Origin of the sequence: Streptomyces sp. NBC_00252 (genome assembly GCF_036187565.1) — a bacterium.
Lineage (GTDB): Bacteria > Actinomycetota > Actinomycetes > Streptomycetales > Streptomycetaceae > Streptomyces.
In genome coordinates this window covers 4,015,383-4,071,573 of the sequence record NZ_CP108087.1, presented here as the reverse complement: position 1 = coordinate 4,071,573, position 56,191 = coordinate 4,015,383, and the positions used below count along the sequence as shown (strand labels likewise).

Here is a 56,191-nt window from a genome sequence, read left to right as displayed (position 1 = left end):
ACGTCCATCGCCCGCTCCACCAGATCCGAGAACTCCCCCCGGTGGCCGTTCTCCGCCCAGTACAGGGACGCCTCCATCAGGCCGGCGACGATCGACATGGCGTGGACCCGGACCTCCAGGCTCTCCGGGTCCCGGCCGGTGCGATCGGCGATGGCCTGGCAGAGCATGGTGCCGGTGACCGACATGCTCTCCATCATCCGGGCGCGCACCGCCGGGACCTGGACCATCAGATGCGAGCGGAGGCGGGAGATCTCCTGGTCCTCCTTGAGGCCGAACTGGATGGCCTTGCGCATCACGAACCGGAGGGTGACCATCCAGGGTTCGTCGGCGGGCCGGGCCCGCAGCTCCTCCATGATGATCGGGTCGAACTCGTCCGTGATGACGATGTCTTCCTTGGTCGGGAAGTAGCGGAAGACCGTCGACGGCGACACCTCGGCGCGCTCGGCGATCTGCTCGATCGTCGTCGCGTCGTACCCCTGTTCCTTGACCAGTCCGTACGTCGCGGTGCGGATCGCCTCGCGGGTCTTGATCTTCTTTCGCTCGCGGAGGCCCAGTTGAGGGCGTTCGGCGGGGCTGAAGGGGGAGGGTGCGGCCGTCATGCTGCTCATTGTCCGGCATCCGCCAGAGCGATGGCCACGGCTGTGGACGGGTCCTCGTCCGCCTCCTCCTGCTTGCCGGGCGCGGCCGGCGTGTTCGGCAGGAAGGCCGCCGACAGCAGCGCGGTGACGAGCGCCGCGACACCGCAGACCAGCAGGACCAGGCCCATGCCGTGGACGTAGGCGCTGTTCGCGGAGGCCACGAGGTCGGCCGAGCCCGCCTTCTGGGCGACCATGTGGGCCGCCACGACGGACTCCCCGGCGGTGTCGGCCGCCTTCGCGGGCAGGCCCGTGACGTCGAGGCGGTCCCGGAAGGTGCTCGCCAGCAGGCTGCCGAGGAGGGCGATGCCGATCGCCGCGCCGACCTGGCGCATGGTCATCAGGAGCCCGGCGCCGCTGCCGGCCCGGTCGCGGGGGAGCGCGCCCAGCGCGCCGTCCATCGCGGGGACGATCGAGAAGCCGAAGCCGAACCCGGTGATGGACAGCCACAGCGCGGTGAAGCCGTAGCCGGAGTCGACCGTCGTACGGCTGCCGAGCAGGGCGGCGAAGGCCAGGACCACCAGGCCGGCGCAGACCACGGCCCGCGAGCCGAACTTGTTGACCAGCGGCTGTGCGGCCCGGGCCGCGACGATCAGGCCGCCCATCATGGGCAGCAGCCGGACACCGGTGCCGAGCGCGTCATGGCCGAGGACCGCCTGGAGGTACTGCGGGAGCACGAACAGCAGGCCGGACAGGACGAACATCACCAGGGTCGCCGCGATCGAGCTGAACAGGAAGCCGCGGTGGCCGAGCAGGGTCATGTCGAGCATGGGGCGTTCCATGCGCCGCTCGCGCAGCACCAGCGCGGCGATGAGGATCGCGGCTCCGACGAGCATGCCCACGATCAGCGGGTCGCCCCAGCCGCGGCTCGGCGCCTCGATGATCGCGTAGATGAGGGCGCCCAGGCCGGCCGCCGTGAACGCGGTGGAGAGGGTGTCGACCCTCGGCGAGGCGGGGTCCTTGGTCTCGGGGAGCAGGAAGACGCAGGCCGCTATGCCGATCGCGGCCATCGGGATGTTCACCAGGAAGACCGAGCCCCACCAGAAGTGGTTGAGCAGCCAGCCGCCGATGATCGGGCCGAGCGGCAGCCCGAGCGAGGAGGCCGCGGAGATGATGCCGACGGCCTTGGTGCGCTCGTCGGGGCCGAACAGCGAGGGCAGCACGGACAGGGCGAGCGGGGTGACCAGGGCCGCGCCGACGCCCATCACCGTGCGGGCCACGATGACCCAGGTGACATCGCCTGCGAGGGCGCCCGCCAGGGAACCGGCGAGGAAGATGCCGAGGCCCGTGATCAGCATGCGGCGCCGGCCGAAGCGGTCGCCGAGCAGTCCCGCCGGGAGCATGAGCGCCGCGAAGACGATCACGTACGCGTCGGCCATCCACTGCTGCTGGCCGGTGGTGGCGCCGAGTTCGCCGGCCATGGTCGGCAGGGCGACGTTGAGGATCGTGGTGTCGAAGCCGAGCGTGAGCATGCTCGCGACCAGGGCCCCGAGGGCCCACCAGCGGCGCGGGTCGCGTCGCACGTCGGAGGAGTTAGTGACAGTAGCCATGAAATGAGAGTAGCTGTCAAAAAGTGGTTGATGTCAACAGGGATCGACTGTCAGCACATGAAAAATGGCCACGGCTCGAGAGCCGTGGCCATGAACGAGAGGTGTCTCAGGTGCTACCCGTGCTGGTAGGCCACCAGGGAGATCCCGACGTAGTGGACGAGGAAGGCCGCCACCGTCAGGGAGTGGAAGACCTCGTGGAAACCGAACCAGCGCGGTGACGGGTTCGGGCGCTTGATGCCGTAGATCACGCCGCCCGCGCTGTAGAGCAGTCCGCCGACGACCACCAGGACCAGGACGGCGATGCCGCCCGTGCGCATGAAGTCGGGCAGGAAGAAGACGGCCGCCCAGCCCATCGCGATGTAGCAGGGGGTGTAGAGCCAGCGCGGCGCGCCGACCCAGAAGACGCGGAAGGCGATGCCGGCCGCCGCCGCGCCCCAGATGCTCCACAGCAGCCACTGGCCCTTGGCGCCCGGCAGCAGCAGCATCGTCAGGGGCGTGTACGTGCCCGCGATGATCAGGAAGATGTTGGCGTGGTCGAGTCTGCGCAGGACGCCGTCCATGCGCGGGCTCCAGTCGCCCCGGTGGTACAGGGCGCTGACGCCGAAGAGCAGACAGGCCGTCAGGGCGAAGATGCCGCAGGCGATGCGCGCCCGGGGCGTGTCGGCGAGAGCGGTGAGCACCAGGCCGGAGACGAGAACGGCCGGGAACATGCCTAGGTGCAGCCAGCCGCGCAGCTTCGGCTTCACATGGTCGGGGAGGGAGAGCGCGGAGGGACCGTGGCCGTCTGTCGGCGTGTCCGTGGGCGCGTCGGGGACGGACGCAGTCATGCGCTCAATCGTACCTACGGAACCGTAAGTTACGTATCAGTCCGCCGAGATGGGGGCCGGAAGTGGCCACTCTCTCATGCGTAGCCGACCCCCGGGTACCCGGGGTGAATCGATGGTGACGCACGGAAAACATCTCGATACGTGGCGATCCTCACGTCGCTCGTCTGTGAGGCCCTCTGGACATATGGGCGGGCGCGTCGGATGATCAAATGAGTGCGGTCGGCACCGGATGAGCGCCAAGATCGACCATCGTGAAGCATCCGGGTCGCGGCCCCCACGGGGCAACCAGGACAAAATCCCTCATCATAGGAGCAATCGTGGCGCGCGACATCGCGGCTCCCCCCGTCATCCCCACCCAGCACAAGGAACTGATCTCGTGGGTCAACGAGATCGCAGAACTGACCCAGCCGGACAGCGTGGTCTGGTGTGACGGATCCGAAGCGGAGTACGAGCGGCTCAGCGAGGAGCTCGTCCAAAAGGGCACCTTCAAGAAGCTCGACCCGATCAAGCGCCCCAACTCGTACTACGCCGCCTCCGACCCGACCGATGTCGCCCGGGTCGAGGACAGGACGTTCATCTGCTCCGAGCAGGAGCAGGACGCGGGCCCCACCAACCACTGGAAGGCCCCCGCCGAGATGCGGGAGATCTTCGCGGGAGAAAAGGGCATCTTCCGCGGCTCCATGAAGGGCCGGACGATGTACGTCGTCCCGTTCTGCATGGGCCCCCTCGGTTCGGACCTCTCCGCGATCGGCGTCGAGATCACCGACTCCGCCTACGTCGCCGTCTCCATGCGCACCATGACCCGCATGGGACAGCCCGTCCTCGACGAACTCGGCACCGACGGCTTCTTCGTGCGTGCTGTGCACACGCTCGGAGCGCCGCTGGCCGAGGGCGAGGCGGACGTGCCGTGGCCGTGCAGCTCCACCAAGTACATCTCGCACTTCCCCGAGTCGCGCGAGATCTGGTCCTACGGCTCCGGCTACGGCGGCAACGCGCTGCTCGGCAAGAAGTGCTACGCCCTGCGCATCGCCTCGGTGATGGCGCGGGACGAGGGCTGGCTCGCCGAGCACATGCTGATCCTCAAACTGACGCCCCCGCAGGGCGAGTCGAAGTACGTGGCCGCGGCCTTCCCGAGCGCCTGCGGCAAGACGAACCTCGCGATGCTGGAGCCCACCATCTCCGGCTGGACCGTCGAGACCATCGGTGACGACATCGCCTGGATGCGGTTCGGGGAGGACGGCCGGCTCTACGCGATCAACCCCGAGGCCGGTTTCTTCGGCGTCGCGCCCGGCACCGGCGAGCACACCAACGCCAACGCGATGAAGACGCTGTGGGGCAACTCCGTCTTCACCAACGTGGCCTTGACCGACGACAACGACATCTGGTGGGAGGGCATGACGGAGGAGACTCCGGCCCACCTGACGGACTGGAAGGGCAACTCCTGGACGCCGGAGTCCGGTTCGCCCGCCGCGCACCCCAACGCCCGCTTCACGGTGCCCGCCGCGCAGTGCCCGATCATCGCGCCCGAGTGGGAGGACCCCAAGGGCGTGCCGATCTCGGCGATCCTCTTCGGCGGCCGGCGCGCCTCGGCCGTACCGCTGGTGACGGAGTCCTTCGACTGGAACCACGGCGTCTTCCTCGGCGCCAACGTGGCCTCCGAGAAGACCGCCGCCGCCGAGGGCAAGGTCGGCGAGCTGCGCCGCGACCCCTTCGCCATGCTGCCGTTCTGCGGCTACAACATGGGTGACTACATGGGCCACTGGGTCGATGTGGCCAAGGGCCGCGACCAGGCGACGCTGCCGAAGATCTACTACGTGAACTGGTTCCGCAAGAACGACGCGGGCAAGTTCGTGTGGCCGGGCTTCGGTGAGAACAGCCGGGTCCTGAAGTGGATCGTGGACCGCCTGGACGGCCGCGCCGAGGGCGTCGAGACCCCGATCGGCGTGCTGCCGGCCAAGGGCGCCCTCGACACCAAGGGGCTCCAGCTCTCCGAATCCGACCTGGACTTCCTGCTCACCGTCGACAAGGACGTGTGGCGCGAGGAGGCCGCCCTGGTCCCCGACCACCTCAACACCTTCGGCGACCACACCCCGAAGGAACTGTGGGACGAGTACCACGCGCTGGTGCAGCGCCTGGGCTGAGTACCCACCGAGAAACTCCGCGGCCGGCCGCCGATTGTGCCCTGACCAGCAATGTCGTCACAGGCCGGCCGCGGTGCGGCACAACGGGCAGGGCCCCGCACAACGGCGTGCGGGGCCCTGCCCGTTGCCCTTACCACCACCGCGGCCCACGGCGTGGTCCTGACTCCCATTTCACGCATCCCCCCTGCCCAAGAGGGGATTTCGGGGGACACTCGGGACAACCTGCAACGAACCCCGAAGTGAGGTGAGCGGGGTGCGCACTCCGGTCAGCGATCCCCTGAGCGTGGGGCCGTACCGGATCGCCGGGCGGCTCGGGTCCGGCGGGATGGGCTGGGTGTATCTCGGCCGTTCACCGGCCGGCCGCGAGGTGGCGGTCAAGGTCGTACGGCCCGAACTGGCCGCCGAGCGCGAGTTCCGCGAGCGGTTCGCCCGCGAGGTCGCCGCCGCCCGGCTGGTCAGCGGCGCCTACACCGCGGCCGTCGTCGACGCCGACACCGAGGCCGAACTCCCCTGGCTGGCGACGATGTACGTGCCCGGGCCGTCCCTCGCCGAGGCCGTCAGAGCGGACGGCCCGCTGCCCGAGGCGCAGGTCCGCAGGCTCGGCGCGTTCCTCGTCGAGGCGCTCCAGGCGATCCACGCGGCCAACCTGGTCCACCGCGACCTCAAACCGGCCAACGTGCTGCTCGCCTCCGACGGCCCCCGCGTCATCGACTTCGGCATCTCCCGCGTCGAGGGCGCCCCGAGCCTCACCCAGGCCGGGATCGTGGTCGGCACCCCGCCCTTCATGTCGCCGGAACAGATGACGGCCGGTCAGATCGGCCCGCCCAGCGATGTGTTCTCGCTCGGCGGCGTCCTGGTGTACGCGCTGACCGGCCGCCCGCCGTTCGGCACCGGCGAGGCGGTGAGCCTGCGGGTCGTGCACCGCGCACCCGAACTCGACGGCGTACCACCGGGGATACGGCCACTGCTCGCGCGGTGCCTCGCCAAGCGGCCCGGGGATCGTCCCCAACTGGACGCGTTGCTGGGCGAGTTGCTGGCGCAGCCGCGCCCCGCGACCTGGCCGCCGCCCGCCGTGGCCCGCACCATCGAGGTCCGGCGCAGTGAACTCGCCGCCCGGCGCGGGGGCGGCACCAGCCTGCCGGTGCCGTCCTGTCTGCTGCTGCACGCGCAGGCCCTGCTGGACGCGGGCCTCACCGACGACATGATCAGCCAGGCGGTGGTCCGTGGCGACGCCTGAGGCCTCCATCCCGCCCGGCCGGGACTACGACATCGCCTCGTCCTGGCGGCAGTTGACCCACACCTGGGGCGCCCGGCGGAATTACCACGTCGAGAGCGACGCCGATTCCGTCTCCCTGCAATTCGATCTAGAGGCGTCCGGGCGCACGCTCACCGTGCGTTTCATGACCACCAAAAGACTCCTTGTCGCCTTTGTCGCCGACGGTCATTCTCTGCGCAAGGATCAATTGGCGATCGCCGCCGCCGCGTCCAACGCGTGGAACACCGAACAGCTGAATCCCATGCTCTCCGTGTGGGACGTCCGCGGACCCCGGCCATGTCTCGCCGGAGTCTGCGACCTCCCGCTGACCTGCCGGATCTCCCAGGCCGATTTCGATGTTCTGGCCAGTGATTGGGTGGAACGGGCGCGACAGATGTTCACCCGTTGCCATCAGGTTTTCCAGCTGTAGAAGTGAATTGAGCATTCTCAGTCAACCCCTTTCGGCCACCCGCCTGTTGGCTCCACTATGGGCGCCAACGGGGGGTCGTCATGAGACGTACGTTCTGCACTGCCGTGCTGTTCGGCTTGTTGACCGCGGTGATTCCGGCCGGTCCGGTGGCCGCGGCCGGTCCGGACTGCGGGCCGAACTTTCCGACAAAACTGGGCTGTTGGGAGGACGCGCTGAACGACGGGGCCACGGTCACGGTCACGCTGGACAGACCACTGGGCTTCGACACCGGCCGCACGGTCGACCAGGCCGAGATCCGCCGGAGCACCAAGAACCTCCGGGTGCAGGTACCGGCCGGCGTCCACACCGGCCAGGGCGGCACCGCGCTGCTCGTCCTGGCCGGCCATCCGCTGGTCGACCGGGACGCCAGGATCGACCGCCTCGACGCCACGACGCAGCGTCAACTCGGCCCCTGCACCAGCGACTTGTGCAAGGCGCTCACCAAGTCCTCGCTCACCGGGGCCCAGCTGCTCGACAAGAAGCTGGGCGTCACCGAGATCGGCGGCCACAAGTCCCCCGACCGCACCCGTCTGCTGCTCCTCGCCCTGACCGCCGTCCTCCTGCTCCTGCTCCTGGCCCTCTTCCTGGCCGTCCGCCGCTCCCGCACCCCGGCCGTGGCGGCCCACTCCGAGGAGGACCCCGCCCCCGCCGAGACCACCGCCCGACTGCGCCCCGTGCCGCCCGCACCGGCCCCGTCCTCCTACGGCCGCCGGGTCGGCCCCCGCACCGGACCGTCCCGAACAGCCGTGGTCCGTACGGCACTTCACCCGCAGGGCTATGTCGAACTCGACCACGTCCTGTACCGCGCCGTGTGGACCGAACCCGACCGCACCCCGCCCGTGCCCGGCGCGTACGTCGAGGTCACCGACGCCCGCGAACCCGACTCCGACGTCCTGTACGCCTTCCCGCCCGCCGCCCGGCACCACGCGCGCGGCACCTCGTGAGCCCCGTACCGCCCGGCCGACCAGGAGACGCCATGTCCAGCGAATACCCGCCCACGATGCCGGCCGAGTACGCCGACATCGAGTTCGAGAACAACGCGCAACGGCTGCCCCTCGTGCTCTGCCTGGACACGTCGAGTTCCATGGCGGGCCCGCCGATCCAGACCCTCAACGACGCGCTCGCCGAGTGGACCAGGGAACTCCACGACGACGTCTCCCTCAGCTACAGCGTCGAGGTCGCCGTGATCACCTTCGGAGGCCGGGGCGTCGGCGCCTGGCGCGGACCCCAGCTCCTCGACCCCCGCGCCCCGGTGAGCCCCTTCGTCCCCGCCCACGCCTTCCAGGCACCCCGGTTCACCGCGTCCGGGGTCACCCTGATGACGGAGGCGCTGGAGCTGGCCATGCATGTCGTCGCCGCCCGCAAGGCGGAACTGCGCGCCTCCGGGCTCCAGTACTACCGCCCGCAGATCTGCCTCGTCACCGACGGCCTCCCCACCGACGCCACCGGCCACATGACCGACTCCTGGCACCGCCTGCTGCCCGTCCTCGCCGACGAGCAACAGGCCCGCCGCTTCCGGCTGTACGCGATCGGCGTCGGCGGCATCACCGACCGCGGCGAGCAGGTGCTCCAGGCCTTCGCGCCCACGTTCAACGCGCGCATCCAGGGCTTCCCGTTCCGCGAACTGCTCCAGATGATGTCGGCCAGTGCGAACGCCGAGCAGAAGGGCGCGGGCGACGAGGTCTTCGAGAAGATCTTCAGCCAGTTCAAGACCCAGCGCCCGGCCTGGGAGAGCTGAGCGGTGGCCGACTCGCCCTGGCGCATCCACGGCCTGAGCGTCGAGGGCTACCGGCACCGCCGCACCGGCACGCCCTGCCAGGACGCCTGCACGTACACCACCTCGGCGTCCGTGTCCGTCCTCGCGGTCGCGGACGGCGCGGGCAGCCGCCCGCACTCCGACCAAGGGGCCCTGCACGCTGTGGAGTTGGCGGCCGAGCACTTCCGCCGCCGGGCCGCCGCCGCGTCCGGCTGCCCGCCGGGCCAGGAGGTCCACGACCTGCTCGCGGACGCCTTCGACGACGTGTCCAAGATCTTCCTGGACAGCTACGGCAGCACCGCCCCCGACTACGCCACCACCCTCACCGTCGTCGTCCTCACCCCCGGCTGGCTCGGCCATCTCAGCGTCGGCGACGGCTTCGTCGTCGTCCGCGCCGGAACCGAGGACGGGGAACGGCAGTTCCACCTGCTTCCGCAGCCGCCCGCCGTCAGCGAGTACAGCAACGAGACTGTCTTCCTCACCTCGCCCGACGCACCCCGACGGCTGCGCACCGACTGCGTGGCGGACCCGCGCGTCGACGGCGTCCTGCTGTCCACCGACGGCCTCGCCCAGGCCGCCCTTTCGCTCTCCGGCGGCGGCCCGCCGCAGCCCAACACCTCGTTCGTGGAAGCCGTCTTGAGCTCCCTCGACACTCCGGGACCGGTCACCGACAAAGCGCACGAGAGCCTCGCCGCCCTCCTCCGCTCGGACCGGCTGACCAGCCTCAACGCCGACGACAAGACCCTCCTGCGGGCCGTACGCGCGGTGACCGCATGAGCGGCCGCACGGTCTACCTGGACGGCAAGCCGGTCACCCTCGCCGAACTCCCGCTCAAGGGCGGCGGACAGGCCGCCGTCTTCCCCGTCGAGGGCGACGACACGATCGTCGTCAAGCTCTACCGCGACCGCCCGGGCCCCGACCTGGAGCGCCGCCTCGCCCGCATGCTCACCATGTCCCCCCTCGCCGCCCGCCCCACCGACGCCAACCAGCCCCCCGAACTCGCCTGGCCCACCGCCATCGCCCGCGGCCCCGACGACACCTTCCTCGGCTACGCCATGCGCCGCTTCGGCGAACCCCAACACGTCCAGCTGGTCGGCCTGTTCACCCGCGCCCAGCGCCTCCGCCTCTTCGGCGACCGCGCCGACTGGCGCTTCCTCCTCGGCGTCGCCTGGAACCTCGCCTTCATGACCGCCCGCATGCACTACGACCATCTCGTCATCGGCGACTTCTCCAGCAGCAACGTCGTCGTCGACGCCAACGGCTTCGTCACCTTCCTCGACTGCGACTCCATCGCCTTCACCGACCCCGTCACCGGCGAGCCCTTCCCCTGCCTGATGCACACCACCGACTACTCCTCACCGGAACGCCAGTCCGGCGCCGCCGCCACCGAGGAGAGCGACAACTTCGCGCTGGCGGTGCTCATTTACCAGCTCCTCACCGCGGGCAACCACCCCTTCGGCGGCGTCCCGCACGACAGCACCCCCGAGTCCACCGTCAAGGACAACATCGCCGCCAGCGTCTCCTACGTCGTCCGCCCCGAGTCGGTCGTCATCCCCCGCGGCACCGTCGACCCGTCGGTCCTCCCGCCCGGCCTGCTGACCCTGGCCCACACGGCGTTCGGCGCGGGCGTCCACGCCCCGTCGGCCCGCCCCACCCCGGAGGTCTGGCTGCGCGCCCTGGACCAGGAACGCTCCCGCGTCCAGCTCTGCCGCCAACGCCCCCTGCACTCCTACGGCTCCCACCTCCCGACCTGCCCGTGGTGCACACGGGCCGCGGTGACGGGCCATGACGTGTTCAACGTGCCGGTACGCCCAGCGGTGCAGGTGGTGCCTCCGGCGACGGCGACGGCACCGGGGACGGAGCAGCCCATGGGCCCGCTCAAGGTGGCGGGCATCGTCCTGCTCGCACTCGTCCTGCTGATCGTCGTGCTGCAACTGCTGTGAGAAGTACGGCCGTTGCGTGCCGTCAGCCGTTCTGCGAACGCCCCCGGTCCTCCAGATACCGCGTGTGCGACTCCTGCCGCCGCGCCTCGACCTCCCGCAGGCCGGCCGCCAGCCCCTGCGCCTCCTCTTGGAGGACCGTCAACTGGCGTTCCAGGTGCCGTTCCGGGGGCTCGGTGCCCGGTGCCAGCCGGGTCCACCACCGGGTCCGTACGAACGTGTCGACGGCCTCCGGCACGTCCTGCCGGATCGCCCGCGACAGGATGTGCACGCCCTCCGGGTCCTGGGCGAGGTCGTGGGTGATCCGGGGATCGAGGAGTCCGGCGAGGAGCTGGTTCAGCTCGGTGAGCCGGCCGGCGGCGGCGGGTGGCAGCTCGACGTCCGCGAGATAGCCGCCGAGCTTCTCGAAGTCGTCCCGGAGTTCCTCCAGTTGGGCGGAGGGGTCAGGGAAGTCGGGCAGCGGCGGTCGCTCCGGCGGGGCGATCAGCGCGCCCGCGCCGTACAGACCGACGACCACGACCGGCCAGTACGGCCCGGCCACGCCCACGAACGTCAGCACCAGCCCGACGAGCCCGCAGGCGCTGCCGGTGAGGTTCTTGCGGGACTCCAGGTAGCCGAGGAACTTACTGGTAGCCACGGATCTCCTCGAAGGCGCCGTCCAGCGAGCCCTGTTGGGCGTCGAAGAGCCGGCCGCCGGTCAGGTCGGCGATGTGCTGGAGCTCCGCCTTGTCCGAGTCGCCGAAGAGGATGGGGAAGACGGGGATGTCCCGCTGGGCGGTGGGGAGCCGGCTGTAGAAGCCGTCGAAGTCCTCGGCCTTGGCGCCGGTCGTGTTCTCGCCGTCGGTCATCAGCACGATCGAGGTGAACGTGTCGCCGCCGGAGCCGAGATGCTTGTACGCCTTCTCCAGCGAGGTGTAGATCGCGGTGTTGCCGTCGGCGCTGAGGGCCTTGGTGTCCGCGCGGATGGCATCGAGTCCGGCCTGCGGATCGCCGGGGCTCACCACATGCGTCCTCACGCTCTTCACGGCCGATCCGAAGGGCATCAGCGTGACCTCCTCGCGCTGCCGGAAGTCACCGGTCAGATCGGTGAGTGCCTTCTTCAGCCGGGACAGCCGGTCGCCGTCCATCGAGCCCGAGGTGTCGAGCACGTACACGGTCCGCGAGGGCCTGCGCAGCTTGTTCTCGTACGAGTCGAGGAGCCCGTCGGCGACGGACCGGCTGCCGGGGAAGGGGAGTTCACGCCGTCGGCTGGTGTCGAGGCCGGACGCGGGCGGTACGGAGGCGACGACCGGGCGGCGGTGCGTGCGGGTGGTGATCAGCTTCTGCAATGCGTCCGTGCGCAGGTCGGTCGTCACGCGCCGGACGTTCTCGCGGGTGGTGGCGTCCGTCGAGGCGAGGGAGGTCAGCGGGTAGTCGGCGGTGACGACCCCGTCGCTCGGGCGGATCACCGTCAGGCCGGGGATGCCCTTGAGGACGGACTCGTAGTTGAGCAACGCGTCGACGTTTCCCCGGCGTTGATAGGCGGTCGCCAGCCAGCCCGACGAACCCGAGGTCAGCTTCTGCCCCTTGAAGAACTCCTTCAGCCGGGGAGTCGCCTTCGTGACGTCCGCGTCGGTGAGCGCCGACTGCGCGCCGGAGAGCGCGGAGGCCACCGAGATGAGCGTCGAGAAGCCGGAGTTGGAGCGCGCCGGGTCCGTCATGCCGTAGGTCAACCTGCCGTCCTGGACGGCCTGTTCGAGCTGCGACCAGGTGACCTTGTCGGGCGTCCAGCCCAGTTTCCGCGCGGTGGCGTTCCTGACGCCGATCGCGACCGGGCTGGACATGACCGGGGTCTCGGAGACGACCTTCTTCGCGGCGTCGGGCCGTAGCCGCAGATAGTCGTTCGAGGAGAGCCACAGGGCGTCGTACTGCCCGTCGACCTTGCCCTTCGCGAGGAGGTCCACCGCGTCCAGGGTGCCCATGTAGGTGGGGCGGATCGTGATGCCGGTGTCCTTGCGGACCTGGTCGAACACCGGGGTCATGTCGCTGAGTTCGCTGGAGGCGAGGACGCGCAGGGTGCCGGGCTCGGGGGCGTTGTCGGTGTCGGCCTTCGTGTCGTGCGTCGACGTGCAGGCGGTCAGCAGCGCGGCCGTGCCGAGGGCGAGCGCGAGGAGACGTCTCATCCGAGGCCGCCTTCCAGGGCGCTCTGCGACCGGCTGCGCTCCAAGTAGGTGCCGGCGTTCTGGAGTTCGGACGTCAGGGACTCGACGGTCGCCGCCATCGCCTCGGTCGCCTGGACCTTGTAGGTGTCGATGGCGTCGAGGGTGCGATAGATCTGCTGGAAGGCCGTGCGGAGGGTCTCCGCGCCCACCGCCGGGTCGGCCGCGATGCGCTGGATCTCGCCGCTCTGCGTGGAGAGCATCTCGGCGTTGCCCCGGATGAGGTCTTCGGTGGTGCCGCGCAGGGCGTTGACCTGGTCGACGACCTTGCGCTGGTTGTCGAGCGCGGAGGCGAGCATGACGGAGATCCGGAGGGCGGAGACGGTCGTGGTCGCCGCCCGGTCGACGCCCTTGATCAGCTCGTCGTTGTTGCGCCGTACGACGTCCATCGCCAGGTAGCCCTGCGCGCACACCGCGAGCTGGGTCAGCAGGTCCTGGTGCTTCTGCCGGACCGGGAAGAGGACGTCCGCGCGCAGCGTGTCGGCCTGGCCCGGATCGGTCGACTCGACGCCGGTGATGTGCTGCTCGACGGCCGTGTCGAGGGCCTGGGTGAGGACGACGTACTCCTGCAGCTTGCCCATGGTCTCCCAGAGGCGGACCCGCTCGGTCTGCAACGCGGCGTTGTCGCGCCGGAGTTCGTCCTGCCCGCCGCGCAGCGAACCCACGATCTTGTTCAGCGTGCCCTGCGCGGAGGCGTACTTGGCGACGTGGTCGCGCAGCTTGTTGCCGCCCGGCAGCCGGGACAGGAACTTCCGCCCCTTCGAGGCGGGCAGATCACGCGGGTCCAAGTCCTCGACCACGCGCCGGAGTTCGACGAGCGAGCCGGCGACCTGCGACTGAGCGTCCCCGCCCTTCGACGGCAGACTCCGCACGGTCCGCTCCAGCATCCGGTTGGACTGCGCGGTCGCGGTACGCATCTCACCGGCGCCGAGCGCGGTGATCTCGCCGACCTTGCCCGCGAACTCGGGCGAGCGGGCGTCGAGCGAGGCAAGCCCCTCGACATAGGCGGCGGCCTTCTGCGCCATGTCCGTACGGACGCTCTCGTCCACCGGCACAAGCCCGCCGGCCTTCTCCTTCGGCACCGGCGCGACGGCCTCCGGTGGGGTGAGGGTGAAGACGTCGTCCCCGCTCTGGGTGTGCTGACTGCTGTTCTGGCTGGTGTTGAAACTGCTGCTCATGTGGTTCCCCCGGTCAGCCGTGCGCCCGGCGCGCCATGTCGTGCAGCACCTTCGAGGTGGGCACGGGCGCCTGCCGGACACCGGTCAGCGTCTGGTTGAGATAGCTGGAGTGGGCGGCCGTGGCCGCGACGAACTCGGCGGTGTCACCCTGCGGCCGGAACCCGTGCCGTACCGCGAGCCTGCGCAACGTCGGGTCGCTGCTGAGGAGTTGACCCAGCTCGCGGCCCTCCGGGGTGAGCGGCACGACGGTGTGGTCGCTGGTGGCCGTGGTGTCCGGGTAGAGCACGACGAGATCGCCCACCGGCTGCTTGTCGAGGAGCAGCGAGGCGACCTGGGACTCGTAGACGAGGACCAGCGGATTGCCGGCGCCGCTGATGAAGTCCCTGAACGGCGCGTCGGAGCTGGACTGTTGGGCCCCCTGCACGCTGATCAGCTTGTGCATGAGCGGCGCGGTGCGACCGACATCGGCGCTACTCGCGGCCACCCGTCCGCCGTTGGCGACGTAGGAGGCGGCGGCGAGATACAGAGCACCCGAGTTGGAGGTCTCGGGATCGGTGCTCGCGATGTAGAGGGTGCCGGTCAACTCCCCGTGTCCGTCGGCCCCCTTGAGCTGCTGCCAGGTCAGGTCCCGCTTGGCCGCGTCGAGGTAGGCGCCCATCTTCAGGGTGCCGCGGTCCTTGTCCTTGTCCAGCGTGGCGAGCCCGTTGTCCGCGAGGACCTGGGCGGCGCTGCGGTGGGCGACGACGACGAGCGGCGAGTAGAAGGGCCGCGGCAAGGGCCGGCGCACCTGGTACTTGTCGGCCAGCGCGTCGGCCGGTGCCTGGCTGGAGGGGAAGGCGAAGTCGTACCCCTTGAGGTCGAGCCCTTCCATGGCCCAGGACCCGGAGGTCTCCGTCCTGACGGTGAAGCCCTTGGCGGCGAGAGCCTTCACCACATCGGGATCGGCGAAGAAGTCCGCCTTCTCCGAACCGATCACACCACGCACGGTCTTCGTTGCCGTGCCCTTGTCCCCGTTGTCCCGGCCCGCTACGACGGCTGCCACCACGCCACCGATCAGCAACACCGCGAGGACGATTCCCGCGATACGTCTCACGAGGGGCAGCGTGCTCGCGGAACCCAACATTCCCCGAGGAAAGGGATGAACGGAAGGTGTCGGACGGGTCCCGGATCAACACGGGGCGCCTTCAAGCCCGTTCAGGCGACCGGAGTCACCGCGTGCGCGTCCATCCGCTCGGCCGACAGAATCGCCGCAGCCGTGTCGGCACGGGACGCGGCAACAACCAACGCCCGCCCGGCCAGCGCGTGCGCCCGCTGGTGCAGGGCGTCCAGACGGGACGTAGACGCGGCCGCGGACGACGCCCGGCTGGGCGAAGCCCCCCGCAACCGGGTCAACTGCCCCGCGAGCCGCTCCGCAGCAACGTCCAGTTCGGCCGACGGCTCCAGTGCCCGCAGTTCATCGGTCACCGCGAGCAGCGCGGCGAGGTGTCCCGCGAGCTGGATGTCCAGCTCCTCCTCGCGCGACCGATGAGGAAAGTCGGAGGCCGGGGTGCGGGCCACCGTGCTGTGGACCGACTTCGTGCGGATCGGTTCGTACATGGCAGGGTCTCCTGTGCTCAGACAGGAAACCATCCTAGCTTAGATCTCGTCTAAAGTTGTGTTGGCCGAAAATCTGGCCGAAAGAACCCCGAGAAAAAGCCCCCGCGAGGTTTACGGCTGGCTGTACCCGTCCAGGAAGTTCCCGATCCGGGTCACCGCGTCCCGTAGATCCCCCACCGACGGCAGCGTCACGACCCGGAAGTGATCGGGCTCGGACCAGTTGAAGCCGGTGCCGTGGACGACCATGATCTTCTCCTGGCGGAGCAGGTCGAGGACCATCTGCCGGTCGTCCTTGACCTTGAAGACCTGGGGATCGAGCCGCGGGAACAGATACAGCGCGCCCTTCGGCTTCACGCAGGTCACGCCCGGGATCTGGGTCAGCAGCTCGTACGCGACATCCCGCTGTTCCTTCAGCCGGCCGCCCGGAAGCACCAGGTCGTTGATGGTCTGCCGCCCGCTGAGCGCGGCGACCACCCCGTGCTGGCCGGGCATGTTCGCGCAGAGCCGCATGTTGGCCAGGATCGTCAGACCCTCGATGTAGGAGTCGGCGTGCGCGCGCGGGCCGGAGATCGACATCCAGCCGACGCGGTATCCGGCCACCCGGTACGCCTTCGACATCCCGTTGAACGTGAGGGTCAGCAGGTCCGGGGCGACCTTCGCGGTCGGGGTGTGCGTGGCGCCGTCGTAGAGGATCTTGTCGTAGATCTCGTCGGAGCAGACGAGGAGGTTGTGGCGGCGGGCGATGTCGGTGAGGCCCTTGATCATCGCCTCGTCGTACACCGCGCCCGTCGGGTTGTTCGGGTTGATGATGACGATCGCCTTGGTGCGGTCGCTGACCTTGCGCTCCACGTCGGCGAGGTCGGGCATCCAGTCGGACTGCTCGTCGCAGCGGTAGTGGACGGCGGTCCCGCCGGAGAGGGAGACCGCGGCGGTCCACAGGGGGTAGTCCGGCGACGGTACGAGGACCTCGTCCCCGTCGTCGAGCAGGCCCTGCATCGCCATGACGATCAGCTCGGAGACGCCGTTGCCGATGAAGACGTGCTCCACGTCCGTCTCGATGCCCAGGGTCTGGTTGTGCATGACGACCGCGCGGCGGGCGGCCAGCAGGCCCTTCGCGTCGCCGTACCCGTGCGCCGACGACACGTTCCGGAGGATGTCCTCCAGGATCTCCGGCGGGCATTCGAACCCGAACGCCGCCGGGTTCCCGGTGTTCAGCTTGAGGATGCGGTGCCCTGCCGCTTCCAGACGCATCGCCTCCTCGAGAACCGGGCCCCGGATCTCGTAACAGACGTTGGAGAGCTTGGTCGACTGGATCACCTGCATGTCGGTGAGCTTACGGCCCGGTAACGCGACGTGCCTCGTGCTTTCCGCCACATGAGACACACCCGGTCCGACTGGGTACGTTGACCCTGCCGAAGGGGGAGGCAGGGCATGAAGTTCTCGCTGTTGAGCGACGAGCCGGTGAGCGCGCCCGAGGGCGATCTGCTGGGCGCCGGCACGGCCGCCCGCCAACTGGCCACGCTCATCCACGACTCGAGGGCCGCGACGCCCTTCACGCTCGCCGTGGACGCGGGCTGGGGCATGGGCAAGAGCAGCCTGATGTGCCTGGTCCGGGCGGAGTTGACGCCGCGCGAGGACGTCTCGACGGTCTGGTACAACGCCTGGTCCGCGACCGGCGCCGACGTGCTGGAAGGCCTCATCAAGACCGTCCTGATGAAATTCGACAAACGCCTGCTGCGCCGGGCCCTGCACCAGCTGTCCCAGCACGGCCCGCTGATCAGGGCGGTGCTGGCGACGCTCACCGTGGTCGCCTCGCCGTTCGGGCTGGCCGGGCTCGTCGACCGGCTCTGGCGCGAGCTGTCCGTCGACCCCCGGGCCCGCGCCACCATGCGGGACGAGCTGAAGAAGCTCGCGGAGGAGTGGGCGAGGACCACCCCGGACCGGCCGGGCCGGCTGCTCGTCGTCTTCATCGACGACCTCGACCGGTGCGCCGAGGACACCGTTCTCGCGGTCTGCGAGGCGGTCAAGGCCTACCTCGACCTGCCGGGGCTCGCGTTCGTGATCGGCTGCGACCGCTCCGTGCTCGGCCCCTCGGGCCTGCTGCGGGACCTGGGCCCGGCCGGTTCGGCCTTCATGGAGAAGATCTTCCAGACCAGCTACCGGCTGCCCGTCGCGGGTGGCGAGGACCTGCGGGCCTACGTCCGGGACTGCGCCGAGCGCGCGGGAGTGCGCGACCTGCTCGACGACGCCATGGTGAACCTGATCGCCGATCGCTCGGCCCGCAACCCTCGGCGGATCAAGCGGCTCATCAACGGCTTCGGCCTGGAGTGCTCCCTCAACCCGGTGTGGACGGGCATCGAGCCGGAGGCGGTCATCAGGACGCTGCTGCTCCAGTACCTGTATCCGGAGTTCTACCGGATCCTCGTGGCGAGCGACGCCTCTGCCCACACCGCCAACGCGGGCCGCGAGTTCCTGGAGTACGACACGGCCCGGCGGGTGCTGAGCCGCTGGGCCGAGCCCGGACCGGAGACCTGGCGGGCCACGGTGTCGTCCGTGAGCGGACACCGGCTCGCCCCGCCCGACCGCGAGCGGCCCGACGACTGGGAGGCCGTCCTGGGCCGGCTGGAGGAGCAGCTCCCCACCGTCTACCCGGCGTTGGCCCGGGACCGCGACTTCGTCCGCCTCGTCGAGGAGTGGCTGCGGCTCGCACAGGCCGACGAACTGGTGACCCGGCTCCAGCAGGGCGGCGCGACCCCGGTCGTCACGGTCCGGGTGGACGCGGAGCCCCCGGCCGGCGGGGGGCGCAGGCCGGACGAGGGCCGCTCCGAGGACCGTCCCGAGGGCCAGGACGGCGTCCGCTACGACGACATCCGCATCCTCTGGGTGGACGACCACCCCGCCAACAACCTCACCTACGTACGGGAGTTGGAGGAGCTGGGCGCCGAGGTCGTGCTGGCCGAGGACGCGGTGAGCGCTGAGCGGATGTTCGCCCGCGGGGCGGTCGACCTCCTGGTGTCCGACTTCTCCCGCGGTCTGGACCCCGACGCGGGCCTGGACGCTCTCGCGCGCTGGCGGGAGCGGGCGATCTTCACCGGGCCGGCGGTGTTCTTCACGGGCCGTGTCACCCCGGCCCGTGAGCGGCGCTGCCTCGAACTGGGCGCCCGGATCGCCACCGACGGCAGATCGCTGCGCCGGCACATCGACCGGGCATGCGCGGAAATTCGCCAGTCCCGGGCCTGAAACCGCTCCTTGCCCGCCCACCCCTCGCACATGACAATGCCCATGACAAAAAGACGACCGGAAGATCTCCGGTCGCCTCGTCATAAGAGGGGACCCCCACATGAACAAGCCTCTCCTTGCCGCGCTCTCCACCCTGGCCATCGCCGGGGCGGGCGTTGCACCCGCGGTCGCCGCACCCCAGGTGACACCGAAGGCCGCGGCGGTCACCGTCAACTTCGCCGGCACCGTCTCGCTCAGCAACTGCTCCGGCTCGGTCATCCGCTTCCCCGGCTCGGCCGACACCGCCCCGGCGCTCGTGCTGACCAACGGGCACTGCCTGGAGACCGGGTTCCCCGAGCCCGGCGAGGTCATCACGGGCCAGTCCTCCAGCCGTACCTTCGGGCTGCTCAACTCCGCCGGCACCAAGGTCGCCACGCTCCGCGCCAACCAGGTCGTCTACTCGACGATGACCGACACGGACGTGACGATCTACCGCACGACCACGACGTACGCGGCGATCAAGAGCGCGTACAACATCAGTCCGCTCACCGTCAGTGCGACGCACCCGACCGCCGGGACCGCGATCAAGGTCGTCTCCGGGTACTGGAAGACGATCTACAGCTGCAACGTCGACGGGTTCGTGTACCGGCTGAAGGAGGGGGACTGGACGTGGAAGGACTCGCTTCGTTACACCTCCGCGTGCAACACGATCGGGGGGACGTCGGGGTCTCCGGTGATCGACACCAGTACCGGGCAGGTTGTCGCGGTCAACAACACGGGGAACGAGGACGGGGAGACCTGCACGGTCAACAACCCGTGTGAGGTGGATGCGAGTGGCAACGTGACTGTCCGGCAGGGGATCAACTACGCCGAGGAGACTTACAACATCCCGGCGTGCTTCACCTCGGCGAACGTGCTCAGCCTGAACGCGTCTGGGTGCACCCTGCCCAAGCCGTAGTCGGTTGTGTTTTGTCTGCGGGTGCGTGGGGGCTGGTCGCGCAGTTCCCCGCGCCCCTTAAAGACAGGGCGTTAGCGGGTGCTGCGGATTGATCTGCCCGGGAGTTCGGGTGTTCGGTGGCCGTCCTCTATTACGAAGCGGCCGTTGATCAGTACGTGGGGGATGCCTTGGGGCAGGGTTCGTGGGTTCTCGAAGGTTGAACCTGCTGCCACTGTCTGCGGGTTGAAGAGGACTACGTCCGCCTTGTAGCCCTCCTTGACCAGGCCTCTGTCCGGCAGGCGTAGGCGGGCTGCCGGACGGGAGGTCAGGTGGGCGACGCATTCCTCCAGGGAGAGGACGCCCAACTCCCTTGTGTAGCGGCCCAGATACTCGGGGAACGTGCCGTAGGCCCGGGGATGGGGCTTCGCGCCCTGGAGGATGCCGTCGGAGCCGCCGGTGTGGACGCGGTGGCGCATGATCTGGCGGACGTTCTCCTCGTGGCCGACGTGCTGGAGGATCGACGGGGCGAGCCGGTCGGTCAGGAGGAGGTGGCGGGCCGTGGTCCAGCTGTCGAGGCGGCGGCCGACGTACTCCGCCAGCGCGGGGTTCTCGACTCCCGCGATCTCGATCGTGTGCCACTCCATCGGCACCCCGTGGCAGCCGTCCGAGCCGATCACCTCCACGTGGTGGCGGATCCGCTCGGCCGTGTCGTCGTCCGCGAGGCGCTTCAGGATCTCCTCGGGGCCGCCCTCGCTCGCCCAACTCGGCAGCATCGCCACGAGAGTGGTGCAGCCGGGGGTGTAGGGGTAGGTGTCGAGGCTGATGTCCGCGCCGGTCGCCAGGGCCTCGTCCAGGAGGGTCAGCAGCTCCGGTGCGCGGCCCTCGTTCACGCCGAAGTTCATGGTGGCGTGGGCCAGATGGAGGGCGCAGCCTGCCTCCCGCGTCAGCTCCACCATCTCCTCGTACGCCTCCAGCGCGCCCGCGCCGTAGGAGCGGTGGTGGGGGCAGTAGTAGCCGCCGTACGACGCCACCACCCGGCAGAGTTCGGTGAGTTCGGCGTCCTTGGCGTACATGCCGGGGGTGTAGGTGAGCCCGGACGACATGCCGACCGCGCCCTGTTCCATGCCCTCGGCGACCAACTGCCGCATCCGGTCCAGCTCTTGGGGTGTCGCCTCCCGGTCCTCCCAGCCGACGGCGAGCATCCGGACCGTGCCCTGCGGGATCAGGTAGGCCGCGTTGACCGCGATGCCGCGACCGTCGAAGCCGTGGTCGAGCCGGTCCAGGTACTCGCCCACGGAACGCCAGTCGAAGTCGATGTCGTCGCCGTGGCCGTTCCACCCGGCGATCGCCCGGCGCACCTCGGCCAGCGTCCGGTCGTCGACGGGGGCGTACGACAGGCCGTCCTGGCCGATGACTTCGAGGGTCACCCCCTGCGCGGCCTTGGCGCTGTGGTCCGGGTCGCGGAGCAGCGCCAGGTCGCTGTGGGCGTGCATGTCGATGAAGCCGGGGGAGAGGACCAGCCCCTCCGCGTCCAACTCCCGCCGCGCAGTGGGGCGTTGACAGCCCGCCGCCGCGGCCTCCTGCACGATCGAGACGATCCGTCCGCCGTCGATCACGACATCGGCGCGGTACGCGGGCGCGCCGGAGCCGTCCACGACGTCCGCGTCCCGGATCACCAGCTCTTCCATGCGATGCCTCCAACGGGGTCCGGCAGGGCTTCCACGAGGTCCGGCGGGGCTGCTAGAAGAACGTGCGGATGTAGTCGACGACCGTCCCGTCGGCCTCCGCCACCGGGATCAGCTGCCACTTGTCGAAGGACGTGCACGGGTGGGACAGCCCCATCCCGATCCAGTCCCCGACCTCCAGATCCGCGTCGGGCGCCGTCCGCAGCCAGGCGTGCTGGTCGGACAGGCCGGTGACCTCGACGCCGGTCGCCGGGCGCTCGGTGCCGTCCCGGCGGACCACCTGGGCGAGCGGGAGGTCGAGGTCGTAGGCCGCGTCCCGCTTGCCCGCGTTGGCGAAGGCCTGCTCGGGGGAGGGGCGGGAGACGATCTGCGCCCAGAGCCGGAACGCGGGCTCCAGCGCGCCCTCTTCGGGGACGCGGGTGAAGGGGGTGATCTCGCGGTAGTGCCCGTCGTCGTGCGAGACGTAGGCGCCGGAGCGCAGCAGCTTGAGGGCGGGCAGCGAGAGTTCGGGCAGTTCGGCGAAGACGTCGGCCACCGCGTCGAACCACGCGCTGCCGCCCGCGCTGACGACGATCTCGTCGGCTCCCTCGAACCGCCCGTCCTTGTCGAAGTCCACGGCGAGCGCGGTCAGCCGGCGCAGCCACGCGTGCACCCGCTCCGGATCGGCATCGGGCACCTCGCCCTCGTACCCGGCGACCCCCACCAGCCGCAGCGTCCCCACGCCGGCCACCGCGTCCGCGACCGCCGTGCACTCCGCCTCCGTGCGCACGCCGGTGCGGGCACCCTCGCCCGCGGCCAGCTCGACGACGACGTCCAGCGGGCGGGCGGCGCCGCGCAGGGCCGCGTCCATCAGCTCGACGCCGCGCACGGAGTCGACGTAGCAGATGAAGCGGAAGGCGTCGTCGGCGTCCAGTTGGGAGGAGATCCACTTCAGGGCCGCCGGGTCGACCAGTTCGTTCGCGAGGAAGACGCGCTCGATGCCGAACTCCCGTGCCACGCGCACCTGGTGGGGGACCGCGAGGGTGATGCCCCAGGCGCCGTGGGCGAGTTGGCGGTGGAAGAGCTGGGGGGCCATGGAGGTCTTGCCGTGCGGGGCGAAGGCGAGGCCGTGGCGGGCCGCGTAGGTCTCCATGAGGCGGAGGTTGTGGTCCAGGCGCTCGGCGGAGAGGGCGAGGACCGGGGTGGTGAAGCCGTCGGTGAAGAGGTTGCGGCGCTGGGCCGCCAGCTCGGTGACGGTGAGGCCGTCCGCGTCCGGGGGGAGGCCCTTGAAACGGTGGTCGACGCGTTCCCCGGCGAGCCGGGCGAGCGCTTCGGTACCGGTGTCGCGGACCATGGGGCCTCCCTGAGCTGGACTGTTGCAATCCTTGCAACATTCATTGCGTATATCGCTTACCGCTGTCTAACATCTCGCCCAACACCGGGTCAACGGAGCCGCCGCCGGCCCGGTGCGCCGAAGAGGAGCCATCACCATCGTGACCGCCGACGGACACTCCACCGCCGCCCGTGACGTCGTGGACGTCGTAGCGCTGGGCGAGTCCATGGTCACGTTCCTACCCAGCAGACCGGGCCGCCTCGCCGACGTGCCGTCCTTCGACCGCGCCATCGGCGGCGCCGAGTCCAATGTCGCCTGCGCGCTGGCGGCGGCCGGGCACACCGTGCGGTGGGTCAGCCGGGTCGGGGCCGACGGCTTCGGCGACCACCTCGTCGAGACGATCGGCGGCTACGGCGTCGACGTGTCCGCCGTACGACGTGACCCCGCGCGCCCGACCGGCATCTACTTCCGCACCGCGGGCGACCGGTCCACCGACGCCCACGAGGTGGCGTACTACCGGGCCGGGTCCGCCGCCTCCGCGATGGCCCGGGGGAACGTCGACCTGGACGCCGTACGGGCCGGGCGGGTGCTGCACCTGTCCGGGATCACCCCGATGCTGTCCGACGGCTGCCTCGGCCTGGTCCGCGAGCTGACCGCGCCGCGCGCCGGCCGGCCGCTCATCTCCTTCGACGTCAACCACCGCCCCGCGCTGGGGCGTCGGGCCGACGGGCCGAGCGTCCTGCTGGAGCTGGCGCGCGGCGCGGACCTCGTGTTCGTCGGCGAGGACGAGGCCGCCGAGGTCTGGGGGCTCGTCGGGGCCGATGCCGTACGGGCCGCGTTCCCCGACCCCGAGACGCTCGTCGTCAAGCAGGGCGGCCGCGGGGCCACCGTCTTCCACGGCGGCGACACCACCTTCGTGCCCGCGCCGCACGTCGACGTCGTCGCCGCGGTCGGCGCCGGGGACGCCTTCGCCGCCGGGTTCCTCTCCGCGACCCTGCGGGGACTTCCCGTACGGGACCGGCTGCGGCACGGCCATCTCACGGCCGCCGCCGCCCTCACCGTGCCCGGCGACCTCGCCGCGCCCCCGGTCGGCGACCACGCCGACCGGCTGGCCGCCCTCGACGACCGGGCGTGGGGGAGACTTCGACTCGGCCCCGGCTGGACCGACGCCGCCGACTGGGCCGACGAGGAGGTATGTACGCCATGAGTCAGACCGTCGACCGCGCGCTCAGCATCCTGCCGCTGCTTGCCGAGGGCCCCGCCGACCTCGGCCAGGTCGCCGACCGTCTCGACGTCCACAAGTCGACGGCCCTGCGCCTCCTGCGCACCCTGCACGAACACGGCCTGGTCTACCGCCAGTCCGACCAGCGCTACCGCCTCGGCGCCCGCCTCATCGCCCTCGCCCAGGAGGCGATGGAGAACCTCGACATCCGCGAGATCGCCCACCCCCACCTCGCCCGCCTCAACGAGCAGTGCGGTCACACCGTCCACCTCGCGGTGTACGAGGAGAACGAGGTCCTCTACATCGACAAGGTGGAGAGCCGCTACCCGGTCCGCATGTACTCGCGGATCGGCAAGCCGGTCGCCATCACCGTCGCCGCCGTCGCCAAGCTGCTCCTCGCCGACCTCCCGGAGGGCGAGCGCCGGGTGCTCGCCGACAAGCTCGAATACCCCATGTACACCGCCCGCTCCACCCCCAACGCCCCCGCTTTCCTCAGGGAGTTGGAGAAGGTGCGGGACCAGGGCTGGGCCACCGACCTCGGCGGCCACGAAGAGTCCATCAACTGCGTCGCCGCGCCCATCAGGGGCGCCGACGGACGGGTGGCCGCCGCGATGTCGGTCTCCGCGCCCAACGTCGTCGTCACCGCCGACGAACTCCTCACCCTGCTCCCCCTGGTCCGCCGCACGGCGGACGCCATCAGCGGTGAGTACTCCGGCAGAACTACCACCAGGGACACCGAATGACCGACAAGACCGCCCTCACCCCCAAGACCCACACCGCCCCGCCCGCGAAGTTCTCGCACGGCGTCCGCAAGGGGAACATCCTCCAGGTCGCCGGCCAGGTCGGCTTCCTCCCCGCCGAGGAGGGCAAGCCGCCCACCCCGGCCGGCCCGACCCTGCGCGAGCAGACCCTCCAGACCCTCGCCAACGTCGAGGCGATCCTCGAGGAGGGCGGCGCGAGCTGGGAGGACGCGGTGATGATCCGCGTCTACCTGACGGACGTCGACCACTTCGCCGAGATGAACGCGCTCTACAACGAGTACTTCGAGGGCCGCGTCGAGATCCCCGCCGCCCGCACGACGGTCTACGTCGGCCTGCCCGCGGGCCTGCTCATCGAGATCGACGCGCTGGCCGTCCTGAGCTAGCACTGCCCCAAATCCCGCACACCGTACGACGGTTCGGCGCCCGCACCGGCGCCGAACCGCGATCCCCCCTGCCCGGATGCGCCGGTCCGGGGGACATCCCCCAGACCCCCGGATTCATGCTCTTACGACGACAACGAGGACCCCCACCATGTCCCTACCGCTCGCCGCAACCGCCCCCGCGACACCACCCCACACCGGAGGCCTGCTCCTCCTGCTCGACGGCACGGCAGGCCTGTTGACGGTCGCCGCCATCGGGATCGCGCTCCTCCTCTTCCTGATCATCAAGGTCAGACTCCAGCCCTTCGTGGCCCTCCTCGCCGTCTCCATAACCGTCGGCCTGCTGTCGGGTCTCTCGGTCACCGAACTCTTCGGCACGGTCCAGCGCTCCGACGCCGTCTCCACCATCGAGTCCGGCATGGGCGGCATCCTCGGCCATGTCGCGATCATCATCGGCCTGGGCACGATGCTCGGCGCGATCCTCGAAGTCAGCGGCGGCGCCGAGGTGTTGGCGTCCCGGCTGCTCAACCTCTTCGGCGAGAAGCGGGCGCCCCTCGCCATGGGCCTCACCGGCCTGATCTTCGGCATCCCGGTCTTCTTCGACGTCGGCATCTTCGTCCTCGCGCCGATCGTGTACGCCGCCGCCAAGCGCGGCGGCAAGTCGATCCTGCTGTACTGCCTGCCGCTGCTCGCCGGCCTGTCGATGACCCACGCGTTCCTCCCGCCGCACCCCGGCCCGGTGGCCGCCGCCGGTCTGCTGCACGTCCAGCTCGGCTGGGTCATCCTCATGGGCATCGTCTGCGGCATCCCCGCCGTGCTCGCCGCGTGGGCCTACGCCGCCTGGGTCGGCAAGCGGATCTTCGTCGCTGTACCGCAGGACATGGTCGAGGCGGCGGCCGAGGCGAAGCAGGCCGTCATCGACGAACAGCGGGAGTCCGGCGTCGTACCGCAGGAGAAGCCGGTGTCGCTCGCCACGGTCCTCGCGATCATCGGTACGCCCCTCGTCCTGATCCTCGCCGCCACGTTCTCGTCGATCGCCTTCGACCCGTCGACCGGCCGCTCGGTGCTGGAGTTCTTCGGCAGCCCGTTCGTCGCGCTGACCATCGCGCTCCTCCTCGCGTACTACCTCCTGGGTCTGCGGCGCGGCTGGTCCCGCAAGTCCCTGGAGACCGTCTCCACCGCGTCCCTCAAGCCGGTCGGCAACATCCTGCTGGTCGTCGGCGCGGGCGGGATCTTCGGCGCGGTCCTGAAGGCGAGCGGGGTCGCGCAGGCCCTCTCGGACACCTTCCACGACGTGGGCCTGCCGGTGCTGGTCCTGTCGTACCTGATCTCGCTCGTCCTGCGGGTCGCACAGGGTTCGGCGACGGTCGCGATCGTGACGACGGCCGGCATCGTGGCCCCGCTGCTCGCCGAGGGCGACCACTCGCAGGCCTTCGTCGCCCTGGTCATCATGGCCATCTCGGCGGGTTCGATCTTCGCCTCGCACGTCAACGACGGCGGCTTCTGGATGGTCGCGAAGTACTTCGGGATCAGCGAGCGGGACACCCTGAAGACGTGGACCGTGCTGGAATCGGTGCTGTCGGTCGCGGGGTTCGCGGTCGCGGCGGTGCTCAGCCTGTTCGTCTAGTCCCATTTGATGCGGTGCCATGTAGGCGTCTGATAACGAAGTAGGGGCTGGCTGTGCCCGACACAGGATCGTCGACCATACTGCCCGCTGTGGAGCAGCGCATAGGTTCGAGCAGCCAGCCCCTGGAGGGCGCCGGATTCGACCCGGCCTTCGTCCCCGGGCTCACCGCACCCGCCGGGTCCTCCGACACGCCGGAGGACGCGAAGCCGCGGGACACGGAGCCGGAGGACGCGAAGGCCGAGGAGTCGTCGACCGAGGAGTCGTCGCCCGCGACGGCCGATGCCGCGAAGGCGGACGCCGGGAAGGCCGATCTCACGAAGGCGGATGCCGCGAAGGCGGACGCCGAGAAGGCCGTCGCCGAGGACGGCGATGCCGACGCGGCCGAGACCGACGCCGACGCCGATGTGTCCGGCGTGGGGGCGGCCGAGGGCGACGGTCCGGTCTTCGAGGCCTCCGACCGCCGTGCGGAGATCGTCGCGGACGCGAAGGGCGTACGACTGCGCCTGGACGACCAGGCGTGCGAGTTCCGCTGGGACGAGATCGGCGCGATAGAGACCGAGTCCCCGCGCTTCGGCAAGCGGTTCACCATCACCGTCCACACCCCTGACCGCCGTTGGTACCCGATCGAGATCGAGGCGGCGGCCCGGAGCAGGTTCGCCGAGTGGGAGTCGCAGCTCGACGCGGTGCTCGACGCGTACTTCGACGACGGTGACGAGGCCGAGGACGACGAGTCCGCCGAGGTGGACGAGGCGGCCCTCGCCGAGGCGGAGGCCGAGGTCCGCAAGGACTAGGGGTTGTCCGGGGTCCCGGGGTTCCGGGACCCTCAGAGCCAGTTCGGGCTCAGGGCGATCTCCCGGAGCTGCTTCAGGGTCAGGGCCGGGGTCGTACGGGTCGCCGGGGCGTCCTGGGCGCCGGAGTTGAAGGCGCTGATCACCACCCGGGTCCCGTCGGTGCGGAGGGTGTCGACGGTCCACATCGCGACACCCGAACCGCCCTTCTCGCCCGCGCCCTGGTGCACGGCGACCTTCGTGCCGTCGGACAGGACCTCCGTGCCGGAGCCGAACAGGTCGCCCGCCACATCAGCCATGTCGGCCTGGACGTTGACCTGGACGAGGCTCTTGCCCTTGCCGTCGTCGACGACGACGTAGCCGAACCCGGCGTCGTCGTTGACGCCGGTCTCGGACACCTTGAGCCCCTTCGGCAGCAGGGTCCGCAGCGTGGAACTGACGGGCACGGAGACGCCCGTGTCGTCCGAACCCGGCTGTGCGGTCGGCGAGTTCGGGTCCCGCGGGATCGCGTCGATCGCCTTCCGCCACACCGTCGCGGCGGCCAGCTTCGTCAACTGGGCCGAGGACAGCGGCGGTTGGCTCCTGCTGATCGGAGCGTCCTTCTCGGCGGCGGCGTTCCACTCGTTGACGCTCACGTACTGCCCCTGCGGGGTGACGAGTTCGGCGTTCCACCGCTTGGTGTCCACCCGCCGGTCCGGATACTCGTACCCGCGCATCACCATCACCACCGACCCGTCCTCCAGCCGGCTCGTGACGCACGAGTCGTAGTGCGCGTACGCCTTCCCCGGGCACTGGGTCGCCTGCCGCGCCTGGTCGCTCCCCGGCCGCAGCCGGTCCAGGCCGACACTGATGGCCGACGCGCCCTTCCCGTCGTCGTAGACGAGTTGGACGTACGGCGACGGTTCCTCGTTCGTGCCGCGGGCCTCGGCCTTGGTGAACGTGCCCTCCGGGAGCAGCTTTTCGAGCGTACGGATCAACGCGTCGCCGGAGACGGGTGCGGGGGTGGACGAGGAGGCGGGGGAGAGGGTCGAAGTGGCCGCGGAACCATGCCGGTCGGCCGGGTCCCCGCTCGGCACGAGCAGCGCGCCGCCGACACCGACCAGGGCGATGCCGGCCGCGCCGCCCATCACCGCGGCGTTGCGGCGTCGCAGCAGCCGGCGTCGGCCCTTGAGGGCGCCCGCGGTGGCGAGGGCGGCGCGGTCGGTGTCGAAGGCGTTGCCCGCGTCGTGCAGGCCGGCGGTGAGCCGTTCCTCGAACGGGTCGAGGTGTTCGCTGTGCTGGACGTCGGGCATGGCGGACCACCGTTTCGCATGAGGGAGTTGGGTGAGGTGTGCACAAAGTGCTTGGAGGGGGGCGGGAGCTGACGTGAGCGATGCGGGTGTCAGGGGCGGGCGTATTCGTCGAGGTTCTCGCCGAGCAGTTCCCGCAGCCGGCCGAGCGCACGGACGCAGCGGGTGCGGACGGCGGCCGAGCTGACGTGCATGACCTCGGCGGTCTCCTCGACGGACCGGTCCTCCCAGTACCGCAGGACGACGACCGCGCGGTCCTTCGCGGGCAGCCGGGAGAGGGCCTGGAGGAGGGTCAGCCGGAGCGGGGTGTCGGCGCCGGAGACGCCGGGGTCGGGCAGGTCGGGCAGGGTGTCGGTGGCGCGTTCGGTGCTGCTGCGGCGCCGCTGGTGGGCGAGGAACGTACGGGTGAGGACGGTCTGGGCGTACCCGGCGGGGTTGCCGACCCGAGCGAGCCGTCCCCAGCCGACGTACAGCTTGCCGAGGGTCTCCTGGACGAGGTCCTCCGCGAGATGGGTGTCCCCTGCGGTCAGCAGACACGCGGACCGGTAGAGATGCCCGGCCCGCGCGGCCGCGAACTCCGCGTACTCGTCGGCACGTCCGTGACGTCTCATGCCTGATCCCCCTGCCCCCGCGGGCTGTTGCCGGCGCCGCCTTCACTTGTACTGATGCGGTGGGCCCGGGGAAATGTTTCAGACCGGGGCGGAGCGGTGGGCGGGCGGGTGCACTGTTGGATCCCAAGCCGAAGGGGCGAGGAGCGCGGCCCGAAAGCCGCTGTGCTCCTCGCCCCTTCGCCGTTCAGCCGGTGCTACGGCAGCGCGTGCACGTGCGCTCCCACCGAGTTCGACCACGAACTGCCCGCGGACGCGTCCCAGTTGGTGGACCAGGTCATTGCGCCCCGCAGGTCGGGGTACGTCTTCGACGGCTTGAAGGTGCCGCAGTTGGTGCCTGCGGTGAGGCAGTCGAGGGCGTTGTTCACGATGGACGGGGAGACGTAGCCGCTGCCGGCCGCGCTCGTCGAGGCCGGGAGGCCCAGGCCCACCTGGGACGGGGCGAGGCCGCCCTGGAGCTGGATGCAGGCGAGGGCCGTGAGGAAGTCGACCGTGCCCTGGCCGTAGACCTTGCCGTCGCAGCCGAGCATCGTGCCGCTGTTGTAGTACTGCATGTTGACGACCGTGAGGATGTCCTTGATGTTCAGGGCCGTCTGGAAGTACGCGTTCGACGTGGACTGCATGTCGATCGTCTGCGGGGCCATCGTGATGATGAGGGACGAGCCCGCCTTCGAGGAGAGGGACCTCAACGCCTGTGTCATGTAGGTGGCGTTGATGCCGTTCTCCAGGTCGATGTCGACGCCGTCGAAGCCGTACGTCTGCATCAGGGAGTAGACCGAGTTGGCGAAGTTCGCGGCGGACGATGAGTCGCTCACCGAGATCGTGCCGTTCTGGCCGCCGATCGAGATGACGACCTTCTTGCCGGCCGCGTGCTTGGCGGCGATGTCCGCCTTGAACTGGTCGACCGTGTAGCCGCCGAGGCCCGCCGAGTCGAGCGTGAAGGAGACCGCGCCCGGCGTCGTGGTCGCGTCCGCGAAGGCCACCGCGATGATGTCGTACTGGGAGGAGACGGCCGAGAGCTTCTGGACGGTCGCGCCGTTGTTGAAGTTCTGCCAGTAGCCGGTCACCGCGTGCTTCGGCAGGGAGCCGCCGCCGTTCCCGCCGGTCGCCGTCGTCGTGCCCGTCACCGTCGCCGACTTGCCGGACTCACCGGCCGAGTTGGTCGCCGTGACCTGGAAGGAGTACGACGTGGAGGCCGCAAGTCCCGTGACCGTGGCGGACGTTCCCGTCACCGCCGTGATCTTCGTGCCGTTGCGGTAGACGTTGTAGCCCGTCGCGCCCGACACCGTGCTCCAGGCGAGGGAGACCGACGAGGACGTCGTCGAGGACACGCTCACACCCGTGGGGGCCGCCGGGACCGTCGGGGCCGGGTCGCCGCCTCCGCCACCGTCCGGGCCGAAGACCGAGATGTCGTCGGCGTAGTACGCGGCCTGGCCGTACCAGCCGTGCGTGTACACCGAGACGGACGTCGTCGAGGCGCCCGTCGTGAACGTCGTCGACAGCTGCTTCCACGACGAGGTGTCGGGGGTCCAGGTCGAGACGTCGGTCGTGCCGGTGCCCGTCACGCCGAGGTAGGAGTAGCCGCCCTGCACCCACGCGCTCAGCGTGTAGGTCGAGTTGGGCTTGACCGCCACCGACTGGGTGCACTGGGCGTTGTCCTGGCCGGCCGGGGTGCCCTTCAGCGCGGAGGCGCCGCTGTGCACCGGGGACGAGACGGTCGTGCCGCTGCCCGCCGTACAGGTCCAGTTGGTCAGACCCGATTCGAAACCGGCGTTCTTGGCGTTGTTGGTGTCGGCGGCGGATGCCTGGCCGGTGCCCGCGAAGGAGAGGGCGAGGGCGGCCATGGCGACCCCGGCCCACAGGCGTCTTTTCCTGAGGACGGGCATGCCTGGTGCGCGGTCCACTGATGCCTCCGGTGGGGGAGTTTGGAGGGGACTGTGTCGACGGTGGCCACCGCTGGAAGACCAGAGTTGGTCCAGACCAATCTGATGTCAAGAGGTCCAGACCAACTTCGGGGTCCGGGGCGGGGTCGCGAGCAGGTCGCTCCGGCTGGCCGAACGGGGCCGCGCGCGCGGCCGGTTGTGCGACCTGCCCCGTTTTGGCGTGTTGTGTGCGATGACAGTTGCCGCACAGCTACAGAAACGCTGTTCTCCGGTCACAGGGGCGTGGTTACAGTGCTGAGGTAGTCACGCAGTGAAGTCAACTCGGCGTACCGGAGTAATGCCGGCCGGCCGACAGGCGTGAGACGGGGAGCTGCGCGTGCCAACTGCCATTGCCGTGACCAGCGCCGACATGGCGCTGCCACCACAGGACGAACGGACCCTGCCCGCCGTCGTGCTGCAGGACCTCGACCAACGACCGCTGGACCAGGCGCTGTCGGAGATGCAGGCCCTGATCGACCAGCACGGGCATGTCGTCGTCGTGTCCTCGCAGGCCGTCTCCGAGGGCGTCGACCGACGGCTGCACACCATCCGGTCCATTCTGGAGAGCGACCGGATCGCCCTGTTCCGTCCGAATCTGCCCCCGCTCGGACTGGCCGTCCTGGCCCGGCAGTTGAGGCAGCTGGCGTCCTGCGACCTCAGCCCCGGCGTCCTCGCCTCGGCCGGCCGGCTGCTCACGCACTACATCCACGCCGGCGCGCTCCTCGGCTCGGTCACCAAGCTGGACCGGGTCCCCGTGGGCCTCAAGCAGCACGCCAAGTCCTGGGTGCCCGGCAGCCAGTTCGCGGTGATCGCCCATCCCGAGCCGCAGTTGGTCCGGGTCGGCCCCGGAGTCACCCTGGAGGGGCCGGAGTTCGGCACCTGGATGCTGGTCGCCAAGGGGCAGCTGCAGTCCGACTGGGTCGGCACCACCCTCGCCCCGGCGTGGAACGCGATGGGGCTGCGCGAGGCCACCCTGCCCGCCGAGTCGGTGACCTGGTGGGGCACGAGCAAGCTGATCGAGTTCTGTACGTATCTGCCCGACCTGTCGGTGCTGTACCAACTGGTCACCTCTGTACGGCAGTCCGTGTGCCACTGGTGCGGAATCGACGTCATCGGTGACCGTTGTGTCTTCTGCTCCGCCACACCGCCCGTTCACGAGAACCAAACATCGACCGGATAAGTCCTCAACTCACAGGACACGCTTACAGCACACGATTCGCTCGATCCGGTTCGATCCCGCTCGATCCGGTCCGGCACCGCTCGATCCGCTCATTTCCGCTCGACCGATATCCCCAATGAGGTTGTACGGTTCATGAACTCCCGTCAGCGCCGCGGCGTGATACTCCTGCTCCTGTCGGTGATCTGCGCCCTCGGCGCGTTCGCCGGCGTCCTCTCCGTCATCAGTGACGTGAAGTCCAAGGTCGGCCCCGAGGTCACGGCCTACCAGGTCAAGGACAACGTGGCGCCCTACACGGCCCTCACCGCCGCCCAGTTCAAGAAGATCGAGATGCCCAAGCGGTGGCTGTCGGACACCGCCGTGACCGATCTCCGGCAGATCCAGGGCAAGATCGCGGTGACCACGCTGCGCGGGGGCTCCCTGCTGCAGACCGACATGATCGTGGACCAGCCGGCCCTGCAGCCCGGGCAGCAGGAGGTCGCCATCATGATCGACGCGGCGACCGGCGTCGCGGGCAAGATCACGCCGGGCTCCACGGTCAACGTGTACGCCACCTTCGCGGGCCAGAAGGAGGGCGACCCCGACCAGTCGAAGATCATCGTGACCAACGCGAAGGTCATCGACGTCGGCCACATCACCGCCCTCGACCCCGGCAGCAACAGCGACAAGAACCAGCAGCAGTCCACGAACGCCGTGCCGATCACCTTCGCGCTCTCCGCGCTCGACGCCCAGCGGATCACCTACGCCGAGTCGTTCGCCGAGCGGGTGCGGCTCGCGCTGGTGGCACCCGGCAGCGATACGACCGTGCCCGACAAGGACCGGACGTACGAACTCGCGAAGGACAAGTGAGAGGCCCGCATGCCCACCAGGATTCTTCCGGCGGTCGGAGACGCGGACGCCATCCGCGCCATCACGACCCTGCTCAGCCAGCTCCCGGACGCCGACCCGGTGGCCCCGGTGGCCGACTCGACGCAGCTCATCGACACCCTCGCCCGGCTCGCCGCCGAGTCCGTCGACGAGCTGCCCGAGGTCGTGGTGGTGCATGAACGCATCGGTCCCGTACCGGCGTTGGAGCTGGTCCGCGAGGTCGCGCTGCGCTTCCCCGCCGTCGGCGTCATCCTCGTCACCACCGACGCCAGCCCCGGCCTCTTCCAGGCCGCCATGGACTCCGGCGCCCGCGGCCTGATCGCCCTCCCGCTGAGCTACGAGGAGTTGGCCAACCGGGTCCAGGCCGTCGCCGCCTGGTCGGTGGGCGTACGGCGCCATCTCGGCCACGGCGGCGACGTGTTCACCGGTGTCGGCGGCACCGTCGTCACGGTCAGCGGCGCCAAGGGCGGCACCGGCGCGACCCTCGCCGCGATTCAACTCGCCCTCGCCGCGCAGGCGTCGGGCCGCAGCGCCGCGCTCGTCGACATGGATCTGCAGACCGGGGACATCGCCTCCTACCTGGACGTGCAGTTCCGGCGTTCCGTCGTCGACCTCGCCGCGATCACCGACATCTCGCCGCGCGTCCTGGCCGACGCCGTGTTCCGGCACGACACCGGGGTCGCGCTGCTGCTCGCCCCCGGCGAGGGGGAGCGCGGCGAGGAGGTCACCGACCGGGCCGCCCGGCAGATCGTCAGCGCGCTGCGCTCGCGCTACGAGGTCGTCGTCATCGACTGCGGGGCCCAGATGAGCGGCGCGAGCGCGGCGGCCGTCGAAATGGCCGACACCGCCCTGCTGTTCACCACCCCGGACGTCGTCGCCGTACGCGCCGCGAAGCGCACCGTCCGCATGTGGGACCGGCTGCAGATCCGCAAGGCCGAGGAGACGACGATCGTCGTCAACCGGCACACGCGCGGCACCGAGATCCAGCCCGCGCTCATCCAGCGCATCACCGGCACGGCGGTCGCGGCCACCGCGATCCCCGCCAACTTCAAGGAACTCCAGGCCGCGGTGGACGCCGGGCGCCTGCACGAACTCGACAACAAGAGCGTGGTGAAACAGGCCCTTTGGGGTCTCGCGGGCGAACTCGGACTGGTCAAGGTGCCCGAAGTCGCCCAGAAGAGCGGGCGGCTGCGGGGCGGCGGCGACCGCGGCTCGGTGAGCTTCCGGCGTCGTAGGGAGTGAGGGGGATGGACGTGCGCGCGACCGTACGGGAACGGGAACGGGACCGGGGGCAGACCAGCATCGAGTTCCTCGGCATGGCCCCGCTGATCATTCTGACGCTGGTGCTCATGTGGCAGTTCGTGCTGGTGGGGTACACCTTCACGCTCGCGGGGAATGCTGCGGACGAGGCGGTGCGCGCGGGGACGGCCGCGACCCGGGGCGACCGGGAGGCAACCTGCGAACAGGCGGGCCTCGACAAGCTGAGCGACGCGTGGAAGGGGGACGCCTCGGTGACCTGCGGAGGCACGGGCTTCGTCACGGCCGACGTCACCCTCAAGGTGCCCGTCCTCTTCCCGGGCTCGATCGGCTTCCCCTTCACGGTGCACGGTCACGCGGGCGCCGTAGAGGAGGAGAAGAACTGACATGTCCTACGGCCTCCGCGCGCGCGACCGCGGTCAAGTCGCCATCGAATACCTGGGGTTCATCCCGATCCTGCTCCTCGTCGCCCTGGCGGCGGTGCAGCTCGGGCTGGTCGCCTACACCGCGCAGCAGGCGGGTACGGCGGCCCGGGCGGGGGCGCGCAGTGCCTCGCTGAGACAGGGCGCGCAGCCGGCCTGCAGCGAGGCCGTCAGCGACTGGCTGTCGGTCAGCTGCCCGGAGTCGTTCGGCGGGGACACGGTCAGCGTCACCGCCACCATCCACATCCCGTCGGTCATCCCCGGCTACGACGGCTTCGGGAACGCCAGCAAGACCGCCACCATGCCGCTCGACCACTGAACGACACGAGAGAGAAGAACAGCAGAGCACGCCGGAGCACGCCAGAGAACGACAGAGCCCGACTGAACAAGGAGCGAGGAGCACAGCACTCATGGGTCTGCGGGAACGAGTCAACCATCCCGAGGAGAACGGGCACCGGGGCGAGGAAGGCCACATGGTCGCCTCGTACCGCGCCAAACTCCTGGAGGAGATCGACCTCGCGGAGATGAGCGCGCTGGCCGCCGCCGAGCGACGGGCCCGCCTGGAGCGGGTGCTCGGACACATCATCAGCCGTGAGGGACCGGTCCTCTCCACCGTCGAGCGCTCTCAGCTGATCCGCAGGGTCGTCGACGAGGCGCTCGGCCTCGGCATACTCGAACCGCTCCTCGAAGACGCGTCGATCACCGAGATCATGGTCAACGGCCCGGACGCGATCTTCGTCGAACGCGGCGGCCGCGTCGAGCAGTTGCCGCTCCGCTTCCCCTCCCACGACCAGCTGATGCAGACCATCGAGCGGATCGTGTCGACGGTCAACCGCCGTGTGGACGAGTCGAATCCGATGGTCGACGCCCGCCTGCCGTCCGGCGAGCGCGTCAACGTCATCATCCCGCCGCTGTCGTTGACCGGCGCCACGCTCACCATCCGGCGCTTCCCGCGCTCCTTCACGCTCCAGGAGATGGTCGGCTTCGGCTCGCTGGACGAGCACATGCTGTATCTCCTCGCGGGCCTGGTGCACGCGAAGTTCAACATCATCGTGTCCGGCGCGACCGGCACCGGGAAGACGACCCTCCTCAACGCGCTCTCCGGTCTCATCCCGGAGACCGAGCGCATCATCACCATCGAGGACTCCGCCGAACTCCAGCTCCAGCAGTCGCACGTCATCCGCCTGGAGGCCCGCCCGCCGAACGTCGAGGGCAAGGGCCAGGTCACCATCCGCGACCTGGTGCGCAACTCGCTCCGCATGCGCCCCGACCGGATCGTCGTGGGCGAGGTCCGAGGCGGCGAGTCCCTGGACATGCTCCAGGCGATGTCCACGGGCCACGACGGCTCGCTCGCCACCGTCCACGCCAACAGCGCGGAGGACGCCCTGATGCGTCTCAAGACCCTGGCGTCCATGTCGGAGGTGGAGATCCCCTTCGAAGCGCTGCACGACCAGATCAACAGCGCCATCGACGTCATCATCCAGCTCACCCGCTTCGCCGACGGCGCCCGCCGCATCACCGAGATCGCCCTCCTCGACAGCCACGGCAGCGAGCCGTACCGGCTGGCGACGGTGGCCCGCTTCAGCCCGCAGCCCATCGCCGCCGACGGCCGGGTCTACGGCACCTTCGAGTACTTCCCGCTCTCCCGCCGCACCGCCGACCGGCTCTACATGGCGAGCCAGCCGCTGCCGCAGGCCTTCGGCGTCGCCCACACCGCGGAACAGCTAGCCCTCCGAGAAGCCAGTAGGTAGGGACCGACCCCATGGATCTCCAGACGATCGTCACGCTCACCACCGGCGTCACCCTGCTGACCTGTGTCCTGGGCGTCGCCGGACTGCACGCCTACGCCATGGGCAAGGCACAGCGCGCGGCCCTGGTCGACCGGCTCTCCTCGACCGGCCAGATCCAGATGGGCCGCGCCCGCCGCTTCCGCGGCCTGGACCGCAGGCTGCGCCGCACACGCCTCGGCAGGCAGCTCGAACTCCGGCTCTCGGCAACGGGGCTGGACATGACGCCGGGCGAGTTCTTCGTCTACATGCTGGCCACCGTGGCGGCCCTCTGGCTGATCGGCCAGGCCTCCCTGGCACCCTTCTTCGGCCCGATAGCAGGCCTGTTGGGCATCGGAGTGGCGATCCAGTTCCTGAACTGGCAGCGCCAGAAGCGCATCGAGAAGTTCATCAACCAACTCCCCGAACTGGCCCGCATCATGGCCAACGCCACCCACGCGGGGCTCGCGCTGCGCACCGCGATCGGCATGGCGGCGGAGGAACTGGAGGCACCGGCGGGGGAGGAACTCGCCAAGGTGGCCAACCAGTTGGCGGTGGGCGCATCCATGGACGACGCGCTGAGCGAGCTGGCGGACCGGCTCCCGTCCCGCGAACTGGTCGTACTGGTAACCACGTTGGTCCTGTCCAACAGGGCGGGCGGCCAGGTCGTCAGCGCCCTGCGCAACCTCACGGAGACCCTGGAGGAACGCAAGGAGACCCGCCGCGAGGTCCGCACCCAGCTCTCCCAGGTCAACATGACGTCGTACGCCGTTCCGGTGATGGGCGTGGGCGCCCTCTTCCTGATGAACGGCGTCAAACCCGGTGCCCTGGACCGGATGACGGGCTCACCGATCGGCCAGGCATGCGTGATCATCGCCTTCGGGCTGTACGCGATCGGCTTCGTCCTCATCCGCCGCCTGTCCCGCATCGACGTCTGAGGAGGGGGACCCGATGACAGCACTGGCACTCGGACTGGTGATGGGCCTCAGCGTCTGGGGCATCTTCGCGGGCATCCGCATGTACCGCGCCGACGCGAAACTCCCCACCGACCTGGTCCTCGCCCTGGAGGTCGGCTCGACCCGCACCGGCGCGGTCGACTCCCTCGTCGACCGCCTGGGCATGCGCTACGCCCCGCTGGTCCTGCGCCTGATGGGCCCGAAGCTGGTCGCCAAGTACCGCCGCAAGATCGACCTGGCGGGCAACCCCGGCGGCCTCACCATCGACCGCTACGCGGCCCGCCGCGCGGTCTACGGGTTCCTCGGCGGCTTCGGCGGCCTGGTGTTCCTGGTGAAGGGGAACTACCTCCTCGCCGTCATCCTGTTCGCCTTCGGTGCGCTCTGGACCGAGGTCGGCATCTGGTCGGCGATCCGCATCCGCAGGGACGTCATCGAACGGACCCTGCCCGACTTCCTGGACGTGCTCGCCGTGGTGGTGAGCGCGGGACTTGGCTTCCGCCAGGCACTGGACCGCGTCGCCTCGAAGTACGAGGGCCCCTGGGCGGACGAACTCCGCATCACGCTACGGCAGATGGACCTCGGCATGAGCCGCCGCGCCGCCTTCACGGAACTCCGGCGACGCAACGACAGCGAGCAAGTCGCCATGTTCGTCACGGCGTTGCAGCAGGGGGAGGAACTGGGCGCGCCGATCGTCGACACACTGGTCGCCCTGGCCAAGGACATGCGCCGCACGGACGCGCAGAACGCCCGCCGCAAGGCGGCCCGCGCGGTCCCCAAGGCCACCATGATGATCACCACGTTCATGGTCCCGGCCACGATGCTGCTCCTCGGCGCGGGCCTCCTCCTCGGCTCCGGCACGGACTTCAGCACGATCACGGGCAAGTAGGAACGGGGGCGACGGGGACGATGGCGACGACGGGGGAGCGCACGGGACGGCTACGCCGCCGCCCCAAACCGACCGAGATCACGACACCGCCCGCGGGCACGGTGCTGCCGGACCACGTCCGCTCGGGGGCGACGGACATCCCGGTGACGACGGTGACACCGGCACTCCCACCGGGGTGGGTACCGGTACGGCCGGGTCTGTCGGCCGTACCCGCACCGGCGGCACAGCCACGAGTGGAACGGCTGGCCGCCGACGGCGAGGAAGCCCCACAGGGGCCACCCGCACCCGACGACGAGACCGAAACGGGTGGTGCGGGTGGGAGTCAGATCCCGGCCGAAGGCCGGGAAGTCGCCCTCCCCATCCAGATCAGCGCCCTGCAGGCGATGTGCAGGCAGGTCTTCGGCTTCCGCCTCGCGATGATCGCCCTCGCAGCCCCCTCCGCCCTGGTCAACGCCACCCCCGGAGTGGCCACCCGCCTGGTGGGCGCAGCCGTGGTGGTCACCTTCATGGCCTCCTACGTCCTCTTCAGAGACTGGGAACGTTTCGGCCCCCTCCTCCTGCGCCACCCCTCCCTCTTGGCCGTGGACACCCTCTTCGCCTCCCTCCTCCTGATCTCGGCAGGGCCCACCAGCACGCTCGCCTACGTCAGCGTCTGCACCCCCCTCCTCGCCGGCATCGTCTACGGCTGGCGAGGCGCCGGCTGCTTCGCCGGCCTCCAGGCGGTGATCCTGCTCCTGGCGCAGACCGCCGCCGCGGACCACCACAAGGTCGTGGCGCAGGCCTTCCTGCTGCCCGGCCTGTGCGTGATCGCCGGCGCGATGGGAGTGACCCTGCGCAACCTGATGCTCCGCTTCGGCGAGGCCACGACCGCACTGACGACGGTCCAGGCCCGCCTGGCCGTGACGGAAGCGGTGGGAGCGGAACGGGCCCGCCTGGCAAGAGAGTTGCACGACTCGGTGGCGAAGACCCTGCACGGTGTCGCCCTCGCCGCGGACGGCCTGGCGGGCTCGGCGGGCGCGGACCACATGAACCCGACGCTGATCAAACAGCAGGCGGAACTGGTCGCCCGCTCGGCCCGCAGGGCGGCCGCGGAATCCCGCGAACTCCTGGCGGACCTGCGGCGCGAGTCCAACCCGGCCGAGGGCACGGACGTACTCGTCGAACTGGCCGCCCGCACCAGGGACTTCAGCACCAGGACCGGCCTCCCTACGACCTACCGCCCCACCGGCGAGCACGGCGTACCGCCGGTCCCGCCCGCCGTGGCACGCCAGTTGCTCACCATCGCGACGGAGGCGATGGAGAACGCCCACCGCCACGCGACCCCCACCAAGGTCGACGTCCGGGCGGGGGTGCACGACAGCCTCCTCCGCATCAGCGTCTACGACGACGGCCGCGGCCTCCCCGAGGGCACCACCCTCGAACAGCTGCGCAGGGCAGGCCACTTCGGCCTGGTCGGCATGGTCGAGCGGGCGGCGTCGGTGGGCGCCCGTATCCGTATCGGCAGGGGCGGCCACGACTCGGGCACGGAGGTTCGCCTGGAACTCCCGCTGGGCGCCCTGACGTCACCGAAGACGTAGCGGACGTAGGAGAAGACGAACCGGACGCGGAAGCAGACGTAGAAGAAGACGCAGAAGTAGCAGAAGTAGCAGAGGACGTAAGCGAGCCCCACCCGCAACGACCCGAGAGGAGGCAGCCATGCCGGACCAGTCGACGCCCCACCCCGGCGCGCCGCAGCCGCCGCCGAACCCGTTCCCCAACTTCCCGCCGCCCGCGCCGACTTCGCCCCTCCGGGTCGTGGTGGCCGACGACAACCCGGTGGTCAGGGCCGGACTGACGGCCCTGTTGTCGGGCCGTGCGGACATCACGGTCGTGGCGGAGGCGGCGGACGGCCGCGAGGCCTACGAGGCGGCACACTTCCACCGCCCCGACGTGGTCCTCCTGGACGTCCGCATGCCGGGCGTGGACGGCATCTCGGCGCTGCCGTACCTGGTGCGGATCGCGCCGGTCGTGATGCTCACGTACAGCAGGGAGTCGGAGATCGTCCAGGAGGCGCTGCGCCGGGGAGCGGGCGGTTATCTGGTCCACGGCGAGTTCACGGCGGACGAACTGGTGGCCGCCGTACGGGACATCAGGCAGGGCAGGGCCCATTTCACGCCATCGGCGGCGGGCGCGCTGCTGGCCCAGCTGCGGCAGGAGCAGGCGGCGCGTTCGCCCCGGTCACTGCCCGAGGGGCTGGGCACGTACGACTCTCAACTAGGTGCAGCTGCAAACGGAACAATCCCTTCAATGACCCATCCCAGGTTGAATTCTGCGGAAGGGCTTTCGCAACTGCAACCATCTGTGAGACAGTCATCCTCGGACAGGTCACGGTTCCAGCTCAGCGCGAGGGAGGCGGAGATCATGGACCACATCGCGTCCGGCATGACCAACCAGCAGATCGCCGCCACCTGCTTCATCTCCGAGAAGACGGTCAAGAACCACATCAACCGCATCTTCGCCAAGCTCCACAGCACCAGCCGCTCCGAGGCGGCCGCCAAGTGGCTTGGTACGGCGCCGGGTTCGGCCCGAGGGCTGGGCTGACCCATGACACCGCGACAGTGGACCCAACGGCCGGGCCTACGGCCCCGGTTCGGCGACGGGCGGGCCCAGTGCGACGCCAGGGGCTCCAATTGGGCCCGATTTTGGGCCCTGGGGCCCTCTGGCGTACCTGTGGATCGGGCATACCGTTCTCATGTCGAAAGCGGCACCGGCGACGAGGAAGCCGGTAACGCGTCATTCGGAGGGGAACACCATGAGCGACCTGATGCTGAAGACCGCCGTTGCGACCAAGGCGCGTGTGAACGGCTGGAAGAACACGACCGTCGAGGCCCTGCAGCGCCGTGCGGGCGACAAGGGGCAGACGGCGGTGGAGTACCTGGGGATCATCGCGGTGGTCGTGGCGATCGTGCTGGCGATCACGGGTACGTCCATCGGTCAGTCCATCTACGACGCGATCACGAGCAAGATCTCCGAAGTCACCGGCGGCTGATGCGGACCGGTAGGTCCAGCGACGCAGGGCAGGCCTTCCCCATCTACATCACGGTGGTGGCGGGTCTGCTCTTTCTCGCGTTCGCCTACGTAGCGGTCGGCCAGGCCGCGGTGAACCGGAGCGGTGCCCAGACGGCCGCCGACGCGGCAGCGCTCGCGGCGGCACAGGACACCCGGAAGCAGCTCGCGGGCGAGTGGGTGAAGGACGTACTCGACCCGACGAAGTGGCAGGAGATCTTCGACGGCGACATCGCGGGGCTCGTCGATTCGTGCGGACGGGCCGGTCAGCTCGCGGCGCAGAACAAGGCCCATGTGACCAGTTGCGCGCCGCCGTCGGGGCTGCCCTTGCGGTACACGGTCGCGGTCGAGAGCGACAAGCCGGTCGGGGACTCGATCGTCCCCGGTACGGAGAGCACGTACTCGAAGGCCCATGCCACCGCCGAGATCGAGGCCCTCTGCTCGTTCGAGCCCCTCGGCGCGGACGCCGGTGACGACGTGCTGCCGAAGCTCACCTGCAAGGACGGCAAGGACTGGGACCTGGACCCGCTCCACCTCACCGATCTACCCGGACCCGAGGACCTCTTCGACGTCCACCTGGCCGACTGACAAGCGAACGACGAGCGATGAAGGAAGCGGAGTCATGAGGATTTGGTTCACTTCGACGGCCCGCAGGGGGACGGTGGCGTTGGCTGTCGCGGCCGGTCTGGCCCTCGGCGTGGCCGGCTGCGGGAGTGGCGGCGACGACAAGAAGCCGGACACGTCGGCTTCGGCCTCCAAGAGCAGCGGTGGATCCGATCCGAGCGCCCAGGAGGGGCAGTCGGACGAGCCCCTGGCCGAGCTGAAGGGCTCCAACGGCCTTCTTCTGCAGCTCACTTCGGCCCAGCGGGACTCCGGCGGCTTCATCACGGTGAACGGCGATCTGAAGAACGACGGGGACAAGAGCCTGGTGATTCCGTCCGCGCTGAGCGGCAACGAGACCGAGATCATCAAGAACGGTCCGTCGCTGGGCGGCGCCACGCTGGTCGACTCGAAGAGCAAGAAGCGGTACTACGTGCTGCGGGACACGGACGGCCGTCCGCTGACGACCACGGGCTTCACGACGATCAAGGCGGGCGACAGCCTGGCCGTCTTCATGCAGTTCCCCGCGCCCCCTTCGAGCACCACCGAGGTGTCCTTCGAGCTGCCGACGTTCCCCGTCGGCACGATCAAGATCTCTGGGTGAGGCGGCCGTGACCACCACTCCCCGTCTCGCCCTGGTCGTGACCGCCGCCACGATCATGGTCGCCGCGAACATCGTCGGCGCGGTGGCGGCGCACGCCGACGACACCCCGGGTGCGAGCGTCCCGCCGGGCACGGAGGCGTCCGCCTCCGCCCCGGTGAAGGTCGACCCGAACGACCCGGACCTCAAGCTCCCCGAGGGCGCCACGCTCGCCGACCCCAAGGTCCTGGACATCAAGTCCGTCGTGGAGGACCAGGGCGGTGAGGAACGCCGTGAGGACACCAACTCGGACGTGACGTTCGCCCTCCAGGCCGAGGTCCTCTTCAGCAAGGACAGCGCCAAGCTGAGCGGCGAGGCGAAGTCCCGCATCGACGCGATCGCCGAGGAGATCAAGAAGCAGAACGCGTCGACGGTCCGCGTCTTCGGCTTCACCGACAACCTCGGCTCGTCGGCCCACGGCGACGTCCTCTCCAAGCAGCGCGCCGACGCCGTACAGGCGGTCCTGGACTCGGACTTGAACAACCCGAACATCACCTTCGAGGTACGCGGCTACGGCGAGCAGTACCCGATCGCCGACAACTCCACGGAAGCCGGCCGCAAGAAGAACCGCAGGGTCGAGGTGACGTTCCCGCGCACGGAGAGCTGACGGCGGGTTGAACCGAGGGCTGACCGGCGGGCGGGCGGTCGGCCCTCAGTCGTCCCCACCCGCCCGACTCCCCGGACCCACCCGCGACTTGGGTGCTGATTTGGGTCCCCGGGCCCATCTCGGGTGGCTGTCCCGTCCCTAACCTCTGGTAGCTCGGGGGCGCTGTTCGTGGCGTCGTGAGTGATGGTGGGGGACGGGGGAGACAGCATGGCCTCGATCGGAGGAGTGCCGGGCGGGCAGGGCGAGTTGGGCGGGCGTCGGGAGATGCCGGCGTCGCTGTCCGCCGCCCTGGTGCTCGTGCACCTGCTCTTCGCGGTCACCGTCGTCGGCGGGTTCGGCCTGCTGATGACGGCCGCGGCGTACGACGCCCTGGACGGTCAGGTCATCGCCCTCGTCGCCTACGCCGCCGCGCCGGGCGTCCTCGGCTGGTGGCTGGCCCGGCGCAGTTGGGAGGGCGGCGTCCGCGTCCGGCGCGGACTGGCCGCCGTACAGGGCTGGTTGATCCTCGGCGGTGTCGTCAACCTCACCTCCGGCTCCTCGCGCGGGGGCCTGCAGCTGCTCCTCCCGATCCTCATCCTGTTCTTCCTGACCCGCCCCGAAAGCCGTCAGTGGTTCGCGCTCGCCGAGCTGGACCGTGTGGAGCGCCGCCCCTTCTCCCTTGCCCGGCTGATCCGTTGGCGCCGGGACGAGGGGCAGACGTCGGTCGAGTACGCCGGGTTCATCGCGATCGTCGCCGCCATCATCACCGCACTGCTCGTCACCGGCCTCGGCACCCAGATCTTCACCGGCATCCAGTCGGAGGTCTGCAAGGTCACCGGCATGGCCTGCCCGGGCCCGGCCGGCAGCGACGGCAGCGACACGGACGTGAACGCCGACAACGGGAGCGGTGGCGGCACCGGCGGGACCACGAACGGCGGGACCACCAACGGCGGGACTACGAACGGCGGGACCACCAACGGCGGGACCACGAACGGCGGAAGCACCAACGGCGGGACCACCGGCGGCAACGGCTCCACCGACCCCGGCACCACAACCCCCACCGACGACCAGAAGCCCGCCCCCACCGACGACAAGGACAAGAAGGACGACGGCTGCTTCTCCGGCTTCGGGGCCTTCTTCGGCTGTGCCGGCGACCAGGTCAAACAGGTCGGCCAGGGTCTCGCCGTCGACGGTGTCTGGGGCGACGTCACCGGTATCTACGACATGGTCCGCCACCCGATAGACACCGTGAAGGGCATCGGCGACTACGGAAAGCAGCTCGGGCACGCCTGGTCGGAGAACTCCAAGGACGCCGGCAAGAAGTGGTCCGACGGCGACTACGGCGGCGCCCTCTGGGACTGGACCGGTGCCTCCGTGAAGACCGGCGGAACGGTCCTCTACGACGTGTTCATCGGCGACGACGTCGCCAAGGACTGGAACAACGGCGACAAGACCCGCGCCGTCTCCCACGTCCTCTGGAACGTCGGCTCCCTCTTCATCCCGGGCTACGACGGCGCCAAGGTCGCGGAGAAACTCGGCGACCTCGGCAAGATCGGCAAGCTGGGGAAGCTCGGCAAGCTCGCGGAGGAAGCCACCAAGGCGGCCGAGGACGCCAAGAAGGCGGCCAAGGCAGGCGATGTCGAGGGCGCGGAGAAGGCCGCGAAGGAGGCCGACGACGCGGCGGACGAGGCCGAGAAGAAGGCCCGCGAGTCCGGCTGCACCATCGGCGCCCCGGCGCGCAGGATCCCGTACGACGGCGGTGGCGGCGGCGGTTCCGTCCTCGGCGGCACCGGAACAGGCACCACGGTCCTGGCCGCCGGCGCCTCCTCCCCGTACGTCCTGCTGGCCGAGGACGGCTGCGACGAGGACGCCAAGAAGGAGGCCGAGGAGGCCCGCAAGCAGGAGCGGGAGGCCTACCTCGCCAAAAAGCGCGCGGAGGAGCCGGGACGCGCGGCGAAGGCCGCGGCGGCCAAGAAGGAGTACCCCGAGCCCAAGCACGGCGACACCTCGGACCCGCGCAACTACAACCCGCCGGACTGGGCCGCCGACCTGAAGGACCACGCCCTCGGCTCCGCCGACAACAGCGACGGCTACTGGGCGAGCCGGGACCGCAACCCCGCGCCCAACTGGAAGAACGAGTCCTGGCTCCGCTACCAGGAGCAGGTCACCGGCACGGTCCGCGGCGAGGAGTACGTGGTCCCGTACCCCAAGAAGGGCGTGCCCGACGTCGAGTTCGACGGCTGGGACGCGGGCCGGCAGACGTATCTGGAGGCCAAGAACGGCTACGAGGGCTACCTCTCCAAGTCCAGCAAGGGCGATCTGACCCCGTCCGCGAAGGCCGAGTTCGCCGCCGAGGCACGCCGGCAGGTGGCGGCGGCGGGCGGCAAGGCCGTCGAATGGCACTTCTCCAACCCCGATGTGGCAAAGGCGGCCAGGAAGGCGTTCCGCGACGAGGGCCTCGACATCAAGGTCGTCTACGAGAAGCAGAAGCCGGTCGGCGGAACGCGGAAGCCGGGAGCGTTCGGCTAGCTCGACTAGGGTGACGGCGCGCCGGGGCGCCGATGCCGCGGCCGGACCGGTTGCGACACCCGCACACGCACGCGTGATCAAGGGACTACGACGGAGGCGGAGAAGGACATGCGACGTCTGGTGAGGGGCTTCTGGGGCCCCAGGGAGGAATCGGCCGAGGAGCTGGCCGGCCGCTGGAAGGCGACGCTCGACCAGCTCACCCGGCTCCTTCCGCAGGCCGCGCTGCCCGCGGAATGGACCGCGGTCTCCCCGCCCGGCTCCCTGGTGGCGTCCGAGGAGGGCGGCCTGCGCACCGCCCTCCAGGAGGCGCAGGCCGCCGACGACTGGTCGAAGGGGACCGGCACCGCTCTCCGGCTCACCGCCACGGGCGCGCCGGACTGGACGGTCGAGGTGAGCGGACTGGCCGGGGGCGACTCCGAGTTCCTGCTCCAGTCACTGGTGATCGGCATCCGCTCACCCGAGGGCACCGAGCTGCCCGGCACCCAACTCCTCGCCGCCGTCGCCGAGTTCTGGCACCCCGACTTCGGCGACGTGACCGACGACGACATCCTGGACGCGCTGGAGGACGACGCGGAGTACGGCGTCGGCGAACCCTGCGTGGGCCGCGTCGGCTATCTCTCCCCGGGCCGCGCCGAGTTGGTGCCGGACGACCTGACCGCACCCCGAACAGCCGTCCCCGGCGCGGGCGTTGTCCTCGACATCGCGGCGGAGGGCGACGTGGACACCGTGGTGCACGCCTACGAACGGCTGCGGGACGCCGGAGCGCTGCGGCCCCTGCCGCGCCCCATGGTCCGGGCCACGCTGTGACCGCACCCGGCCGGGAACTCCCGGACCTCGACGCGCTGCTCGCCGGGCCCGTCCCGGCGGCCGGACCGACCGAGAGCGAGGGCGACCCGGTCACGGGGGAGTGGACCCGAACCCGCGGCGAGGGCTTCGTGATCGCCCCGCTGTGGGTGGGCAGACCGCTCACCGGCGTCTACGCACCCGAGCGCAACGCGGCGGAAGAGGCGGCGGAAGCCCAACTGTTCGACGTCGTGAGCGAGTTGGACACCCGCTACGGACCGCACCGCCAAGTCGCCATGCACGTACCGCTGTTCCGCAAGATCGCGGGAGATCCGATGCCCGCGCTCTTCCAAGCCCTGTGCGACGAGGACCTGTTGGGCGACCTCGCGGTCTGGGGACCGGTGCCGACCGGCCGCCCGGACACCCCCACCCGCCAACTGGCCGTCTCCCTGAGCCAGTCCGACGGCGACGCCCCCATGATCCTCTGCGCCGTCGTCTCCGACCGGCCGATCACCGAGCTCCGCGAAGACGGCTGACCCCGGCTACTCCGTCTCGACCTCCACCTGCGCCCCGACTCCCAGCCCCCACCCCGCCATGACCCCCGCGTCCGCCTCCAGCACATGCCGGGACCGGAAGCGCGGCAGTCCCAACCGTCCCGGTTTCATGGTGTGGACGGCGACGACCCGCAAATCCCGGTCCAGGTAGGCCACGTCGATCGGGAACCGCATCCGGAACGTGTGCACACTGCTCGCCGGGGAGAGCAGCATCGCGCCGTCGATCCCGTCCCGGCCCAGCAGCCCCTTCGTACGCGCCCGGTAGGAGGTGGCCACCTCCAGCGGGACGGCGACCGCCCCCGCGGCCCCCCGCACGATCAGCTTGCCGCGCCCGTCGTTCCAGCGTCGTCCCATGTCAGGTCACCTTCCCGCACTGCTCCGATACCGGTGCCGACTGACCGTATCCACAGGGCAGTAGGCCTCACATGGGCCCACGGACCCATGTCCCGCCCACCGCTCCCTCGATATCGTCCCCGGGTGCGCCTGATTCTGATCGTCCTGGGTGCCCTGTGGGGCGCGTGGTCGGGCCTCGCGCTGCCCCGCGCCGCGTACCGCCTCTCCGTGGAGCCCGAGGAACCATGGAAGGCCGAGTGCCCCGACGGCCACCCGATCACCGGCCGCTTCGACGGCTGGCTGGGCCGGGCCCGCTGCACCACCGGCGCACAGGGAGGCGGCCGGACGGCCTCCACCGCCTGCGGCCCCTACGGCCCCCGCACCGCCGTCGTCTCCACCGTCACCGCCCTCGTCTGCGCGGCCCTCGCCGCCGCCACCGGCCCCCGCCCCGAACTCGTCGTCTGGCTGCTCGCCGCCCCCGCCGCCGTCCTGCTCGCGCTGGTCGACCTCCGGGTCCACCGGCTCCCCGACGTCCTCACCCTCCCGCTCGCCGCCGCCACCCTCGCCCTCCTCGGCATCGCGACCGCGCTCCCCGCCGACGCCGGTTCCTGGCTCACGGCGCTGTTCGGCGCGCTCGCCCTCGGGGCCGGTTACGAGGTGCTGTACCTCATCAACCCGGCCGGCATGGGCTTCGGCGACGTGAAACTCGCCCTCGGCCTCGGCGCGGCCCTCGGCTGGTACGGCTGGGCGGTGCTCGTCACGGGCGCCTTCGCGGGCATCCTCTACGGCGCGGTCTACGGCCTCGGCATGGTCGCCCTGCGCCGGGCGGGCCGTAAGACGGCGATTCCGCTGGGGCCGTTCATGCTCGGCGGAGCGTTCACCGGTGTGGTGCTGGGGGCGTTCGCGGTGGCGTGAGACGGTGGTGGACCCGGCGCCCGGGTCCGGTACCCGGCGGGCGACTACGAAGAGGTGGTGCAGCCATGCGGAAGATCAGCCTGATGATGTCCGTCTCCCTCGACGGGTACATGGAGGGCCCCGGCCACGACATCGAGTGGCACACGGTCGACGAGGAACTCCACCAGCACATGAACGACACCCTCAAGAACATGGGTGCCTTCCTCGACGGCCGCGTCACCCATGAACTGATGGCCGACTACTGGCCGCACGCCGACGAGGACCCCGAAGCCCCCGCCGTCATCGCCGAGTTCGCGCGCATCTGGCGGGAGATGCCGAAGACGGTGTACTCGCGGACGCTGCCCAGCGGTCCCGCCGAGTGGAACACGACCGTCGTCTCCGAGGTCGTCCCCGAGGAGGTGCAGGCCCTCAAGGAACAGCCCGGCGGCGACCTGGGCCTCGGCGGTGCCGACCTCGCCGCGACCTTCCTGCGGCTCGGCCTCGTCGACGAGATCAAGGTGTACATCCACCCGATCGTCCTCGGCCGGGGCACGCCCATGTTCCCCGTCTCCGACACCCGCACCCCGCTCCGCCTCACCGAGAGCCACACCTTCGGCAACGGCGTCGTCCTGCTGCGCTACGAGCGCGCCGACGCCAACACCGGCCAGGCGTAAAGCTGTTGTCCGTGCCGCTCTGACCAGGTAGGAAGAATCCATGACCGGACTCGGCGCTGTGTTCCGTCCCCAACTCCCTCCCGAGCGGCTCCGGGAGGTGGTCCGCCTCGCCGACGCGTCGGGGCTGGAGGAGCTCTGGCTGTGGGAGGACTGCTTCCGCGAGGGCGGGATCTCGGCGGCCGCCGCCGCGCTCGCCTGGAGCGAGCAAGTCCGCGTCGGTGTGGGCCTGTTGCCGGTTCCCCTGCGGAACGTCGCCATCACCGCGATGGAAGTCGCCACCCTGGACCGCCTCTTCCCCGGCCGCGCGATCGTCGGCGTCGGACACGGCGTACAGGACTGGATGGGGCAGGTAGGCGCCCGCGTCGAGTCCCCGGTGACCCTGCTGCGCGAGCATCTCGACGCCCTGCGCGCCCTGTTGCGCGGCGAACGCCTCACGACCGAGGGCCGCTACGTCACGCTCGACGACGTCGCCCTCGACTGGCCGCCGACCGGACCCGTCGAGATCCTCGCCGGCGCCGGCGGCCCGCGCACCCTCCGCCTCTCCGGCGCGGCGGCCGACGGTACGATCCTCACCGCGAGCACCCCACCCGACGGCGTCCGCCGGGCCCGCCGACTCATCGACGAGGGACGCGAGTCGGCCGGCCGCACCGACCCGCACAAGCTCGTCGTCTACCTCCTCACCGCCACCGGCCCCGACGCCACGGCCCGCCTCCGCGCCGAACTCGCCGACGAGGGCGTCGAATCGGTCCCCGACCTGGGAGTCGCCGGCGACGCGCCCACCGTGGCGAAGGCCGTCCAGCGCCTCGCGGAAGCCGGCGCCGACACGGTCGTCCTCCAGCCCACAGGCAACGAACCCGACCCGGAGGCCTTCGTACGCTTCACAGCAGAGGAGGTCAGGGCACTGGTCCCTTGACCTCCACCCCCAGGGGTGGCACTCGTCCCCTGACGTCCACCCCTGGGGCGCGCTGGTCCCCTGACGTCCACCCCCAGGGGGCACTGGTCCCCTGACGTCCACCTCCTGGGGCGCGCTGGTCCCCTGACCTCCACCCCCAGGGGGCACTGGTCCCCTGACGTCCACCCCCTAGGGCGCACTGGCCCCCCGACATCCACCCCCTAGGGGCGCGGGGAACTGCGCGACCAGCCCCCACCGGCCCGCAGCCTTATCGACCACGCCGACCCGCCAACCACGACACCCCGCCGCCGCAGTCCGCTACCCCGGCCGGTGATCCCCCGCCGCCCCATCGATCAACTCCCGCACGATGTCCATGTGCCCGGCATGCCGAGCCGTCTCCTCGATCAAATGGACCAGCACCCACCGCAGCGAAACGGAGTGCTTGCGCCACGGCGGCCGGCCGACCGCGTCCAGCGGGAGTTCCACGATCGTGCGGTCCGCGGCGGCGCGCGCACGGCCGTAGAAGGCGACGATCCGCTCCGTCGTCTCGTCCGGCGCCGCCCGCATGTCCTCGTCCTGGTAGGCGTCGAACCAGAGGGGCTCCACCTCGCGGCCGTAACTCTCCACGAAATAGCCGTACTCCACCGATGCCAGATGCTTCACCAGCCCGAGCAGACTCGTGCCCGAGGGGGTCATCGGGCGTCTGGCCTGTTCCTCGTCCAGGCCGTCCAGCTTCCACAGCACCGCGTCCCGCACCCGGTCCAGACTCGCGTGCAGCGTCGCCTTCTCGTCGCCGTGGAAGGGAGCAGCCGTATCCGCAGCCGTATCCGCAGCCGTATCCGCAGCCGTATCCGCAGCCGTATCTCCGTCGTCGGTCATGCTTCGAAAATTAGCAGCGCCCACCGACACCACCCTGCGACCATCGCCCCATGGACAACAGCAGGAGCTTCGAGGACCTCGTAGCGGAAGGCGTCGCCGTCCCCACCGAGGGCTGGGACTTCTCCTGGTTCGAGGGCCGGGCCACCGAGGCGCGCCCCTCGTGGGGGTACGCGCGCTCCGCCGGCGACCGCCTCTCCCGCGCGACCACCGCGCTGGACGTGCAGACCGGGGGCGGTGAGGTCTTCGACTTCGCGCTGAGCCGGGCCGCCGCACAGCCCCCGATGCTGGTCGCCGCCACCGAGGGCTGGCCGCCGAACGTCGCGAAGGCCACCGAGCTGCTCCGCTCGCGCGGTGTCGTGGTGGTCGCCGCGGCCGAGGACGCCCCGCTGCCGTTCGCCGACGCCGCGTTCGACCTGGTCCTGAGCCGCCACCCGGTCCGCGCCCACTGGACGGAGATCGCCCGCGTCCTGCGCCCCGGCGGCACGTACTTCGCCCAGCACGTCGGCCCCCGCAGCGCCTTCGAACTCGTCGAGCACTTCGTCGGCCCGCAGCCGGAGGCAGTGAGCGGCGCCCGTGACCCGGAGGGCGAGCGGGCCGGCGCCGAGGCCGCGGGCCTGGAGGTCGTCGGCCTGCGGGCCGAGCGGTTGCGCATGGAGTTCTACGACATCGCCGCCGTCGTCCACTTCCTCCGCAAGGTGATCTGGATGGTGCCGGACTTCACTGTCGAGGCGTACGAGCCCCAACTCCGCGCCCTGCACGAGCAGATCGAGGCCGAGGGACCGTTCGTGGCGCACAGCACCCGCCACCTCTTCGACGCCCGGAAGCCACTCTCCTGACCATCCGCGAGCCGCCTGTCCGACCGCCCGAAAGGGCCTCACGGGACGTCCCCGATACGTGCACGGGTTTTCCACATCGTTATCGAGATCGACTCGCTTCCGACCCGCCCTCTCGCGTAAGTTCAGACCAAGGTAATTCGCGTGAGCAAAGCTGCGCGGTCGGCACCGCGCGGTGGAGGGGGCCGCGCGGTGCCCTGCCCCGTCAAGCGGACGTTCGCTGACGGCGTCACCCCTGAGAGCGACACGCCGGGGGTCGACGGAAAACCTCCACGATCTCCTGGGAATCCGCTGTGAACCGGCCATGATCAGGGCCGGAATCAGGGCTCCCCCACCCCCTGACGCGTCGTCGGACGGTTTCGGAGAGTAGTTGTGGCACGCCGATGCACGCAGCATCACTTACAAAGGGTTATGGTGGAAACCCCCCCTCGGGCCGGTCCGTATCCCCCCCACGGACCGGCCCGTTTTTTTGTGCCCTGCGGCGGCGGACCCCCGCGCCCGCCGAGGACGAACCGGGGACGAACCAGAGGATGCCTCGAGTCCCACTCGCCCCCCGCTCGCGTCCCACTCGCCCCCCGCTCAAGTCCGGCTCGGGTCCCAGTGGGGTCCCGCTGGGGTCCGACCTTCGTGCCGAACCGGGATGAGCCCAGACACCACTTGGGGAATCGGCCTCCCGGCGGGGGTAGGCTTCGCAGCCGGGGACTGCCATCCACGGAGGGGCTGACAACACGTGAACCTGCGCGACACCCTGCGCCGCCTGCTGGTCAGGTTCTACGCACGCAGGGTGGAAGGCCATCTCGATCACGAGCAGGTGCCCAAGCACGTCGGCGTCATCATGGACGGCAACCGGCGCTGGGCGAAGGCGGCCGGCTCGACCACCGTCATGGGACACCGGGCGGGCGCCGAGAAGATCGAGGAGTTCCTCGGCTGGTGCAGCGAGACGGACGTCGAGGTCGTCACCCTGTGGCTGCTGTCGACGGACAACTTCGACCGCCCCCAGGAAGAGCTCGGCCCGTTGCTCGGCATCATCGAGAACGTCGTCTCCTCCCTCGCCGCCGACGGCCGCTGGCGCGTCCACCACGTCGGCACCCTCGACCTGCTGCCGTCCGGGATGCAGTCCGTCCTCAAGGAGGCCCAGGAGTCCACGGCGCACGTCGACGGGATACTCGTCAACGTCGCCATCGGCTACGGCGGCCGCCAGGAGATCGCGGACGCGGTCCGCTCGATGATCCTGGACGCCGCCGACAAGGGCACCTCCATGGAGGAGCTCGCCGAGCACGTGGACGTCGACCTCATCGGCAAGCACCTCTACACGGGCGCCCAGCCCGACCCCGATCTGGTGATCAGGACCAGCGGAGAACAGCGGCTGTCCGGATTCATGCTGTGGCAGACGGCCCACTCCGAGTACTACTTCTGTGAGGTCTTCTGGCCGGCCTTCCGCAAGGTCGACTTCCTGCGCGCCATGCGCGACTACGCGGCGCGCCACCGCCGCTACGGCGGATAACGCCGGAACTCAACGGCCGGGAACGGCCTGGGACGGCGGGCGGCGGGGGCCGGGCGGAGCCGCCCGACCACCCCCGCTGGGGCGGAAGTAACAAGGAGTTCACCAGGGCGCCGTCGTACGCCGTGGCATGGCGGCGCATGTTCGAGGGCATAAGCCAAGCAGGTCGACGCCCGAACCACGGGTGTCGTATCTCAGCGGACGGCACGGGGCCGTCCGCCCGGGAGGCCCTTTGCACCAGCCCGACCGTGCGGTCAGTACGGACGAGACGGAGGGCCGGTTCTCGGCCCGCGCACTGCGGTCCGGACCGGTCCAGCTCCTCTCCGTCGCTCCCCGACCTCTTCCGAGGGGGTACGTCCTTCCGTGGTGACCAGCACAAAGCGCCGTATGCCTGACCGGCGCACCTATGTTCTCGACACCAGCGTTCTGCTGGCCGACCCGAACGCACTGAACCGCTTCGACGAGCACGAAGTCGTGCTGCCGATCGTCGTGGTCACAGAGCTGGAGGCCAAGCGGCACCATCCCGAACTCGGCTACTTCGCCCGCCAGGCCCTGCGCCTGCTGGACGAGTTCCGGGTCCGGCACGGTCGCCTCGACGCCCCCATCCCGATCGGGGAACTCGGCGGCACCGTCAGGGTCGAGCTCAACCACTCGGACCCCAGCGTGCTGCCCAGCGGCTACCGCCTGGGGGACAACGACTCCCGCATCCTCGCGGTCGCCCGCAACCTGCAGGCCGAGGGGTACGACGTCACCGTCGTGTCGAAGGACCTTCCGCTCAGGATCAAGGCGTCGTCCGTCGGACTCCTCGCCGAGGAGTACCGCGCGGAACTCGCCATCACGGGCTCCTCCGGCTGGACCGGAATGTCCGAACTGACCCTGCCCGGCGAACAGGTGGACATCCTCTTCGAGGAAGGCCGCGTCTTCGTCCCGGAGGCCGCCGACTTCCCCGTCCACACCGGTCTGACGATCCAGTCCGAGCGCGGCAAGGCGCTCGGCCGGGTCACGGCCGACGGCAACGTCCGCCTCGTGCGCGGCGACCGGGAGGCGTTCGGCATCAAGGGCCGCAGCGCGGAACAGCGCATCGCGCTGGATCTGCTGCTCGACCCGGACATCGGGATCCTGTCCATGGGCGGCCGGGCCGGCACCGGCAAGTCCGCGCTCGCGCTCTGCGCGGGTCTCGAGGCGGTCCTGGAGCGCCGCCAGCACAAGAAGGTGATGGTCTTCCGGCCGCTGTACGCGGTGGGCGGACAGGAGTTGGGCTATCTGCCCGGCTCCGAGGCCGACAAGATGGGCCCCTGGGCCCAGGCGGTCTTCGACACGCTGTCCGCGGTCACCAGCCGCGAGGTCATCGAGGAGGTCACCGCCCGCGGGATGCTCGAGGTCCTGCCGCTCACCCACATCCGCGGACGCTCGCTGCACGACGCGTTCGTGATCGTGGACGAGGCGCAGTCCCTGGAGCGGAACGTCCTGCTGACCGTGCTGTCCCGGATCGGCGCCAACTCGCGGGTGGTCCTCACCCACGACGTGGCCCAGCGGGACAACCTGAGGGTCGGCCGCTACGACGGTGTCGTCGCCGTGGTGGAGAAGCTGAAGGGTCATCCGCTCTTCGCGCATGTGACCCTCACGAGGTCCGAGAGGTCCCAGATCGCGGCGCTTGTGACCGAAATGCTGGAGGACGGCCAAATCTGAGGTAGTACAGGCCAGTTGGCGCCGCTCCGTAAAGCCGATGAGCTTAGCGGGGCGGCGCTTCCGCGTCCCGCTGTTTCTCGAAATCCCGTGGGCCAAACGGGATGTGAGCTTTCACACGCAACTCAGAATTGCCACTCGGCGTCCGGTTACGGCAGAGTCTCATTCCTGTCAGGCCCCGCATACGACACACGTGTATCCCCAGCGGTACGCACCACTTGAGCATCACAGCCAACTCCACAGCGAAGTCGTATGCCGCCCGCTCTCCACGCGGCGCTCCCCGAGCGGGAGTTGCCCACCGGGCCCGTGCCTCCCGTGACCCCGTAGTTGGGAGGCCAGCGTTCAGGGGCACGATTGCGTCCGCCAGGGTCACCGAAGCGGACGATGCTGGAAGGACACCGTGTGAGCCGGATTTCGGTCCGGGGATTCGCAGTGGCTTCGGCCACCGCGGTCACCGCCGTCGGAAGCGTCGTAGGCGTTGCCTCGGGCAGCGTCGCACAGGCGCAGAACAATGACGCCGAGACGACGGCAGCCGACACCACGCTCCTGGCGGACATCCCCACGGGCCAGCAGGCCCAGGTACAGACCGCCTCCTTGACGCAGCAGGCCGACGCCCAGGCGATCCAGGCCGACGCCAGCGCCAAGAAGGACGCCGAGGAGTCGGCCCGCCTGGCCGCCGCCAAGACCGCCGTCGCCAAGAAGGCGGCTGCCGAGAAGGCGGAGAAGGAAGCCAAGGAGAAGGCCGAGGCGAAGGCCGCGTCCGCCAAGGCAAGCAGCTCCTCGTCGAGCTTCCCCGTGCAGAGCTCCTACACGGTCGCCCAGATCCAGTCGATGGCCGCCTCCATGGTGCCCAGCGGCCAGTTCCAGTGCTTCAGCAACATCGTGGACCACGAGTCCAGCTGGAACTACCGCGCGGTCAACGCCTCTTCCGGTGCATACGGCCTCTTCCAGGCCCTGCCCGGTTCCAAGATGTCCTCGGTCGGTTCGGACTGGCAGACGAACCCGGCCACCCAGATCAAGTGGGGCCTCAACTACATGGACAGCCGCTACGGCAGCCCGTGCGAGGCCTGGTCCTTCTGGCAGGCGAACAGCTGGTACTAGGGTCCGTCTTCAAACGGATCTTGCCCAGAGTAGGA

Annotated in this window: 55 protein-coding genes (2 of these 55 only partly in view); 38 read left to right on the top strand and 17 right to left on the bottom strand. The window is 70.2% G+C overall.

Annotated elements, in window-relative coordinates:
* From OHT77_RS17540 to trhA, 3 genes are all read right to left on the bottom strand, one after another.
* Positions 1 to 599 carry the 5' portion of a TetR/AcrR family transcriptional regulator gene (locus OHT77_RS17540; protein WP_443048046.1) on the bottom strand. Its footprint begins 25 nt before the window's first position, so 599 of the gene's 624 nt are visible here — the first part of the coding sequence; the start codon lies at positions 597 to 599; its stop codon lies beyond the left edge, outside the window.
* 5 nt (positions 600 to 604) lie between these two features.
* Positions 605 to 2,185 (bottom strand): DHA2 family efflux MFS transporter permease subunit, encoded by a 1,581-nt coding sequence (locus tag OHT77_RS17535; RefSeq protein ID WP_328829408.1) that lies wholly within the window; start codon positions 2,183 to 2,185, stop codon positions 605 to 607.
* A 113-nt stretch (positions 2,186 to 2,298) separates the two neighbouring features.
* Positions 2,299 to 3,012, bottom strand: coding sequence for a PAQR family membrane homeostasis protein TrhA (trhA, locus tag OHT77_RS17530; protein ID WP_327401650.1), 714 nt, complete (start codon positions 3,010 to 3,012; stop codon positions 2,299 to 2,301).
* Positions 3,013 to 3,329: 317 nt separating this feature from the next.
* Between trhA and OHT77_RS17525 the strand changes: the two genes are divergently transcribed.
* The 7 genes from OHT77_RS17525 to OHT77_RS17495 all read left to right on the top strand — a co-directional run bounded on the left by OHT77_RS17525 (position 3,330) and on the right by OHT77_RS17495 (position 10,576).
* Positions 3,330 to 5,153: a phosphoenolpyruvate carboxykinase (GTP) gene (locus tag OHT77_RS17525; RefSeq protein WP_328829407.1), complete on the top strand. Its 1,824-nt coding sequence runs from the start codon at positions 3,330 to 3,332 to the stop codon at positions 5,151 to 5,153.
* A 253-nt stretch (positions 5,154 to 5,406) separates the two neighbouring features.
* Positions 5,407 to 6,390, top strand: coding sequence for a serine/threonine-protein kinase (locus OHT77_RS17520; RefSeq protein WP_328829406.1), 984 nt, complete (start codon positions 5,407 to 5,409; stop codon positions 6,388 to 6,390).
* Positions 6,377 to 6,838 (top strand): hypothetical protein, encoded by a 462-nt coding sequence (locus tag OHT77_RS17515; protein WP_328829405.1) that lies wholly within the window; start codon positions 6,377 to 6,379, stop codon positions 6,836 to 6,838. The genes OHT77_RS17520 and OHT77_RS17515 overlap by 14 nt, the downstream gene beginning before the upstream one ends.
* Positions 6,839 to 6,918: 80 nt before the next feature.
* Positions 6,919 to 7,821 (top strand): hypothetical protein, encoded by a 903-nt coding sequence (locus tag OHT77_RS17510; protein ID WP_328829404.1) that lies wholly within the window; start codon positions 6,919 to 6,921, stop codon positions 7,819 to 7,821.
* 32 nt (positions 7,822 to 7,853) lie between these two features.
* Positions 7,854 to 8,615 carry a vWA domain-containing protein gene (locus OHT77_RS17505; protein WP_328829403.1) on the top strand — a complete coding sequence of 254 codons (762 nt, stop codon included), beginning with the start codon at positions 7,854 to 7,856 and terminating at the stop codon, positions 8,613 to 8,615.
* Between the two features lie 3 nt (positions 8,616 to 8,618).
* Positions 8,619 to 9,410, top strand: coding sequence for a PP2C family serine/threonine-protein phosphatase (locus OHT77_RS17500; protein WP_328829402.1), 792 nt, complete (start codon positions 8,619 to 8,621; stop codon positions 9,408 to 9,410).
* Positions 9,407 to 10,576, top strand: a complete 1,170-nt coding sequence (locus OHT77_RS17495; protein WP_328829401.1) for a hypothetical protein — start codon at positions 9,407 to 9,409, stop codon at positions 10,574 to 10,576. The genes OHT77_RS17500 and OHT77_RS17495 overlap by 4 nt, the downstream gene beginning before the upstream one ends.
* Before the next feature lie 22 nt (positions 10,577 to 10,598).
* Here OHT77_RS17495 and OHT77_RS17490 read toward each other — a convergent pair whose 3' ends face one another.
* The 6 genes from OHT77_RS17490 to OHT77_RS17465 form a co-directional block, all read right to left on the bottom strand.
* A complete protein-coding gene (locus tag OHT77_RS17490) occupies positions 10,599 to 11,210 on the bottom strand; it encodes a hypothetical protein (protein WP_328829400.1) in 612 nt (203 codons plus the stop codon).
* Complete coding sequence (locus OHT77_RS17485) at positions 11,197 to 12,735, bottom strand: vWA domain-containing protein (protein WP_328829399.1); 1,539 nt, start codon at positions 12,733 to 12,735, stop codon at positions 11,197 to 11,199. The genes OHT77_RS17490 and OHT77_RS17485 overlap by 14 nt, the downstream gene beginning before the upstream one ends.
* Positions 12,732 to 13,949 carry a toxic anion resistance protein gene (locus tag OHT77_RS17480; RefSeq protein WP_328829398.1) on the bottom strand — a complete coding sequence of 406 codons (1,218 nt, stop codon included), beginning with the start codon at positions 13,947 to 13,949 and terminating at the stop codon, positions 12,732 to 12,734. The genes OHT77_RS17485 and OHT77_RS17480 overlap by 4 nt, the downstream gene beginning before the upstream one ends.
* A gap of 13 nt (positions 13,950 to 13,962) precedes the next feature.
* Complete coding sequence (locus OHT77_RS17475; RefSeq protein WP_328829397.1) at positions 13,963 to 15,042, bottom strand: substrate-binding domain-containing protein; 1,080 nt, start codon at positions 15,040 to 15,042, stop codon at positions 13,963 to 13,965.
* Positions 15,043 to 15,143: 101 nt separating this feature from the next.
* On the bottom strand, positions 15,144 to 15,545 hold the full coding sequence (locus OHT77_RS17470; RefSeq protein ID WP_328829396.1) for an SCO4983 family protein: 402 nt from the start codon (positions 15,543 to 15,545) through the stop codon (positions 15,144 to 15,146).
* Between the two features lie 111 nt (positions 15,546 to 15,656).
* Positions 15,657 to 16,868: a pyridoxal phosphate-dependent aminotransferase gene (locus OHT77_RS17465; RefSeq protein ID WP_033285217.1), complete on the bottom strand. Its 1,212-nt coding sequence runs from the start codon at positions 16,866 to 16,868 to the stop codon at positions 15,657 to 15,659.
* A 108-nt stretch (positions 16,869 to 16,976) separates the two neighbouring features.
* Between OHT77_RS17465 and OHT77_RS17460 the strand changes: the two genes are divergently transcribed.
* Together OHT77_RS17460 and OHT77_RS17455 are read left to right on the top strand one after the other, a co-directional pair.
* Positions 16,977 to 18,785 carry a P-loop NTPase fold protein gene (locus OHT77_RS17460; RefSeq protein ID WP_328829395.1) on the top strand — a complete coding sequence of 603 codons (1,809 nt, stop codon included), beginning with the start codon at positions 16,977 to 16,979 and terminating at the stop codon, positions 18,783 to 18,785.
* Between the two features lie 100 nt (positions 18,786 to 18,885).
* Entirely contained in the window at positions 18,886 to 19,722 is an 837-nt protein-coding gene (locus OHT77_RS17455) for a trypsin-like serine peptidase (RefSeq protein ID WP_328829393.1), read from the top strand.
* Positions 19,723 to 19,793: 71 nt separating this feature from the next.
* Here OHT77_RS17455 and OHT77_RS17450 read toward each other — a convergent pair whose 3' ends face one another.
* Positions 19,794 to 21,389: an N-acyl-D-amino-acid deacylase family protein gene (locus OHT77_RS17450; protein WP_328829392.1), complete on the bottom strand. Its 1,596-nt coding sequence runs from the start codon at positions 21,387 to 21,389 to the stop codon at positions 19,794 to 19,796.
* Between the two features lie 52 nt (positions 21,390 to 21,441).
* Complete coding sequence (locus OHT77_RS17445; protein ID WP_328829391.1) at positions 21,442 to 22,719, bottom strand: amino acid deaminase; 1,278 nt, start codon at positions 22,717 to 22,719, stop codon at positions 21,442 to 21,444.
* Positions 22,720 to 22,858: 139 nt separating this feature from the next.
* Here OHT77_RS17445 and OHT77_RS17440 point away from each other — a divergent pair, with 139 nt between their 5' ends.
* The 5 genes from OHT77_RS17440 (at position 22,859) to OHT77_RS17420 (ending at position 27,479) form a co-directional block, all read left to right on the top strand.
* Positions 22,859 to 23,905: a sugar kinase gene (locus OHT77_RS17440; RefSeq protein ID WP_328829390.1), complete on the top strand. Its 1,047-nt coding sequence runs from the start codon at positions 22,859 to 22,861 to the stop codon at positions 23,903 to 23,905.
* A complete protein-coding gene (locus OHT77_RS17435; protein WP_328829388.1) occupies positions 23,902 to 24,663 on the top strand; it encodes an IclR family transcriptional regulator in 762 nt (253 codons plus the stop codon). Before OHT77_RS17440 ends, OHT77_RS17435 begins: the two co-directional genes overlap by 4 nt.
* Positions 24,660 to 25,064: a RidA family protein gene (locus tag OHT77_RS17430; RefSeq protein ID WP_328829387.1), complete on the top strand. Its 405-nt coding sequence runs from the start codon at positions 24,660 to 24,662 to the stop codon at positions 25,062 to 25,064. Before OHT77_RS17435 ends, OHT77_RS17430 begins: the two co-directional genes overlap by 4 nt.
* Before the next feature lie 148 nt (positions 25,065 to 25,212).
* The gene (locus OHT77_RS17425; RefSeq protein WP_328829386.1) at positions 25,213 to 26,688 is read left to right on the top strand and encodes a GntP family permease; all 1,476 of its coding nucleotides are present in this window, start codon (positions 25,213 to 25,215) and stop codon (positions 26,686 to 26,688) included.
* A gap of 89 nt (positions 26,689 to 26,777) precedes the next feature.
* On the top strand, positions 26,778 to 27,479 hold the full coding sequence (locus tag OHT77_RS17420; protein ID WP_328829385.1) for a hypothetical protein: 702 nt from the start codon (positions 26,778 to 26,780) through the stop codon (positions 27,477 to 27,479).
* 32 nt (positions 27,480 to 27,511) lie between these two features.
* Here OHT77_RS17420 and OHT77_RS17415 read toward each other — a convergent pair whose 3' ends face one another.
* The 3 genes from OHT77_RS17415 to OHT77_RS17405 form a co-directional block, all read right to left on the bottom strand.
* On the bottom strand, positions 27,512 to 28,768 hold the full coding sequence (locus OHT77_RS17415) for a hypothetical protein (RefSeq protein WP_328829384.1): 1,257 nt from the start codon (positions 28,766 to 28,768) through the stop codon (positions 27,512 to 27,514).
* An 89-nt stretch (positions 28,769 to 28,857) separates the two neighbouring features.
* Complete coding sequence (locus tag OHT77_RS17410) at positions 28,858 to 29,376, bottom strand: SigE family RNA polymerase sigma factor (protein WP_328829383.1); 519 nt, start codon at positions 29,374 to 29,376, stop codon at positions 28,858 to 28,860.
* Between the two features lie 194 nt (positions 29,377 to 29,570).
* The gene (locus OHT77_RS17405) at positions 29,571 to 31,259 is read right to left on the bottom strand and encodes a chitinase (RefSeq protein WP_328834264.1); all 1,689 of its coding nucleotides are present in this window, start codon (positions 31,257 to 31,259) and stop codon (positions 29,571 to 29,573) included.
* 406 nt (positions 31,260 to 31,665) lie between these two features.
* Between OHT77_RS17405 and OHT77_RS17400 the strand changes: the two genes are divergently transcribed.
* The 17 genes from OHT77_RS17400 to OHT77_RS17320 all read left to right on the top strand — a co-directional run bounded on the left by OHT77_RS17400 (position 31,666) and on the right by OHT77_RS17320 (position 47,345).
* Entirely contained in the window at positions 31,666 to 32,475 is an 810-nt protein-coding gene (locus OHT77_RS17400; protein WP_328834263.1) for a hypothetical protein, read from the top strand.
* A 132-nt stretch (positions 32,476 to 32,607) separates the two neighbouring features.
* Complete coding sequence (gene cpaB, locus OHT77_RS17395) at positions 32,608 to 33,321, top strand: Flp pilus assembly protein CpaB (protein ID WP_266771999.1); 714 nt, start codon at positions 32,608 to 32,610, stop codon at positions 33,319 to 33,321.
* Between the two features lie 9 nt (positions 33,322 to 33,330).
* Entirely contained in the window at positions 33,331 to 34,581 is a 1,251-nt protein-coding gene (locus tag OHT77_RS17390; RefSeq protein WP_266772001.1) for an AAA family ATPase, read from the top strand.
* A 5-nt stretch (positions 34,582 to 34,586) separates the two neighbouring features.
* The gene (locus tag OHT77_RS17385; protein WP_328829382.1) at positions 34,587 to 34,982 is read left to right on the top strand and encodes a TadE family protein; all 396 of its coding nucleotides are present in this window, start codon (positions 34,587 to 34,589) and stop codon (positions 34,980 to 34,982) included.
* Position 34,983: 1 nt separating this feature from the next.
* Positions 34,984 to 35,337 (top strand): TadE/TadG family type IV pilus assembly protein, encoded by a 354-nt coding sequence (locus tag OHT77_RS17380; protein WP_266772004.1) that lies wholly within the window; start codon positions 34,984 to 34,986, stop codon positions 35,335 to 35,337.
* A 91-nt stretch (positions 35,338 to 35,428) separates the two neighbouring features.
* Positions 35,429 to 36,769, top strand: coding sequence for a CpaF family protein (locus OHT77_RS17375; RefSeq protein ID WP_266772006.1), 1,341 nt, complete (start codon positions 35,429 to 35,431; stop codon positions 36,767 to 36,769).
* A gap of 11 nt (positions 36,770 to 36,780) precedes the next feature.
* A complete protein-coding gene (locus OHT77_RS17370) occupies positions 36,781 to 37,722 on the top strand; it encodes a type II secretion system F family protein (RefSeq protein WP_328829381.1) in 942 nt (313 codons plus the stop codon).
* Between the two features lie 13 nt (positions 37,723 to 37,735).
* Positions 37,736 to 38,626 carry a DUF5936 domain-containing protein gene (locus OHT77_RS17365; RefSeq protein ID WP_328829380.1) on the top strand — a complete coding sequence of 297 codons (891 nt, stop codon included), beginning with the start codon at positions 37,736 to 37,738 and terminating at the stop codon, positions 38,624 to 38,626.
* Positions 38,627 to 38,646: 20 nt separating this feature from the next.
* The gene (locus OHT77_RS17360) at positions 38,647 to 40,203 is read left to right on the top strand and encodes a sensor histidine kinase (protein WP_328829379.1); all 1,557 of its coding nucleotides are present in this window, start codon (positions 38,647 to 38,649) and stop codon (positions 40,201 to 40,203) included.
* 118 nt (positions 40,204 to 40,321) lie between these two features.
* Positions 40,322 to 41,206, top strand: coding sequence for a response regulator transcription factor (locus OHT77_RS17355; protein WP_328829378.1), 885 nt, complete (start codon positions 40,322 to 40,324; stop codon positions 41,204 to 41,206).
* Positions 41,207 to 41,417: 211 nt separating this feature from the next.
* Positions 41,418 to 41,654 carry a Flp family type IVb pilin gene (locus OHT77_RS17350; RefSeq protein ID WP_266772014.1) on the top strand — a complete coding sequence of 79 codons (237 nt, stop codon included), beginning with the start codon at positions 41,418 to 41,420 and terminating at the stop codon, positions 41,652 to 41,654.
* Positions 41,654 to 42,259, top strand: coding sequence for a pilus assembly protein TadG-related protein (locus OHT77_RS17345; RefSeq protein WP_328829377.1), 606 nt, complete (start codon positions 41,654 to 41,656; stop codon positions 42,257 to 42,259). The genes OHT77_RS17350 and OHT77_RS17345 overlap by 1 nt, the downstream gene beginning before the upstream one ends.
* Positions 42,260 to 42,293: 34 nt before the next feature.
* Complete coding sequence (locus OHT77_RS17340; RefSeq protein ID WP_266772017.1) at positions 42,294 to 42,875, top strand: hypothetical protein; 582 nt, start codon at positions 42,294 to 42,296, stop codon at positions 42,873 to 42,875.
* A 55-nt stretch (positions 42,876 to 42,930) separates the two neighbouring features.
* The gene (locus OHT77_RS17335; protein WP_390919551.1) at positions 42,931 to 43,518 is read left to right on the top strand and encodes an OmpA family protein; all 588 of its coding nucleotides are present in this window, start codon (positions 42,931 to 42,933) and stop codon (positions 43,516 to 43,518) included.
* A 207-nt stretch (positions 43,519 to 43,725) separates the two neighbouring features.
* Entirely contained in the window at positions 43,726 to 46,026 is a 2,301-nt protein-coding gene (locus OHT77_RS17330) for a Tox-REase-5 domain-containing protein (protein ID WP_328829375.1), read from the top strand.
* Between the two features lie 108 nt (positions 46,027 to 46,134).
* Complete coding sequence (locus OHT77_RS17325; RefSeq protein WP_328829374.1) at positions 46,135 to 46,833, top strand: hypothetical protein; 699 nt, start codon at positions 46,135 to 46,137, stop codon at positions 46,831 to 46,833.
* Positions 46,830 to 47,345, top strand: a complete 516-nt coding sequence (locus tag OHT77_RS17320; protein WP_328829373.1) for a hypothetical protein — start codon at positions 46,830 to 46,832, stop codon at positions 47,343 to 47,345. Before OHT77_RS17325 ends, OHT77_RS17320 begins: the two co-directional genes overlap by 4 nt.
* Positions 47,346 to 47,351: 6 nt before the next feature.
* Here OHT77_RS17320 and OHT77_RS17315 read toward each other — a convergent pair whose 3' ends face one another.
* On the bottom strand, positions 47,352 to 47,717 hold the full coding sequence (locus OHT77_RS17315) for a DUF192 domain-containing protein (RefSeq protein WP_328829372.1): 366 nt from the start codon (positions 47,715 to 47,717) through the stop codon (positions 47,352 to 47,354).
* Between the two features lie 123 nt (positions 47,718 to 47,840).
* Between OHT77_RS17315 and OHT77_RS17310 the strand changes: the two genes are divergently transcribed.
* The 3 genes from OHT77_RS17310 to OHT77_RS17300 all read left to right on the top strand — a co-directional run bounded on the left by OHT77_RS17310 (position 47,841) and on the right by OHT77_RS17300 (position 50,177).
* Positions 47,841 to 48,611 (top strand): A24 family peptidase, encoded by a 771-nt coding sequence (locus tag OHT77_RS17310; protein ID WP_328829371.1) that lies wholly within the window; start codon positions 47,841 to 47,843, stop codon positions 48,609 to 48,611.
* 65 nt (positions 48,612 to 48,676) lie between these two features.
* Positions 48,677 to 49,264, top strand: coding sequence for a dihydrofolate reductase family protein (locus OHT77_RS17305; RefSeq protein ID WP_328829369.1), 588 nt, complete (start codon positions 48,677 to 48,679; stop codon positions 49,262 to 49,264).
* A 40-nt stretch (positions 49,265 to 49,304) separates the two neighbouring features.
* Complete coding sequence (locus OHT77_RS17300; RefSeq protein ID WP_328829368.1) at positions 49,305 to 50,177, top strand: LLM class flavin-dependent oxidoreductase; 873 nt, start codon at positions 49,305 to 49,307, stop codon at positions 50,175 to 50,177.
* Positions 50,178 to 50,474: 297 nt separating this feature from the next.
* Here the strand turns inward: OHT77_RS17300 and OHT77_RS17295 are convergent, their stop codons facing one another.
* A complete protein-coding gene (locus tag OHT77_RS17295; RefSeq protein ID WP_328829367.1) occupies positions 50,475 to 51,035 on the bottom strand; it encodes a DinB family protein in 561 nt (186 codons plus the stop codon).
* Between the two features lie 50 nt (positions 51,036 to 51,085).
* Between OHT77_RS17295 and OHT77_RS17290 the strand changes: the two genes are divergently transcribed.
* The 4 genes from OHT77_RS17290 to OHT77_RS17275 all read left to right on the top strand — a co-directional run bounded on the left by OHT77_RS17290 (position 51,086) and on the right by OHT77_RS17275 (position 56,156).
* A complete protein-coding gene (locus tag OHT77_RS17290; RefSeq protein ID WP_328829366.1) occupies positions 51,086 to 51,871 on the top strand; it encodes a class I SAM-dependent methyltransferase in 786 nt (261 codons plus the stop codon).
* 727 nt (positions 51,872 to 52,598) lie between these two features.
* Positions 52,599 to 53,372: an isoprenyl transferase gene (locus OHT77_RS17285; RefSeq protein ID WP_328829365.1), complete on the top strand. Its 774-nt coding sequence runs from the start codon at positions 52,599 to 52,601 to the stop codon at positions 53,370 to 53,372.
* 360 nt (positions 53,373 to 53,732) lie between these two features.
* Positions 53,733 to 55,058, top strand: coding sequence for a PhoH family protein (locus tag OHT77_RS17280; RefSeq protein ID WP_328829364.1), 1,326 nt, complete (start codon positions 53,733 to 53,735; stop codon positions 55,056 to 55,058).
* A gap of 381 nt (positions 55,059 to 55,439) precedes the next feature.
* Complete coding sequence (locus OHT77_RS17275; RefSeq protein ID WP_328829362.1) at positions 55,440 to 56,156, top strand: lytic transglycosylase domain-containing protein; 717 nt, start codon at positions 55,440 to 55,442, stop codon at positions 56,154 to 56,156.
* Between the two features lie 9 nt (positions 56,157 to 56,165).
* On the opposite strand, the gene OHT77_RS17270 is transcribed toward OHT77_RS17275, so the two are convergent.
* The gene (locus tag OHT77_RS17270) for an IS5 family transposase (RefSeq protein WP_443047871.1) occupies positions 56,166 to 56,191 on the bottom strand (it continues 836 nt past the right edge of the window). Within the gene, positions 56,166 to 56,191 belong to an annotated coding region that runs on past the window's edge; the region does not span the whole gene.

Bases quoted from the DNA above. Each gene is read 5' to 3' on its own strand.
- OHT77_RS17480 (WP_328829398.1), bottom strand. From the start codon at position 13,949: ATGAGCAGCAGTTTCAACACCAGCCAGAACAGCAGTCAGCACACCCAG.
- OHT77_RS17290 (WP_328829366.1), top strand. From the start codon at position 51,086: ATGGACAACAGCAGGAGCTTCGAGGACCTCGTAGCGGAAGGCGTCGCC.
- OHT77_RS17365 (WP_328829380.1), top strand. From the start codon at position 37,736: ATGACAGCACTGGCACTCGGACTGGTGATGGGCCTCAGCGTCTGGGGC.
- OHT77_RS17350 (WP_266772014.1), top strand. From the start codon at position 41,418: ATGAGCGACCTGATGCTGAAGACCGCCGTTGCGACCAAGGCGCGTGTG.
- OHT77_RS17445 (WP_328829391.1), bottom strand. From the start codon at position 22,719: ATGGTCCGCGACACCGGTACCGAAGCGCTCGCCCGGCTCGCCGGGGAA.
- OHT77_RS17345 (WP_328829377.1), top strand. From the start codon at position 41,654: ATGCGGACCGGTAGGTCCAGCGACGCAGGGCAGGCCTTCCCCATCTAC.
- OHT77_RS17450 (WP_328829392.1), bottom strand. From the start codon at position 21,389: ATGGAAGAGCTGGTGATCCGGGACGCGGACGTCGTGGACGGCTCCGGC.
- cpaB (WP_266771999.1), top strand. From the start codon at position 32,608: ATGAACTCCCGTCAGCGCCGCGGCGTGATACTCCTGCTCCTGTCGGTG.
- OHT77_RS17330 (WP_328829375.1), top strand. From the start codon at position 43,726: ATGGCCTCGATCGGAGGAGTGCCGGGCGGGCAGGGCGAGTTGGGCGGG.
- OHT77_RS17335 (WP_390919551.1), top strand. From the start codon at position 42,931: ATGGTCGCCGCGAACATCGTCGGCGCGGTGGCGGCGCACGCCGACGAC.
- OHT77_RS17455 (WP_328829393.1), top strand. From the start codon at position 18,886: ATGAACAAGCCTCTCCTTGCCGCGCTCTCCACCCTGGCCATCGCCGGG.
- trhA (WP_327401650.1), bottom strand. From the start codon at position 3,012: ATGACTGCGTCCGTCCCCGACGCGCCCACGGACACGCCGACAGACGGC.
- OHT77_RS17405 (WP_328834264.1), bottom strand. From the start codon at position 31,259: ATGCCCGTCCTCAGGAAAAGACGCCTGTGGGCCGGGGTCGCCATGGCC.
- OHT77_RS17370 (WP_328829381.1), top strand. From the start codon at position 36,781: ATGGATCTCCAGACGATCGTCACGCTCACCACCGGCGTCACCCTGCTG.
- OHT77_RS17375 (WP_266772006.1), top strand. From the start codon at position 35,429: ATGGGTCTGCGGGAACGAGTCAACCATCCCGAGGAGAACGGGCACCGG.
- OHT77_RS17470 (WP_328829396.1), bottom strand. From the start codon at position 15,545: ATGTACGAACCGATCCGCACGAAGTCGGTCCACAGCACGGTGGCCCGC.
- OHT77_RS17390 (WP_266772001.1), top strand. From the start codon at position 33,331: ATGCCCACCAGGATTCTTCCGGCGGTCGGAGACGCGGACGCCATCCGC.
- OHT77_RS17415 (WP_328829384.1), bottom strand. From the start codon at position 28,768: ATGCCCGACGTCCAGCACAGCGAACACCTCGACCCGTTCGAGGAACGG.
- OHT77_RS17495 (WP_328829401.1), top strand. From the start codon at position 9,407: ATGAGCGGCCGCACGGTCTACCTGGACGGCAAGCCGGTCACCCTCGCC.
- OHT77_RS17325 (WP_328829374.1), top strand. From the start codon at position 46,135: ATGCGACGTCTGGTGAGGGGCTTCTGGGGCCCCAGGGAGGAATCGGCC.
- OHT77_RS17465 (WP_033285217.1), bottom strand. From the start codon at position 16,868: ATGCAGGTGATCCAGTCGACCAAGCTCTCCAACGTCTGTTACGAGATC.
- OHT77_RS17535 (WP_328829408.1), bottom strand. From the start codon at position 2,185: ATGGCTACTGTCACTAACTCCTCCGACGTGCGACGCGACCCGCGCCGC.
- OHT77_RS17305 (WP_328829369.1), top strand. From the start codon at position 48,677: ATGCGGAAGATCAGCCTGATGATGTCCGTCTCCCTCGACGGGTACATG.
- OHT77_RS17315 (WP_328829372.1), bottom strand. From the start codon at position 47,717: ATGGGACGACGCTGGAACGACGGGCGCGGCAAGCTGATCGTGCGGGGG.
- OHT77_RS17360 (WP_328829379.1), top strand. From the start codon at position 38,647: ATGGCGACGACGGGGGAGCGCACGGGACGGCTACGCCGCCGCCCCAAA.
- OHT77_RS17300 (WP_328829368.1), top strand. From the start codon at position 49,305: ATGACCGGACTCGGCGCTGTGTTCCGTCCCCAACTCCCTCCCGAGCGG.
- OHT77_RS17435 (WP_328829388.1), top strand. From the start codon at position 23,902: ATGAGTCAGACCGTCGACCGCGCGCTCAGCATCCTGCCGCTGCTTGCC.
- OHT77_RS17410 (WP_328829383.1), bottom strand. From the start codon at position 29,376: ATGAGACGTCACGGACGTGCCGACGAGTACGCGGAGTTCGCGGCCGCG.
- OHT77_RS17380 (WP_266772004.1), top strand. From the start codon at position 34,984: ATGTCCTACGGCCTCCGCGCGCGCGACCGCGGTCAAGTCGCCATCGAA.
- OHT77_RS17400 (WP_328834263.1), top strand. From the start codon at position 31,666: ATGGCGCTGCCACCACAGGACGAACGGACCCTGCCCGCCGTCGTGCTG.
- OHT77_RS17340 (WP_266772017.1), top strand. From the start codon at position 42,294: ATGAGGATTTGGTTCACTTCGACGGCCCGCAGGGGGACGGTGGCGTTG.
- OHT77_RS17385 (WP_328829382.1), top strand. From the start codon at position 34,587: ATGGACGTGCGCGCGACCGTACGGGAACGGGAACGGGACCGGGGGCAG.
- OHT77_RS17505 (WP_328829403.1), top strand. From the start codon at position 7,854: ATGTCCAGCGAATACCCGCCCACGATGCCGGCCGAGTACGCCGACATC.
- OHT77_RS17510 (WP_328829404.1), top strand. From the start codon at position 6,919: ATGAGACGTACGTTCTGCACTGCCGTGCTGTTCGGCTTGTTGACCGCG.
- OHT77_RS17460 (WP_328829395.1), top strand. From the start codon at position 16,977: ATGAAGTTCTCGCTGTTGAGCGACGAGCCGGTGAGCGCGCCCGAGGGC.
- OHT77_RS17425 (WP_328829386.1), top strand. From the start codon at position 25,213: ATGTCCCTACCGCTCGCCGCAACCGCCCCCGCGACACCACCCCACACC.
- OHT77_RS17275 (WP_328829362.1), top strand. From the start codon at position 55,440: ATGCTGGAAGGACACCGTGTGAGCCGGATTTCGGTCCGGGGATTCGCA.
- OHT77_RS17430 (WP_328829387.1), top strand. From the start codon at position 24,660: ATGACCGACAAGACCGCCCTCACCCCCAAGACCCACACCGCCCCGCCC.
- OHT77_RS17355 (WP_328829378.1), top strand. From the start codon at position 40,322: ATGCCGGACCAGTCGACGCCCCACCCCGGCGCGCCGCAGCCGCCGCCG.
- OHT77_RS17295 (WP_328829367.1), bottom strand. From the start codon at position 51,035: ATGACCGACGACGGAGATACGGCTGCGGATACGGCTGCGGATACGGCT.
- OHT77_RS17485 (WP_328829399.1), bottom strand. From the start codon at position 12,735: ATGAGACGTCTCCTCGCGCTCGCCCTCGGCACGGCCGCGCTGCTGACC.